The organism is Daejeonella sp., assembly GCF_046590655.1.
Classification (GTDB): domain Bacteria; phylum Bacteroidota; class Bacteroidia; order Sphingobacteriales; family Sphingobacteriaceae; genus Daejeonella.
In genome coordinates this window covers 1-51,849 of sequence record NZ_JBKJUM010000091.1, presented here as the reverse complement: position 1 = coordinate 51,849, position 51,849 = coordinate 1, and the positions used below count along the sequence as shown (strand labels likewise).

Genomic DNA, 51,849 nt, shown 5'->3' with positions numbered 1-51,849 from the left:
GGGGAAGAGCTTACGTGTATTTTTATCGTGATGATTAAATTGTTCCTTATGGCGGCCTGATCTTTAATTAGTTAGTACGACCATACTTGACAAATAATTACAATTTAATTCAATTATTAGAATTTATAATCCATACGGCCGATAAAACCGTATGTATAGTGTACATTTAACATTCCATCCAAATTGTTTGCTCAGGTAAAGAATTTTGGAAATTCCCATAGACCATTAGCTCATCATAAACTTAGGTGATCACTGCTCTGTGCTTAAATTAATTTTATGATAGTCATTTTTCTTTTTTTTATAGCTCACTGGTTTTTATCCCTATTTTTTCAAACCTTTTTTCAACACAGATATGCATCGCACAGGATGTTTACCATGACTAAAACATGGGAACGGATATTCTATATTTTAGCTTATATCTGTGAAGGAGCATCATTCCTAAACCCGAGAGCTTATGCGATGATGCATAGGGAACATCATGCTTACAGTGATACTGAGAAAGATCCCCATTCTCCTCATTTTTTCACAGATGTATTCCAGATGATGAAAGCTACGATTATCACATTCAGAGATCATTTGAAGCGCAGCAAAAATGTTGAAGATCGCTTTGAAGGTTATTATCCTGAATGGCCTATAATCGACAGAATAGGTTCCTCTATTGCTTCGAGGCTTATGTTTGGTGCTTTGTATACATGGTTTTATATTGAATTTGTACCTGCAGGTTCTGAATGGCTGTATCTGCTTTTACCCGTTCATTACATGATGGGCCCTTTACATGGCGCTATCGTTAACTGGTGCGGTCATAAATACGGCTACTCTAATTTCGATAACAACGACAAATCAAAAAATACCACACCCTTTGATTTCCTGATGCTCGGTGAGCTTTTTCAGAATAATCATCACCGCTATCCTAATAGCGCCAATTTTGGTAACAAATGGTTTGAAATTGACCCCGTTTATCCGGTTATGAAACTGATGCATATGTTGAAAATCATTAAGCTGCGGAAATCTTATTGACGGGAATCAAGAGTGCCTTTTTACCGCAGACTACCGTTTTGCTAATTATTCAACCCAGCCAGACTATCATCAAGAATCTTGATTTTGGATAAAGCGTCGTCTTTCTTGCGCCTCTCATTCTCTACTACGGTAGCATTGGCATTCTGAACAAAACGCTCGTTAGATAATTTTGCTTCAACAGATTTTAGAAAACCTTTTAGGTAATCGAGTTCTTTTTCAAGTCGTTCTTTTTCCGCGTCAAGGTCTAAACTGTCAGCCAGAGGTACGAAAAACTCATCCGTACCTGCAATGAAGGATGCAGCACCAGAAACCTTTTCATCAACCATCCCTAAATCGCCGATATTTCCAAGCTTCGAGATAATATTCAGATAGTTCTTGTATTCTATCGTCGAATTAGCTTTGATAGCTAAAGTCAGCGATTCTTTAGGTGATATTTGCTTTATATTCCTGATGTTCCTGATCTCAGAAACCGCCTGTTTGATAATTTGGACATCTTGTAAAAGTCCGGAATTTACCATACCAGCTACTGGATATGGTGCAACTATACAACATTCACGCTCTGCCCGCACACCGAAAAGTTCGTCATGCCAAAGCTCTTCTGTTAAAAAAGGCATGAATGGATGAAGAAGCTTAAGAATTCTTTCGAAATATTGGATTGTTATCTGATAGGTTTCTGAATCGATTGGCTGCTGATAAGCAGGTTTGATCATTTCCAGGTACCATGCACAGAAGTCGTCCCAAACCAGTTTGTAAATCCCCATCAGAGATTCCGAGAGCCTGTACTGTTTGTAGTTGTCCTCAATTTCCGTCAGGGCCTGATTAAATGAAGATTCAAACCAGGCGATCGCCTGTTGGTTTGTATTTGGAAGCTTATCATCCACCTCAAAACCTTTTACAAGGCGGAAAGCATTCCATATTTTATTGGCAAAGTTCCGGCCTTGTTCGCAATATGCTTCGTCGAACATCAAATCATTTCCAGCAGGAGAACATAAAAGCATTCCTACTCGCACACCATCCGCTCCATATTTTTCGATGAGATCAATTGGATCCGGAGAATTGCCAAGCGACTTAGACATCTTTCTGCCCTGCTTATCTCTCACAATCCCTGTAAGGTACACGTTTTTGAAGGGTGCCGCACCGCGAAATTCATGTCCTGCCATAATCATTCTGGCTACCCAGAAAAAAAGAATTTCAGGAGCCGTTACCAGGTCGTTGGTAGGATAATAATACTTGATGTCTGCGTTCTCCGGGTCTTTAAATCCATCAAAAACCGATATGGGCCATAGCCATGACGAAAACCAGGTATCCATTACATCGTCATCCTGGCGCAGGCTGCCTTTAGGAGATCCGGGAAACTGAAGAGCGAATTCCGCTTCAGCGTCACTTTCTGATTTCGCTACAACCCACTCCCCTTTTTCATTATACCAGGCTGGAATGCGTTGCCCCCACCAAAGCTGTCGGCTAATACACCAATCCTTTACATTCTCCATCCAGTGACGGTAAGTATTATTGAACTTCTCGGGAATAAGTTTAATCTCGCCATTCAAAACGTAGTCGAGTGCCGGGCCTGACATTTCCGACATCTTACAAAACCACTGCAGCGACAATTTAGGCTCAATAGCAGAATCAGTACGTTCAGAGAATCCAACTTGTGATTTATAATCTTCCACTTTTTCCAGACAACCCTGCTCTTCAAGCATCAGGACTATTTTTTTTCTGGCGGCAAAACGGTCCTCCCCAACAAGAATTACCGCGTTTTCGTTGAGAGATCCATCATCATTTAAAATATCTATTACAGGAAGATTATGCTTTACTCCAAGCTCATAATCGTTGAGATCGTGGGCCGGTGTAACCTTTAAGCAACCTGTACCAAACTCCATATCAACATACTCGTCTTCAATTACAGGAATTTCCCTCCCAATCAAAGGGATAATGACCTTTTTTCCTTTGAGGTGGGTATACCTGCTATCATTAGGATTAATACATATCGCCGAATCAGCCATGATAGTCTCCGGTCGTGTGGTAGCGATTACAATGTGGTCGGAAGTCGGAGGTGGAAGGTCGGAAGTCGGAGGTCGGAGGTCTGATACTTGATACTTAATATAATAAAGTTTCTGGTTTACTTCTTTGCGGATAACTTCTTCATCTGAAACTGCGGTCTTCCCTTTTGGATCCCAATTCACCATACGGATCCCGCGGTATATCCAGCCTTTCCTGTACAAATGGATAAAAGTGTCGATAACTGCTTCTGACAGGTCTTCTTCCATTGTGAACCTGGTGCGATCCCAATCACATGATGCCCCGAGCTTCTCAAGCTGTTTAAGGATAATACCGCCATATTTATCCTTCCATTCATAGGCATGGGACATAAATTCTTCACGGCTTACATCTTTCTTATCAATTCCTTTTTCTGTCAGCATGGCAACCACTTTGGCTTCTGTGGCAATTGAAGCATGATCGGTACCGGGAACCCAACAAGCATTTTTACCCTGCATGCGTGCTCTTCTGATAAGCACATCCTGAATAGTGTTATTGAGCATATGTCCCATGTGTAAAACTCCGGTAACATTTGGAGGGGGTATTACTATGGTATATGGTTCACGATCATCAGGCACAGATCGAAAAAATTTCATATCGAGCCAAAATCTATACCACTTGTCTTCTGTTTCTTTTGGGTTATACGTTTTTGGAAGGCTCATTCTGAGTAATGCAATTAGTGTGCAAGTTTACTCAATTAAGCTTTCATTCCCGAATAGATTTGAGCGAAATGTAAAGCAAAACAAGCTAAAAGAGCATTAACGGGAGATAACTTTATAAAAATTTTATGGACTCCATACAATAAAATCAGCAATCGATAGTTTAATATATCACTAACCAAACAGTGATTGAATCCATCTTATTTAAGCGTGATCTTAAAATTATGTACTGATGAAATTTAGCCCAAATTTCAAGCTGACCACATTTCTACTGGATTATTTACGATTAGGCCGGATACTTTACTGGTTTAATAAATAAATCCGGGCTTCTTTTTTCCATCTCCGGCATAATACTGTTAATTTAACGGTCTGAATTTCAATTAACCAACCAATTATATTATGAATAATAATTTTTTAAAAGTAGTGCTGTTTGGGGCAGCCAGCGTTTTTGCATTTACCGCCAGTGCGCAGCATGATTCTCCCGCAAAAAAGAAAGTTAACTTCATTGATAAATCCAACATGGACCTCACTGTCAAACCCGGTGAGGACTTTTATACCTACGCAAGTGGAGCCTGGATCAAAAATAACCCGGTGCCATTAAAAGAAACCCGTTGGGGAAGTTTTAACCAGCTTCGCGATTTTAACATAAATGCTGTAAAAAACATTTTAGCTGAATCTGCCAATAGTAAAGCTCCTGCCGGCTCCATCGAAAAGCGTGTTGGAGATTTTTACACAGCTGGAATGGACAGCATTACTATTGAATCGCTTGGCTATACTCCAATTAAAGCTGACCTTCAAAAAATTGCAGATTTAACGGATATAAATGGGCTTGTAAAACATGCCGCGGAAATGAGAACTTATGGAGTCGGTTCACCCTTCTTCAACTTTTTTATCGGCCAGGATCGGAAATATGTTAAAAACATTGTGCCGCAGCTGAGTCAAGGCGGGACTACACTTCCCGATAGAGACTACTACCTGAAAAACGATGCACGCAGCACACAGATTCAGCAAGCTTACAAAAAATACATCGCTACGTTGTTTAGCCTAACGGGAACTCCCGAAGATGAAGCTAAAAAAAATGCTGAAACAGTTTTCAATTTTGAAAAGAAACTCGCAGAGGCACAAATGAGCAGAGTTGAAATGCGTGATCCTTATAAAACATACAATAAATTTTCAGTTGCAGACTTTGCTAAAACTACATCTAACTTAAACTGGCAAAATCTTTTGCCGCTGATGAAAGTTTCAGGTCAGGATACTTTACTGGTAGGATCACCAAAATTCTTTACCGAACTAAATTCGGCAATTGGCAGTACTTCTGTAAATGACCTAAAAACCTATTTACAATGGAACCTGCTCAAGGGCTCAGCACCTATGCTAAGTTCTGAATTTGTGAACGCAAACTTTGCTTTCACTCAAGTAATCAGCGGCCAAAAAGTTCAGACCCCGCGCTGGCAAAGAATGTCATCCCTAACTGATGGAACTGTAGGTGAACTTTTGGGACAATTGTATGTAGACAAACATTTCAAACCTGAAGCAAAAGCCAGAATGCAAGTGCTAGTAAGTAACCTTGTCAAAGCTTATGAAATAAGAATCAGGAATCTGGACTGGATGAGTGATATCACGAAACAAAAAGCCCTGGATAAACTTCATGCTTTTACACCTAAAATTGCTTATCCAGATAAATGGAAGACATACGAAGGCTTAGATATAGATCGCAAGTCATTCATCGGCAACCTTAGAAGTGCCAGTACCTGGGCATACCAGGATATGGTAAATCAGTTAGGCAAGCCTGTAGATAAAACCAGATGGGGAATGACCACGCCTACCGTTAATGCATACTACAATCCGGTAAATAACGAAATAGTTTTCCCTGCAGGGATACTTCAATTTCCTTTCTTTGATCCCGATGCAGATGATGCGGTCAATTATGGCGGAATTGGCGCGGTTATCGGACATGAAATCTCCCATGGATTCGATGATTCAGGCAGCCAGTACGACAAAGACGGCACATTGCGCAATTGGTGGACGGAAGAAGACTTGTCCCGATTCAAAGCGAAATCCAAAGCGCTGCAGGAGCAATATGACGCATATACTGTTCTCGATACAATACATGTGAACGGAAAGCTCACTTTGGGTGAAAACATTGGTGATCTTGGCGGATTAAATGCTGCCTATGAAGCTTTCAAAATGACAAAGCAAGGTAAGAGTGGTGAGAAGATAGATGGATTTACTCCGGATCAGCGCTTCTTTTTATCCTGGGCACAGGTTTGGAAAGGTAATATCCTGAATGAAAGCGCGGCGCAGTTGATCGTTACCGACACCCATTCGCCTGGTCCTTACCGTACCATTGGAGCACCGGTTAATATGGACGCCTGGTATAAAGCGTTTGATGTAAAGCAAGGAGACAAATTATACAAAAAGCCAGAAGACCGCATCCGCATCTGGTAATTTTCGCAATATTCTGTAAAAGCCCTACGTTTGTGTAATTTCAAGTGCAGGGCTTTTTCATGATATCTACAATGAACATTGTTGACATAATTCTCATCATCGTAATCGGCCTTTCCGCATATAGTGGATGGAAAAAAGGCTTTATCGAATCTGCATTTGAATTGACAATCTGGCTCGGAAGTTTTCTTCTGGCATTTTTAATGTCAGCATTAATACTTCGGCTTTTTCTATTATTTGACATAAGCGGTATCTGGGTAAGGCCAATCTTTTTCATTGTCCTGCTTATATTTTTCAGTCAGGGTATTTCGAAATTAGGGGACCGTTTAACGAAAAATACGTCAGATGAGGTTCATTTTCACTGGGCTAATAAATTTGCTGGTCTGATCCCCGGGTTTTTTTCAGGAATTGTTTACGCAACGCTAATCTCCTTTTTCGCATTATCATATCCTTTAGGTAACCTATCGCAAAGAACAAAAGACAGCAATTTTGCCACTCGTCTAAACCAGAAAACCAGGTGGCCTGGTAAACTCTTATCTGAAATGGCTGCTGATATTGGGTCCGGTTCGCCGAATAATTTCACCGTACACACTAAAGGAAGTGAAGTTGTGTCCCTACCGTTCAGGACCAAAAATCCCAGGCCCAGGCCCGATCTCGAGATCAGAATGCTGGATCTGATTAACAATGAACGCAAAAAAGCGGGCCTGAATTTAATAGCCTTTGACTCGAAACTCGCACAAGTAGCCGTAAAGCATTCTTTAGATATGCTTCAAAGAGGCTACTTCTCCCATTATACTCCAGAAGGAAAAAGTCCTTACGATAGGATGAGGAAAGAAAGAGTGAGATTTAGAGTTGCAGGTGAAAACCTTGCCCTGGCCCAGACTCTTCAGTCGGCTCATGAGGGTTTAATGGAATCTCCCATTCATAAAGCCAACATTTTGCATAATTCATTTAAGCGTGTGGGGATAGGTATTCTGGATGCCGGAGCAAATGGAATTATGATCACGCAAAATTTCAGAAACTAAAAACACAATATTTGACGTTGATTAGTAAATTCATTACCACAGAAACATATTTTTAATTTTACATATGATATCACTAATTCAAATATGCGGAGGATGAGATACGTATTCTTAATTTCAATTGTTTTCTTTGCAATTGAAATTAAGGCTCAAACGATGGATTCTGAATTCAAACTTCTGCTAGATAGTATCTATGATCGTAATATCCCCCAGGTGTCGGTTGAAGAGTTCATCCAGCTGAATAAAAATGATTTATTTGTTCTTGATATTCGGGAAGAGGAAGAGTATGTAGTCAGCCACCTTAAAAATGCACGTCATGCAGGGTATTTTTGGTTCGATATGCGAAAAGTATATGACATACCCGAAAAGGCCCAAGTCGTTTTATATTGTTCTATTGGCATCCGCAGCGAAAAGATTGCTCAAAAATTGATTACTGCTGGTTATAAAAATGTTTATATCCTTTATGGTGGAATATTTGAATGGGTTAATTCCGGGCAGCCAGTCTACAAATCGAACGGAGTTCAAACTTCAGAAATCCATACCTATACAAAAAAATGGGCAAGGTGGGTTGAAAAAGGAACCCGGGTGAATTAATCCATATTGTATAAATCACTTTATGTACCCGCTTTTAAGCTTTGCAGTTACTTCAGATGGCTCGAAAACACTCTTTAATTCGGAGGTAGGCGAGCATTACCACTCGCGTCATGGCGCGGTGCAGGAAAGCAAACATGTATTTCTTGAATCAGGACTTAAATATTTCCTGCCAGAAGAGCCGGAAAAAGTGTCTATCCTGGAACTCGGATTTGGTACCGGATTGAATTTTCTGTTATCTGCGGAATATTGCAATTCAGTTAAAGTCGAATTGGAATATACTGGTATTGAGGCATATCCTTTAAATTCTGACCTGATATACAAAACCGACTACAATCACTATGTTTCACCTGAAGTCTGGAATGCCTTTACTCTGAATTATCAGCGGGCCTTAAAAGAGGAAATTAATCTTGGCTCTTTTTGTAAATTAGAGATCGCCTGTACTAAACTATTAGAATTCCAGACGACCAAACTTTATGATGTTTTATATTTCGATGCCTTCGCAGCAATCCACCAACCTGAAATGTGGAACGAGGAAGCATTAACTCATACAAGCACATTCCTGAGACCCGGCGGTGTTTTCGTCACCTACGCAATTACGGGTAATCTAAAAAGGACTATGAAAGGGCTAGGATTTACAATTGAGAAAGTTCCGGGTGCTCCGGGAAAGCGTGAAATGCTGAGAGCGGTTAAATTATAGACGGCTTTACCCTGTTAAAAACAAAATCTTATTTTTGAGTCCAAATTACTAAGATGCCCGCAAATATTATCCCTTCCCCAGGCACTAATCCGGCCGAATCTTTTGAGCGCTTGTTAACCATTATGAACACTTTGCGTGATCAATGTCCCTGGGATAAAAAACAAACGATGGAAACGCTTAGACACCTAACCATCGAAGAAACCTACGAATTGTCTGATTCCATACTTGACGGAGATATGGATGAGATAAAAAAGGAATTGGGCGATCTCATGCTCCACCTGGTATTTTACACGCGCATAGCTTCTGAAACTAATCACTTCAATATGGTTGATGTTTTAAATGGAATCTGTGATAAACTAATCCATCGTCATCCTCATATTTATAGTAATGTAATAGTAGAAGATGAAAATGATGTGAAACGGAATTGGGAGCAACTAAAGCTTAAAGAAGGAAACAAATCAGTGTTGGGTGGTGTGCCAATCTCCCTGCCAGCGCTTGTAAAAGCATCCAGGATTCAGGAAAAAGCCCGGGGTGTTGGGTTTGACTGGGATAATAAGGAACAGGTTTGGGAAAAAGTTGAAGAAGAACTACAGGAATTCAAGGCAGAATTTAACACATTCGAAAATATACCGGTTGACAAGGAAAAAGCAGAAGCTGAATTTGGTGATCTCCTGTTTTCACTTATAAATTATGCGCGCTTTATCGACATTAACCCGGAAGATGCTCTGGAGAAAACCAATAAGAAATTTATAAAACGCTTCCAATATCTGGAGGATAAATCTAAGGATTTAGGAAAAAGCTTAAAAGATATGACTCTGGCCGAAATGGATATTTTCTGGAACGAAGCCAAAAAGATATAAGGTTCAAGGAATAATCTTAGCTGTCTGGTTTCGTTTCCAGTTTGTCCGGTTAAAATTGAATCTCAATAAAACATCTTTTTATGCTTTTCATTGAATGTTTTTTGCGGATTTTTTAAAGCAATCCGCTCCCTATAAAAATTCAGACAGGCTTGACCCCGAAGGTGGTCACCTGTTTATAGAAGAATTCTTTCTAGCCATCATCTGTTTGCGCTTTTCACGACCCCGAATACCACAGAGGTTTCTATTTAAAGCTAATCGCTTTTAATGGCGATATCCTGGTAACGAGTAATGAGGGGATCAGTAAAACGATAATGCTGATGAATAAAGTGCCAGCGTTTAAAAGTATTACATCCTGAAGTTCAAGTTGTACTGGCACAAAACTGATATAATAGGACGCCTGATCAAGTTCAAAAAAATGAGTCTCAGACTGAAAATAACTAAGTCCAGCACCCATTAAATTGCCCAATAATAAGCCAAAAGCGATAAGGTAGGCGGCGTTATAAAGAAAGATCTTCCGTACCTCCCAATTAGTGCTACCCAGAGCTTTCAATATGCCGATCATATTAGTGCGTTCCAAAATCATAATTAATAAGGCAGAAATCATGTTTATGACCGCTACTGCCATCATCAATATCAGAATCACCTGGGTATTTACATCCAGCAGTGAAAGCCATTCGAAGATTGTTGGGTAATATTCTTTAACAGAATAAGATCGCAATTCAATATCAATATTATCATAAATTGAATTTGCCGTTTCATCAAGGTCATTAAAGTTTTTCACTCTGAGTTCGTAACCCCCGACTTGTGAATCATTCCATTTATTCAGGCTACGAATCAGACCAATATCTCCTATAACAAATGTCTTATCAACCTCCTCTACTCCCAGACTATATATTCCAGAAATTACAAACTTCCTCTTGCGAAGCGAATTTTCTATAAAATACATGAGAAATTCATCGCCAACTTTCAGGTTCAGGCGGTCGGCTGTATATTTTGAGATCAGGATTTGGCTTCTTGATTTCACGCTGTCGGAAAAGTCGATTACCTTTCCATCTATGAGCGTTTTTTTAAAATAATCCCAATTGTAATCGCGATCAACGCCTTTTAATACAACGCCCTCAATTTCATCATTCGTGTTAATAATTCCCGGCTTCGTGGCGAAGGGCTGGGCATGATCAATGTTGGGGAGCGAAAGAAGCTTCTTGAGCTTGTCCTTTGTGAAAACAAAAGGTGAGTTTTCGTAAGAGCTGTTCAAATCCAATTTGGATATTTGGATGTCTCCCGAGAATCCTCTGACCTTTTCGCGGATCTCAGATTTAAATCCCTTCACAATAGCTACCGAAAGAATCATTACTGCCAGTCCAAGCATTATTCCAAGAATTGCAATGCGCACAATTAGCTTTGAAAAAGTGCGTTTGGAATTAAATGTGATTCGCTTTGCAATAAACAGGGGAAGATTCAAGAGAGAATGGTTTAAGATGCAATTCCAAAGATGCGTATTTAGGGACATACGACAAATTCCAGGGATAAATTGTTTTTTAGCTCTAATTTAGCGGGAACCGGCTGAAAGCTGAAATCAGGATGTCGGAGCATGTCGTCTAATTACTACCTACTAAATACTAACTACTAACTACTAAATGAACATCATCTTCATGGGCACGCCCGATTTTGCTGTAGCATCCTTAAAAGCCCTGTTAAATAATGGGTGTAATATAGTGGGGGTTGTTACTGCCCCTGACAAGCCGGCCGGCAGAGGACAGAAGATTAACGAATCAGCCGTAAAAAAATATGCAGTTGAACGCGGATTAAGAGTCCTTCAACCTACCAAACTTAAGGATGAAGCGTTTCTCCATGAACTTCGTTCGTTGAATGCCGATCTACAAATAATCGTTGCATTCAGAATGCTGCCCAAGCTAGTTTGGAATATGCCTGAGAAGGGAACGATTAATTTGCATGCCTCACTCCTTCCTCAATATCGTGGTGCTGCTCCTATTAACTGGGCGATAATTAACGGAGAGAAAGAAAGTGGTGTGAGTACCTTTTTCTTAAAGCAGGAAATTGATACCGGCGACCTGCTTTTTTCAGAGCGCGTGGGAATCGATCAAAATGATACAGCCGGCGATCTTCATGATAAGCTTATGGAAATGGGTGCTAAGCTTCTTCTAAGGACAGTCAAGGCGATTGCAACAGGGAAATATACTGAAAAACCGCAGGTTGCCGAAGATGGTCTGAAAACCGCACCTAAGATTTTCAAAGAGGATTGCCTCATAAACTGGGACCAGCCGGTAGAAAAGGTATTTAATTTTGTTCGGGGCCTAAGTCCTTACCCCACATCTTATACTCATCTGAACGAGAAGATAATGAAAATTTTTAGTGCAGAAATGGAGAAGACTTCAACTACATTGGAGCCTGGGGCTTTTGTAACCGACAACAAAACATATTTAAAATTCGCTTGTACTGATGGATTTATATCCGTTATGGAGATACAACTCGAAGGCAAAAAGAGAATGAAAGTTGACGAATTTCTTCGGGGAGTTAAATTGTAATTAGTAATCAGTTGTCGCTGGTCAGTGATCAGCATGCCTGAAGATAATCAGTGTATTGATACCCGCGCACCATTCCTGTTTACTATTTGCTATCTTTTCAAGATTTGCTATTCCCCCTACAGGAGGTTTAGTTTTTCGTTCAAAAACCTGGAAACTTCATTAAAATATCTCTTATTATTATATCCCATAACCCACTGAATCCCACGGGCAGCGTTGGTAAGAAATACCTCATCTGCCGCATTCAGTATATCAGGGCTTATTTGGGCTTCTACCAGTTCAATGCTGTTTTCTTTGGCCAGTTTTATTATTACCTGTCGCATTACGCCTGCAATACAACCCTCACTGAGAGCTGGTGTGTAAAGTTTTTTGTCGTAAACGACGAAGACGTTACAACTCATTGATTCACAGAGAAAGCCATTGTTATTTAAAACCATGACCTCATCCAGTAAATTTTGATTCTTAAAAATGCCCGCCAGAACGTAAATCAATGAGTTACATGTCTTTAAGTTAGAAAGAATATTTACGGGCTTTGTTATTTCATCGTATACATCAATGATTAGACCCTTTTCATTCAGTTTGTATGTGCTATCAGTTAACTTCGATGCTTCGAGCACATAAGCCATATGATTGGCAGAGGGGTTGTAAAAGCCTTCCCCATTACGAAATGCAGTAAGTCTAACCCTGGCGTCCAGACCGGTCTTGTTTCTCCGGACAAGCTCATCAACCTTTTCACCGATGAACCAGGTATCGACATGTGACCAGGAATCCATTTTTAATAACCTGAGTCCTTTCCTTATACGTTCACTATGGAGTTCTGCAAACATTAATTTACCATTCAGCAACCTCATTGATTCGAAAAGGCCATCGCCGTATTTAAATCCACGATTTGCAACTGTCAGTAATTGTTGTTCAGATGGAACAATTTCACCATTGAAATTAATAAACTGTTTAGTCATGAATTATTCTTTAATATAATTTCGCCACTTTTCCAGAACGGAACTGAAGTCATTTGGAAGAGGAATTTCGAAATGAATGAACTTCCGCGTTGATGGATGAATAAATCCAAGAGACTTGGCGTGCAGTGCTTGTCTGGGCATTAACTCAAAACAATTTTCTACAAACTGCCGATATTTATTAAATATTGTCCCCTTAATAATCCGGTCGCCCCCGTAGGTGCCGTCATTAAACAAAGGATGTCCAATATGTTTCATGTGGGCCCTGATTTGATGAGTACGGCCCGTTTCAAGCTGACATTCAATCAAAGTGACATAATTAAAGCGTTCTATCACCTTATAATGAGTTACTGACCACTTCCCCTGGGTTTCATCATTATACACCGCCATAATCTTCCGATCTTTCATACTCCTGCCAATATATCCTTTTACCGTGCCTTCGTCTAACATATCGCCCCAGACCAATGCAAGGTATTTCCGGGTGATCGAATGATCAAAAAATTGCTTAGCCAGAAAGGTTATAGCCCATTCGTTTTTACTGACAAGCAATAGCCCTGAAGTATCTTTATCGATGCGATGTACCAGACCTGGCCTCCCTTCATTTCCTGGCAATTGCGGAAGTTGCCTGACGTGATGTACAAGCGCGTTTACCAGAGTCCCGGTATAATTATTGAAACCTGGATGGACAACCATGCCCGGTGCTTTATTGACGAGGATCACATCATCATCTTCATAAATAATATCAATTGGTATATCTTCCGGATAAACTTCTGTATCCCTTGGAGGATGGGGTAATACCAGGGATATCACATCCAATGGCTTAACTTTATAGCTCGCTTTTACAACTTTTTCATTAACTAAAACATTCCCCGCATCAATAGCATTCTGAATGCGGTTGCGTGAAGTATTTTCTGTGCGGATGATAAGAAATTTATCTAATCGTAAAAGCGACTGCCCTTTGTCCACCACAATCCGCAAATGCTCGAAAAGATCCTGCTCATCTAATTCCTGGACGTCATTTTCCTCAGTCATCCCGCAAAATTAATTCTTTAAGATGAAGAAACGTGTATAAACAAATGCCATAATTTGTCGGTCAGATTTTTCTGATTGAAAAATTTCAGACCATTTAAACTTAAATTAAGTAACTTTATTGGTATAAAGTTAACGGTGAATTAAAATTGTGTTCCAATGAAAAGAATCTTTAATATCAGAATAGCTTTTGCCTTATTAATCACTTTTGGTGCTTCCGGGGCATTGGCGCAAAGCGATGTTTCAAACTTGATTAAATCAAGCCCAGCCGATGCTGCGAAACTTGCACAAGCATATTTAAAACCACTTTTCAAGGGACTTGGAACTGGTCTAAATACTGGCTGGAACAATACCGCACATTCGAAGAACCTGCTCCGTTTTGATCTCCGGTTTGGATTGACCGGTGCAATCGTGCCTCAAAGCGACGAATCATTTAACGTTACCAATATTGGTTTATCTAACAATATCCGTCCGACAAATGCAGGCCGGGTTATTACCCCATCTTTTGCCGGCAATAACAATCCCGGTGTTGAAATGGGAGTATACGATTCTTCTAATAGATTACTTGAACGATTTAATATGCCTGAAGGAACTGGAATCGGTATGATCCCTGCGCCGCAATTACAAGGCAGTATCGGTTTACCAAGGGGACTTGAGTTTACTTTGAGAGCGATGCCCAAAGTAAATCTGGGCGATAATGTCGGTGCGATAGGCATGTTTGGAGGGGGATTAAAGGTGGAGGTCCTGCCATTGATTTCAGGAATTATTGATAAAGTGACACCGATTGATATAGCTGTAGCATTAGGATACACCCAATTCAATTTTAGTGTGCCTTTGGATGTTCCTGCTCCGTCGGGATCAAGCGGTCCATCAGCAGATTTTTCAAACCAACGGATTGAAGCACAATTTTCAGGTATTAATACAGAGCTTATTGTTTCGAAAAGAATACTAGTGTTTACGCCTTTTATAAGTTTAGGTTATAATACCTCCAAAACTGATGCAGGTTTAAAAGGGAATTATCCGATTGTTACAGGAGCCGATGTTCTTTTAAGACCTACATACACCGTCTTTACAGATCCGGTAAGTATAAAACAAACTGATATCAATGGCTTCCGGACGAATATTGGCTTTCAACTCAACCTTGCTTTTTTTAGGATATATGGGTCGTACAGTATGGCTGAATACAATGCCTTCAACGGAGGAATAGGATTTGGGCTTGGTAAATGAGCGAATCACCTCTTGATGGACTTACAATTACATAGTCCCATAGAACAGATATTTGATCCCCTTTTTACCGAAAAAAAAGTAGAAATATTTGTTAAGCGGGATGATATGATCCATCCGTTTATTTCCGGAAATAAGTGGAGAAAACTTAAGTATATCCTTTCAAACGCAGAAAGTCTCAACAAAAAGCACCTGATTACATTTGGTGGAGCTTTTTCAAATCATCTTCTTGCAACTGCTTGCGCTGCAGCCAGGTTCGGCTTTAAAAGTACGGGCTTCGTTCGGGGTGAGAAAGTTCAAAATGACATCCTTATGCTTTGTCAGCTCTTCGGGATGAAACTTTTATTCACCGACCGACTGTCATACCGGGAAAAACACTCATTATATACTGCGCACTTTCAAGACGATACCGATGCAATCTTTATTGACGAAGGCGGAGCAGGCGAACTCGGTGTAATGGGTTGTGCCGAATTGGTTCATGAACTTCCAGAAAATTATGATCATATATTTTGCGCGGCGGGAACGGGGACCACAGCTGCAGGAATAATCAGGAGTATTGACGGCCAGACAGTAACATCACATGTTCACATAATACCTGTATTAAAAGGGGGCAGTTTTATTGGAACAGAAATAAAAAAATACACTAATAATAAATTTATACTGCACCCCGGGTATCATTGTGGAGGATACGCCAAAACCACTCCAGAACTCCTCACATTCATTCAAAACTTTTGTAAATTAACTGGAATTCTTATAGAACCTGTGTACACCGGGAAAATGTTTTTTGCATTATACGATCTGATTCAAAAAGACCAATTTTTGGCGGGCAGCAAAATCCTGGCCATACACACGGGAGGGCTCCTGGGCATTCTGGGTATGTCATCAAAATTCAATCTAAATTCCTGATTTTAGGCAGAAAATGCCCTAAGAGTTAAATCATGCAACGATCATAATTTTTCCAGCCTGCCAGACGTTTGTTTAAAAAATAGGTTTAAACTGTTTAAACCTATTTAATAGAAAAAACGCATCTGAAACATCCAAATTTGCTGATTTGTGCCGTTTATTTTATTTTTGAGTTTAAATAAATCGTGATGTATAAATTATCAGTATCTCCAGAACAGGTTAATGAAACGCTCCGGAAACATATTCTGGCAGACGGATTTGACCTCACCTTTGATATGGAAAAAAGTAACGGGGTTTATATTCATGATTCCAAACACGACCGTACCTTACTTGACTTTTTTACATGTTTCGCATCGGTGCCACTGGGTTACAATCATCCGAAAATGGTGAATGACGAGGAGTTTAAAAAGAACCTCATGCTGGCGGCGATGACTAATCCATCAAACTCAGACATTTATACTACCCAATACGCCCAGTTCGTGGACACCTTCTCAAGAGTTGGAATACCAGACTACCTGCCGCACGCATTTTTTATTGCCGGGGGTTCATTGGCGATTGAGAATGGATTGAAGGCTGCTATGGACTGGAAAGTTCAAAAGAATTTTCAGAAAGGTTACACCCGAGAAAAAGGCTTCCAGGTTATCCACTTTGAGAAGGCCTTTCACGGACGTTCCGGCTACACCCTGAGTCTAACCAACACAGCACCTGATAAGACAAAATGGTTCGCCAAATTTGACTGGCCACGGATAAGCACACCTGCAATAAAATTTCCCTTTACAGAAGAAGGATATAAAGATCTTAAAAAAAGGGAAGCCTTGTCCATAGCACAAATTAATCAGGCTTTTGTTGACAACAAAGACGATATATGCGCAATAATTATAGAACCTATTCAGTCGGAAGGCGGCGATAACCACTTCAGACAGGAATTCCTTGAACAATTAAGAGAAATATGTGACGAAAATGAATGTTTCTTAATTTATGATGAGGTACAAACCGGAGTTGGGCTCACCGGAAAATTCTGGGCGCATGAGCACTTTGGTGAAAAAGCTCGCCCTGATGTACTTGCTTTTGGCAAAAAGATGCAGGTATGCGGCATACTTGCAGGAAAGAAAGTAGATGAAATCGAAACCAACGTTTTCAATGTCCCTTCAAGGATAAATTCGACATGGGGCGGTAACCTTGTAGATATGGTAAGATCGACCCGTATTCTTGAAATTATCGAAGAAGATAATCTCATTAACAATGCCGCCATTACAGGTAGCTACCTTCAGAACGCTCTGCACAAAGTTGCTGAAAACTACGAGGTCGTAACTAATGTCCGTGGTCTTGGCTTAATGACTGCCTTTGATTTCCCAACCAAAAGTATGCGCGACAAGTTTATTTCAAATGCAATGGCCGAAAATGTCATGTTCCTTGGCTGCGGAGATAGAACGATCCGTTTCAGGCCAGCACTGATAATGAATGAAGAGCATATTGATAAAGGATTGGAAGTGTTGAAGAAAGTAATCGCTCAGTAGTTATTCTTACTGATTACCTGTTAATCTACCTCAACTCAAACAGATCATCCACACCCAGTAGCTTTCTGCTGGTGAATCCTTCTGCGTGAACTGCACCGATCGATTTGCCGAATTCACGTGAACGTGCCTCGATAGCTTTTAGAAAATCAGGTGAGGAGATATAAGTATGTTGCTCGTCGTCGTCTGGATTAGTGAATTGTGTTTTAAAAGCATGAATACATTCCAGCTTCCTTTCCCAAAAGTCTGTTATATCGACTAGAATATCAGGATTTATATACCTGTCTTGAATATATTGTAAGAGCAAAGCTGGACGAAAAGCAACCTGTTCGACTCCACCATAAACTGTTTTTACTTTAGCAAGGCCCGAAAGAAATAACGCATCATACACCAGATCAGCCCCTCTTCCATGATCAGGATGCCGGTCGTATAATGCATTACATAAAACGATCTGAGGCGTATACTTTCGGATCATTTCTATAATCCTGAGCTGATGCTCTTCATCATTCCTGAAGAAGCCATCTCGCATTCCAAGATTTTCGCGAGCATGCAGTCCTAATATTTTTGTAGAAATTGCAGTTTCCAGGTCACGTGTTTCGGCAGTACCCCTGGTTCCAAGTTCGCCACGGGTTAAATCAATAATACCGACTTTCCTGCCGGCAGCGATATGTTTCATTATCGTACCGGAACAGCCTAATTCAGCATCATCTGGGTGCACTGCAAATACGAGGATATCTAACTTCATAACAGCTTATTCTTCAATAATTTAATGACTTGCTTTTTAATACGTCCAGAATTTGGTTTAGTAAATGGATAGAAAAAATCTACCACCTCCCCTTCGCGATTAATGAGATATTTATGAAAATTCCACCTTGGAGCTGCCCCAACTCGTCCATTCTCCTTCTTATTCGCTAAAAATTTATAAAGGGGGTGGGCATATTGACCTCTAACCCTGATTTTCTGAAAAACATCGAAATGAGTATCGTAGTTTATTTCGCAGAAAGAAATGATTGATTCACCTTCCAGAGGTTCTTGCCCGCCGAAATCATTAGATGGAAAAGCCAGGATATTAAAAGTATCGCTGCTAAATTCATTTCTTAAGTCTTCCAGATCTTTTAATTGAGGTGTGAAACCGCATTCAGAGGCAATATTCACAATAAGAAGCACTTTATCCTTGTAGTCGATTAGTTTCCGCTCCTCTCCATTCATGCAGGAGACGGTAAACTGGTAAATAGACTTATCTGTCATAGATTATACATGTAATAACCCGAAGACTGTATTATAGCTTCGATATCACGGTCCTCCTGCGGATCGTATTCATTTTTTAGGTTATTACCAAAGATACGCGCAACAGACTGATAAAAGAAGGCTGTAAATCCGCCCTTCATTTCTTTTAGGAGATCGTAACTGCTGTTGCCAGTTTCGCGGTCAATTAATTTTATTAAGATACCTCCCTGCGTTATAGTCAAATTTTTAATTTCACGATTAAACATTGCCTTAATTTCCCCTTCAAAAGCCTTTACTAAAATCCTCTGATCCCTTTTGTTTTTTGCTTTGGCAAGGTCGGTTTGCAGAATCTGGTATCGCTGACGTGCAAACATCGCATACGGCATAACCTTAAGTACGTTATATCTCAACCTATTAAATTTCGCCTTTTCGAGAGGTGATTTAAAAATTCGGGTGTCTATAATAATAACTTCAGGAAGTCCTATCCATGGAATAAGCTCGTCATTGACGTTGGTGACTGCAACGCGTATTGTATCTCTAATACCTTTTATGGTGGGGTCGTTCTTATACTGGGCAAATGCCATTTTTGACATCGAAACCACACAAAGAATTACCAATAGCTTAAAAAATTTCATAAATTTATACGTTGCAATTTACAGCTAATATTTTATATAAATTAATACTGTATACCTACTTAAAGTAACCCATTAAGTATGCTAAACGTTTTAATTTCGTTAGCTATTGCATTAAGATGATGAATCCGACATGATTAAAATAAACATTAAACACACGGAGGAATGTTTATTTTAATCATCAAAGGTTCCATCCGGCAAAAAAAACAATAAATAAACGGATGAAACCATCGTGATTGGCCAAAACCCGCAGGGGGATCACTATCAAATCACGATAGCCCTGCCTGCCGGCAGGCGGGTTCATCGCCGCTAAAAAGCGATAAACAAACAGATGAAAGAACTTGTGATAGATCTGGAAGCGGAGAAGAAGGAAATTCTCAAAAGGTACCGTGCATTACTCCGGGCATGTAAATCAACCATGCAAAAAGGTGATAAGCGTATGATTCGCCTTGCCTTTAATATGGCTTTGGAAAGTCACCAGGACATGCGTCGTAAATCAGGTGAACCTTATATCTACCACCCTATTGCTGTTGCTCAAATAGCCGCCGAAGAAATCGGACTAGGTACGACGTCTATTGTTTGTGCGCTCCTGCATGATGTAGTCGAAGACACCGATATTACTCTGGAGGATATCGAACGTGAGTTCGGGAAAAAAGTAGCAAAAATCATTGACGGCCTGACTAAAATTTCAGGCGTATTTGACTATAACAGCTCTTTGCAAGCAGAGAATTTCAGAAAAATGCTCCTAACTCTGGCTGATGATGTTCGTGTGATCCTTATAAAACTCGCTGACAGACTGCATAATATGCGTACGATGGATTTTATGCCTCGTGATAAGCAGCTGAAAATATCGTCAGAAACAGTGTATTTATATGCACCGCTGGCTCACAGGCTGGGACTTTATACATTAAAGTCAGAACTTGAAGACCTTTCCATGAAATTTATGGAACCGGTAACTTATAAATTTATAGCCCAGCAACTGAATGAAAAAAGGGCTGAGCGTGAGAATTTCGTTCGTGATTTTATATCTCCGATCAGTGAAATATTAAATGAGCAGGACCTTGAGGCTGATGTGTATGGCCGGCCAAAATCGATTCACTCGATTTGGAGCAAGATGCGGAAGAAAAATATTCCTTTTGACGAAGTTTATGATCTGTTTGCAATTCGTATCATTCTAAACAGCAAACCCGAAAACGAAAAATCAGATTGTTGGAAAGCATATTCTATCGTAACAGATCTTTACCACCCCAATCCTGACCGTTTACGCGACTGGATTTCATCGCCCCGGGCAAACGGGTACGAGTCACTTCACACTACTGTTATGGGGCCCAGAGGCCAATGGGTAGAAGTGCAGATCCGAACTACAAGGATGAATGAAATCGCTGAGAAAGGTTTCGCAGCACATTGGAAATATAAAGAACCCTCAGCAGACAGTGGCACCGACAGCGGCCTTGACCAGTGGATTCACAAGGTGAGGGAAATGCTTAACAATCCCGAATCTAATGCATTGGATTTCCTGGATGATTTCAAGATGAATTTGTTTTCGGACGAGATTTTCATTTTTACACCAAAAGGGGCGTTGATACAGTTACCAGTTAATGCTACAGCACTTGACTTCGCATTTGAAATTCACACCGACATCGGCGCCAGCTGTATCGGCGCTAAAGTAAATTATAAGCTAGTTCCTTTATCTTATAAATTACAGAACGGTGATCAGGTAGAAGTAATAACGTCCAGCAAGCAATCGCCAAAAGAAGACTGGCTAAGTTTCGTAGTTACTGCTAAAGCGAAATCAAAAATTAAATCTTCCCTTAAAGAAGAAAAGCGTAAGATAGCTGAGCAAGGGAAGGAAATTCTTGAGCGGAAACTTAAATCGCTGAAAATCACCTATAAAACTGATAATCTCTACAAATTAACTTATTATTTCAAGCTACCTTCCACGCTTGATCTTTTTTTCAATGTAGCTAAGGGATTGATTGATCTCAAACAACTCAAAGAATTCGTTGCATCAGAAAAAGTTATCGAGAATAAACCTGAGCGCCCTGAAAATCTCACACCTGAACAGTTCACTAAGAGAACGAAATCTGATAACGATACTTTGCTGATTGGAGAAGACTTGCAGAAAATTGATTATAAACTTTCTACTTGCTGCAATCCGATTCCGGGAGATGATGTATTTGGTTTCGTAACTGTTGGTGACGGAATTAAAATTCATCGTACAAACTGCCCGAATGCAACGAAATTAATGTCGAATTATGGTTACCGCATTGTCAAAGCAAGGTGGAACTCCCAAAAAGAACTGGCATTTTTAACCGGTCTTCGAATTATCGGGATTGATGATGTTGGATTGATAAACAATATAACAACAGTCATCTCCGGAGATTTCAAGGTAAATATGCGCTCCATTACGGTAGACACAAACGAAGGTATGTTCGATGGATCAATTATGGTTTACGTGAACAATACTGCGCATCTCGACAACATGATCGCTAAACTCAAAATGGTGCCTGGCGTAACTTCGGTTATACGCTTTGATTCCCAACCACAGGATCTTGTCAAAGCTTCCTGAATTAAATGAGAATAATCTTAATATTTTGGATAAATTTGGAGGTCATTTAACCGCACTATGCCCGGACGAGATACTATTGCGCTGGTAATAAAAATTTTTGAAGCCTATCTTGAAAATAAGAGCCTGAGGAAAACCCCCGAACGCTATGCAATTCTTGAGGAAATATATTCGCGAAGTGACCATTTCGATGTGGAATCGCTGTATATCCATATGAAAAACAAGAAATACCGGGTAAGCCGGGCGACTGTTTATAACACCCTTGAGCTTCTGGTCTCCTGTGATCTTGTAACAAAACATCAGTTTGGCAAGAACATGGCTCAGTTTGAAAAATCATATGGGTATAAACAGCATGATCATATAATTTGTATTGATTGCGGAAAAGTGGTTGAGTTTTGTGACCCTCGGATCCAACAAATTCAAAGCATGATGGGTGATCTCCTCAAGTTCGAAATTAAGCACCATTCGTTAAACTTATATGGTAATTGCGGACGTCTCAAAGAAGGTAGCTGCGAATCATATGCAAATAAAAACTAATCTTCTTACCATACTACCTTAATTTATATAATGACAATTGATGTATTGCTAGGCCTCCAATGGGGCGACGAAGGAAAAGGAAAGATTGTGGACGTCCTGTGTCCTCAATATGATTTAATTGCCCGTTTTCAGGGTGGCCCCAATGCAGGCCATACTCTGGAATTCGACAACCAGAAATATGTATTGAACACTATTCCTTCAGGAATATTTAACAATAATGTCATGAACCTTATTGGAAATGGTGTTGTTATCGATCCGATCATTCTAAAAAGGGAACTCGATAACTTAAAGAAAAATGGCTTTGACCCGGTAGCTCGGAAAAAACTAGTGCTCGCAAGGAAAGCTCACTTGATCTTACCTACCCATCAATTGCTTGATGCTGCTTCTGAAACCAAAATGGGGGCGGATAAAATTGGCTCGACTCTTAAGGGTATCGGACCAACTTATATGGATAAAACAGGACGAAACGGGCTTCGGGTTGGAGATACCATGCTTGCTGATTTCCGTGAACGTTATAACAAACTAGTTAATAAACACCTTTCAATCCTATCTCATTACGGAGAAATTCCTGACTTTTCGGAAAAAGAGACAGCTTTCTTCGAAGCTGTAGAATTATTGAAGACCATACCTCAGGTAGATAGCGAACATTTCGTAAACCAGTATCTTAAGGAGGGTAAAAAAGTTCTCGCCGAGGGTGCTCAAGGAACAATGCTTGATATTGATTTCGGCTCATACCCTTTTGTAACCTCTTCAAACACAACTTCTGCCGGAGCTTGTACAGGCCTGGGGGTTGCGCCAAAGAGTATTGGAAACGTAATAGGTATTTTTAAAGCATATTGTACCCGTGTGGGCAGCGGTCCTTTCCCAACCGAACTTGAAAACGAAACTGGAGAAGAACTTAGACGGATTGGCCATGAATTCGGTGCCACAACAGGGCGTCCCCGTCGTTGCGGATGGATTGACATTCCTGCTCTTAAGTATGCTATTATGCTAAACGGCGTTACAGAACTTGTTATGACCAAAGCAGATGTCTTAAGTGGCTTCGATACAATATATGCATGTACTAGTTATAAGTACAATGGCGAGACCATCGATTATATGCCATATGATATTCATGCCATAAAGCCAGAACCGGTATTAGAAGCTATTCCGGGATGGAAAGAGGATCTTACAGGAATTAGGGAAATCCATGAAATTCCTGCGAAACTTTGTGCATATATTTCATACTTGGAGAAACATCTTGAAGTTCCGGTAAAATACCTCTCTGTAGGGCCAGACCGCGTGCAGACTCTTATTTTGAGTTAGTTTCACGAAGAGATAAAATTATACTTTATATAGTGCCTGTACCTCAAGTTTTTATCACTTCTGATCTGGATACTTTTAAAGTAAAAGCACTTCTTTGGGCAAACACTTTTAAAGATGTTTGTTATTTTGATTCTAACCATCACGACGATCCTTATTCCGTTTTTGATATTTTCATAGCCGCTGGAGCAAGCGAAAAATTAACTCTCGCGGCAGGAAACGCGTTCAAACAACTGGAAGATTTTCTAAAAGATCATACAGGCTATATCCCGGGATACTTATCGTATGACTTAAAAAATGAGCTTGAGAGTTTAGAATCGAATAATCCAGACAAACTGAACTTCCCCGACCTCTATTTTTTCATACCCGAGAACACGATACTTATCAAAGGGGATGAAGTGCAGATCCATGGTACTAATCCAGAAGGAACCTGGGAAATTATTAGTAATTACATGATACCAATTCCAACTGTTAGTCGCCCCGTTAATATAAGTTCCCGCTTCACCAGAACTGAATACGAGCAAACAGTTACTGAAATAAAGGGACACATCCAGCGGGGAGATATCTATGAGATAAATTTTTGTCAGGAGTTTTATTCTGACGATGCAGAGATTGATCCCCTCAACACGTTTTTAAGGCTGAATAAAATCTCTCCTACCCCGTTTTCGAGCTATCTGAAGCTCGACCAGCATTATATTATTTCTGCAACTCCGGAGCGATTCTTAAGCCGAAAAGGACAAAAGCTGATTTCGCAACCTATCAAAGGCACTTCAGCACGCAATTCCGATGTACAGAAAGATGAGGAGCAGAAAAAGAACTTACAAGCCGACGAAAAAGAATTAGCAGAAAATGTAATGATAGTGGATCTGGTAAGAAATGATCTTACTAAAAGCGCGAAGCCGGGGACCGTTAAGGTCGAGGAGCTGTTTGGTCTATATAGTTTCAAGCAAGTCCATCAGCTGATCTCGACTGTTGTTTGCGAAAGAAAGGAAGGACTGTCTAATACCCAGATCATCGCAAATACCTTCCCTATGGGTTCTATGACAGGCGCTCCTAAAATAAGCGCTATGATATTAGCCGAACATTATGAAAGAAGTAAAAGAGGAGTCTATTCGGGAGCTGTAGGATACTTCGGACCAAACGGGGATTTTGATTTCAATGTAATAATCAGAACTCTGCTTTATAATAATGAAAATAAATATTTATCCTTCCATACCGGAGGAGCAATAACTTTCGACTCTGACCCCGCACTTGAATATGATGAATCCTTACTGAAGGCAGAAGCAATAATAGAAGTTTTAAGAGAATAAAAAAACCCGGTCGGGCCGGGTTTCTTTATTGCTAGTTTGCTGTGGTTCGTCCACCTTTGTAAAACTGCCTTGCTTCAGGAAGTAATGCTTGTATGGCTTCTATTCTGCTTGCATCGCTCGGGTGGGAGCTTAAGAATTCCGGTGGTGCTCCACCACCTTGTTTTGCGGCTGCCATGCGTTGCCAGAAAGAAATAGCGCTATCAGGATTGTACCCAGCCATGGCCATGAAAATAAGGCCTAATCTATCTGCTTCACTTTCCTGATTCCGCGAATATTTAAGCATCGCCAGCTGACCTCCCAAACCGTAAAGTTGTCCGATAACCTGTTGGGTACCCTGAGATCTTCCGCCTACTGCTGCTCCTACCAATGCACCTCCGCCCTGTGCGAGAGTCATCTGAGAATAACGTTCTGCGGCATGCTGAGCAATTGCGTGGGCAATTTCATGACCCATGACTGTTGCAAGTCCTGCGTCGTTTTGTGTAACTGGCAATATACCTGAATAGACGGCCACCTTACCACCGGGCATACACCAGGCGTTAATATCTTTACTGTCTACTAAAGTGAACTGATAATTGTAATTATATTTATCACCGTAACCATTCGCCTGCATATAACGATTGATTGCTCCAGCAAGTTTATTGCCAACAGTTTTCACGCGCTGCGCGTTCGCTCCAGAAGAGATTACTCTTGTAGAGCGATCAGAAAGGAATTGCTGGTAAGCTTCTGAAGCTTGCTGTTGAAGGGTTTCATCATTCACAAGACTGAGCTGGCTTCTGCCAGTTAGCGGAACTTGTGAACAGGACAGTAGCACAGTGCTTATGGCTACTGCGCCGAGTAATTTTAATCTTTTCATAATTCTGTTTTATTAAGTTGGATAATTCTATTTCTTTTTAAACAGATTTACTTTAGATTCTTTACCCTTCAAAAGACGCTCAATATTTTTTTGATGTGTTACAAGGATTAGTACGCAAATACTCATACCATATAGCACTACCGAACGTATTGGTGACTGGAAAATAAATATTACACTTAACGGAAAACTGAATCCGGCAAGGATGGAACTTAGTGATACATATTTAGTTACCAACAATACAACAACAAAGGTAAGAACGCAAAGCATCGCTGCTTCCGATTGTACTGCTAATATCATTCCAAATAATGTTGCGATACCCTTGCCTCCCCGAAATCCGGCGAAGACCGGAAATAAATGTCCCATGACCGCAGTAATACCGAGGGCCAGTTGATAGTTTACAAACTGCACAGAATTTTGTGGCCCGGTAACAGACAATCCGATGAGATAGGCGAGGTTCGTAGCAGTGTAACCCTTGAGAATGTCGAGAAGCATTACTGCCAGGCCTGCTTTCTTACCTAATACGCGGAACGTATTTGTTGCTCCGGCATTCCCGCTTCCATATTCCCGCACATCTATACCGTAGAATGCCTGACCTATCCAAACTGCTGTCGGTATTGATCCAAACAAATACGCTAACAATAATGCGGAGACCGAGTATATTGATATCATTCAGGTACAATAATACTAATTCGTTAAGGTGTATCAGTTAAGAAAATTTTATTTAGTTGGTCTGAATAGCCTTTAAACTCATATCTAGGCTTTTAACAGAATGGGTTAGCGCTCCCATTGATACAAAATCAACCCCGCATCGGGCGTATTCAAGAACATTATCCAATGTTATTCCCCCAGACGCTTCTGTAATAAATCTCCCTTTGATTAATGCAACCGCTTCTTCCAATTTTTCAAATGTAAAATTATCCAATAATATTCTGTCCACACCGCCGCTGTTAATAGCCTGAATTAATTCGCTCAGATTTCGCACCTCTATTTCTATCGGAATATCAAGATTTTTCTTTTTCAGATAAGATTTTGCAGCTTCGATAGCTTTTGCAATACCTCCTGCATAGTCAACATGGTTGTCCTTGATTAGTACCATATCATACAAGCCAAACCTATGATTTACTCCCCCTCCTATTTTCACGGCTAGTTTTTCGAGATAGCGAAGTCCCGGTGTTGTCTTACGGGTATCCAACACTTTCGTTCCCGTGCCTTCCAGCAACTTTACTACTTTATTTGTTGTGGTCGCAATACCGCTCATTCGCTGCATTATATTTAGGACCAGGCGCTCAGCAAGTAAAATGGAGTGCACACTCCCATTTACGTGAAATGCTACGTCGCCATGTTGTACAACCTGGCCGTCCTCCATGAATATTTCCATTGTTAAGGCAGGGTCTACAATCAAGAAGATTTCCCGGGCAATTGAAACACCGGCTAAAATGCCAGTATCTTTAATAAGTAATTTTGCCCGCCCTTTATAACCCGGGGGAATAGTACAATTCGAAGTATGGTCTCCGTCGCCCAGGTCTTCATTAAGGGCTTGGCGGATAAATGTATGCAGCGCTACAATATTCTTATCCATTTAAATTGCTTGAATTCAAAAATAGAAATACTTATTAGAATTGCTGCAGTCTGTCGTGTTCTATTCTAATTTGTTTGATCAGAAATGCCTCATCATTACCGCTGAGTGAAATGGAAACCCGGAATTTGTCTTTGGAAGTTGACACAAGAAAAACTGCGAGCTTATAACTGGGGTTTGAACTTAAACGGTGGATGATCTTTAATGAAACAGGCTTATTTTTCGAGAAAAAATCCCTCATGATGAGTTCCGCTTGTGCTTTCGAATAGAGATTTTCCTCTGAAAGAATGTCTAACTCTAAAGTCGACGAAAACAGAGAGGCAATCTTTGGAGCATCCGCAGTATTAAAATATTTTGCCAATAGATCAATGACGTCAACCTGTTGCGCACTTGCCGGCGAAATAGCAAATAAAAGGGGAAGAAAAATATGTAGAAGTCTTGTCCTCATGATCTTTCGTAGTTGATACTAAAATTATGCCATAACGGAAATAATATGCAATATTTTGAAGTGCAGATGTATATTTGCATGTGGAAAATAAAAAAACAATACTCCTGATTTTGGACGGCTGGGGTTTAGGAAAGCACGATAAGTCTGATGCAGTATCTGCTGCGAAAACACCATTTTATGATCATTTAATAAATTCATATCCCAATTCGAAGCTGGAAGCATCCGGCGAAGCGGTTGGTTTACCCGCCGGTCAGATGGGTAATTCTGAAGTTGGGCACATGAACCTTGGAGCCGGCCGTGTAGTGTACCAGGACCTGGGCCGAATTAATAAAGCAGTGCATGAGAATGAGTTGGTAAATCACCCGGTCTTAAAATCGGCGTTTGATTATGCACGGGATTCCAGCAAAAATTTACACTTCATCGGTCTCCTTTCTGATGGAGGTGTTCACTCCCATATCAATCATCTCAAAGGTTTGTGCGATGCGGCAAAGCAAAATAATATAAAGAATATATTTGTGCATCCATTTATGGATGGCCGCGATACTGATCCAAATTCAGGTCTTCCGTTTATCCTGGAACTTGAAAATCATCTTCAAAAATCAGGTGGTGTTATCGCATCAGCAATCGGGAGATACTATGCAATGGACAGAGATAATCGCTGGGAAAGAGTGAAGCTCGCATTTGACCTGCTTGTCCATGGAGTAGGAAATTTAACCCAGGACATTTCAGAAAGCATACAACGCTCATACGACCAAGGTATCACCGATGAGTTTATTGAACCGATAGTTAAAATTGACAATGACGGGCTGCCAGTGGGTAAGATAGAGCCGGGAGATGTAGTAATTTGCTTCAATTTCCGTACCGACAGAGGACGGGAAATAACTACTGCGCTAACCCAAAAGGCCTTTCCGGAATACAATATGGAACCCTTACCTCTCTATTATGTTACAATGACAAGCTACGATGATACTTTCAGCAACGTAAAAGTTGTTTTCACAAAGGACGATCTGAAGAACACCCTTGGAGAAGTGCTTGAATTCAATTCAAAGACTCAGGTGAGGATTGCAGAGACCGAGAAGTATCCTCATGTCACCTTCTTTTTCTCTGGCGGAAGAGAAACTGTTTTCAATGGCGAAAAACGAATTTTGATACAGTCTCCGAAGGTAGCAACATATGATCTTATGCCCGAAATGAGCGCCAGGGAGGTGGGGTCAGCCATATGCCAGGAGATCGAGACGAACGCCCCCGATTTCGTTTGTCTTAACTTTGCAAATCCTGACATGGTTGGACATACCGGTATATTTAGTGCGGTGACAAAGGCTATTGAAACAGTGGATCAATGTCTTAAATCTGTAGTTGAATGTGGAATTGCAAACGGTTATTCTTTCATCATCCTGGCTGATCATGGTAATGCTGATTTTATGATTAATGAGGATGGATCCCCAAACACAGCCCATACTACTAATCTGGTTCCTTGTATCCTGATTGACACGGATTTCCACCATATTGCAGATGGGAAACTTGGTGATATTGCCCCCAGCATTCTAACATTAATGAATGTACCGATACCGGAAATTATGTCTGGTCAGATTCTAGTTTCTTAATGGTTTTCAAAAAGCTGGCCGTCGCTTTTCTGATACTCGCATCCTGCGGAGGCGCAGAGCAAGTGCGTAAAAGGAGATTTCTGGACATAAAAGGGTACGTCAGCCAGGAGGTCAAACGTCTTGAAAAACAAAAGGCTACTATTGACAAAACCGTGAGTAAAAATGGCGTGCCTGAAAGCCGGAAAAACCTTTCTCCTGACTGGAATATCGAGCTAGCCCTTTTTTCCGAATCAGATATCAATAAACCCGCCTGGATTGATAGCTACAGCGTAAATTTTGATGGCAGTAACGTATCTTATAATGCGCTGGACAATAAACTACGAACCCGCTCAATAGTCATCAAGAAAAATAAATCTGGCAAATTAACTGAACTTATGGTTGTAAACCGAACCAGCAATTACCTTTATAGTTCATCAGAAGAGTTACTATATATCCCCGATTCAATTTACCGGATTATAAAAAAGCAGGATGTGATTCTTCTGGGGAAAAATAATTACAAAATCTTCGGCGTTTTTTAAATATAATCCAATAATAGGATTTCCCAGGCGTTATAATGCCATTCACGAATATGCACTTCACTTTTATTATTTCTCTATTGGCGATTTTGTCATATATAGCTCCGAAGTTCCATCCGGGGAACTCTGAACAATTAAATAAATTTCAAAAGGAGTTGCTATCAAAAATAAATAATGTTCGTAAATCTGGATGCAGATGTGGCAGAACCTATATGCCCCCTGTTGAACCGCTGAATTGGAATGGCAATCTTGAACGATCTGCTTCTGCTCATGCCCAGGATATGTTCAGACGTCGATATTTTGCACATACAAGTTTGTCGGGCAAAACCATAAAAAATAGACTCGAGGATGCCGGTTATACCCTTACACGAATGCGAACATATGCTTTCGGTGAAAATATTGCCGTTGGCCAGAGATCTATTGATGAGGTTCTGAAAAGTTGGCTAAACAGTGAAGGGCATTGCAAAAATATAATGAGCAAAACCTTCAGAGAAGTTGGCGTTGCAGAAATTAATCGATATTGGGTCCAGGATTTTGGAATGAGAGTAGCGAGGGATTGATCGGAGGTCTGAAGTCAGAGGTCTGAGCTAGCGTACCTTATCTGACTTCAGACCTCAGACCTCCGACCTCAGACCTCCGACCTCAGATCCCTGGGCCTGATAAAAATGTAAAATATAGCTAGAGTCAATAAACCGACTGAAAAAAAGAAAATAGAATACGGTCTAAGAGTGTCGTCAAAAAAGAATTCGCCGATCATCCAAACAGAGTTTGCCAAAATCCAGGAACAAACTGCCAGATTGTGATAAAGTTCAGAAGGCACGGATTTCAATCTATAGGTAAGGTAAAAGGCCAGTAAGACTGTAGGAACAACCATGACCATACCAAGCGTTTTCAAATCCAAAACCCAGAAGGTATCTTTCAGAAGCCAGCAGGTAATATGAAGGTTTTCGAATTTGCGTACCGATTTTAACAAATGCTTTATATAGCGTAGAATTTTATTAAATCAAGGCTCCTAATAAAAATTGGCCTCTATATAGTGTATCCTAAATTATTAATTTAAATTCTTCATATAGGCTATGGCATCCGCCAATTGATTTGTAATATCCTTACGACCGGGTGTCAAACTCAGAACCTTTTCAAAGTCGTTAATACATGCTTTGAACGCATTTACAGCTCTCGTCTTGTCGTAAAAATTTGGAATTTTCTGGCCTTTCAAAACACCATAATCACGGTAAGCAACAGCCCTGTTCTGATATAATTTAACGTCATCCGGACTAAGATCTATTGCCTTACTAAAATCCCTTATCGACAAAAGAAGCAACTTTTCACGATCTGGGTTAGATAAACCCTTGGTGTCAGTTGCCATGATATTACGGGCCTTTCCACGATAGTAATAGGCACTATTTTCTCCGGGTTTGAGCGAAACCACACGGTTGAACGTAGTGACTGCTTTGTTATAGTTACCTGCGTGGTAATACGAATAACCAAGCATGTATAAAGTATTAACATCATTCGTATCAACTGCGAGAGCCTTTTCAAGACTGGAAACTGCACCTTTAAAGTCACCGTTTATTAGTGCTCTCTCCCCCATCTTATAATTAGGGTTCTGAGCAAACACGGTACTAACAAATAAAACTAAAAATAATAGAAGTGTATACGATCTCATGTGGATTGCGGAAATTTATCTCGTTCAAATAACGGTGTGCAGGATGATTTATTTTTAAATGTACTACTTTTAGTAAATACAAGAAAAAAAAACGTTCTTATTGCGTCAGGGCGTTACAGTGCAGTTCAGAATTTTTGTCTGTATATTAATTTAAATCTGACTAAATTCATGCATCCGGTGAATTGGCACATCACTTGCACTTTTATCAATTCCAGCTTTTTTAACTGTGATCAGATAACTTTACTGTCATTATGACGTTTTCCAAATTATAGATGAGTAATTACGACAACTTTGATTTTAACCGAACATTACCTTTAATAAATGAAGATACAGAATTCTTTCCTTTAATGTCCCAGGAGGACGAGGAGGAAATGAATAATGAAGAAACACCGGACATATTGTCTATCCTGCCATTACGTAATACAGTTCTATTTCCCGGTGTTGTTATTCCCATCACTGTTGGAAGAGACAAATCAATAAAACTTATTAAAGATGCCTATAGAAGTGATCGGATCATTGGTGTAGTTTCACAACGGGACGTCGGGATAGAAGATCCTACTTTTGATCAGCTAAATGAGGTTGGTACCGTTGCTCTTATTATTAAGATGCTGCAAATGCCCGATGGTAACACCACAGTAATAATCCAGGGAAAACAGCGCTTTCGCTTAAACGAAGAGGTTCAAAGCGACCCTTACATAAAAGCTTCCATAAAAAAGTTTGAGGAGCTAAGGCCAAAGCCTGATAAAGAATTTAAAGCCTTGATGGCTTCTATCAAGGAAATGGCAATGCAGATCATACAGTTGTCGCCGAACATTCCAAGCGAGGCAGGCATTGCTATAAAAAACATTGAAAGCGCCTCATTCCTGATCAATTTTATATCATCGAACATGAATGCAGATGTTGCTGCAAAGCAGGAGATGCTCGAAGTGGCTAATCTAAGAGAAAGAGCAAAGATGGTTCTAGGGCATTTAACCGTAGAGCTGCAGATGCAGGAGTTAAAGAATCAGATTCAATCAAAAGTGAGGGTTGACCTGGACAAACAACAGCGCGACTATTTCCTAAATCAACAGTTGAAGACCATTCAGGAAGAACTAGGTGGAAATTCACCGGATCTTGAAGTTGAGAATCTAAAGGCCAGGGGAGCGAAAAAGAAATGGCCAAAGGAAACCGCCGGACATTTTGCCAAAGAAATAGAAAAGCTGGCGCGTATGAACCCTGCCGCCGCTGACTATTCTATACAAATAAATTACCTGGAGGTTCTCCTTGACCTTCCTTGGAATGAATTTACAAAGGATAATTTTGATCTCAAAAGAGCAGAAAAGGTCCTTGAAAAGGACCATTACGGACTTGAAAAAGTTAAACAACGTATTATAGAATACTTGGCAGTGCTTAAATTGAAGCACAATATGAAAGCCCCGATTTTATGTCTCGTAGGTCCTCCGGGAGTTGGGAAGACTTCGTTGGGTAAATCTATTGCAAAAGCCCTGGGAAGAAAATATGTTCGCATGGCTTTGGGCGGCATTCGTGATGAGGCCGAGATCAGGGGCCATCGAAAAACTTATATCGGCGCTATGCCCGGCCGAATTATTCAATCCATTAAAAAAGCTGGTACATCTAATCCTGTATTTGTTTTGGATGAGATTGATAAAGTTGGAAACGATTATCGCGGAGATCCATCTTCTGCCCTTCTTGAAGTTCTGGACCCTGAACAAAATAATGCTTTCTATGATCATTATGTTGAAGTGGATTATGATCTTTCCAATGTGATGTTTATTGCCACAGCAAATTCTTTGAGCAGTATTCAGCCTGCCTTGTTAGATAGGATGGAAATTATTGAGGTTAATGGCTATACTATTGAAGAGAAGATCGAGATTGCTAAACAGCATTTACTTCCTAAACAAAGGGAGCAGCACGGGCTAAAGCCTAACAACATCTCCCTCAAGTCACTGGTCATCGAAAAGGTTATCGAAGATTATACACGCGAATCAGGTGTGCGTGGATTGGAGAAAAAAGTGGGCTCATTGGTAAGGGGAATTGCCACTAAAATCGCAATGGAAGTTGAATATAGTCCTGCTATAACTAAAGCCGACGTCGAAAAAATTCTCGGGCCTCCTCTGTATGATAAAGACCTATACGAAAACAATAATGTTGCTGGCGTAGTTACAGGCCTCGCCTGGACACAAGTTGGAGGCGACATCCTATTTATTGAAGCGAGCATAAGCCCCGGTAAAGGAAAGCTGTCGCTGACGGGTAATCTAGGTGAAGTGATGAAGGAATCAGCAACGATTGCGATGGCTTACCTGCGAGCTCACGCTTCTAAATTTGGTATTGATCACCGTTTGTTTGATCAGTGGGATGTTCATGTTCACGTGCCTGCTGGTGCTACGCCAAAAGACGGTCCATCTGCTGGTATAACAATGTTAACAGCATTAACATCTGCATTTACCCAGCGGCGTGTAAAATCCCACCTTGCAATGACGGGCGAAATAACCCTGCGCGGAAAGGTTCTTCCAGTAGGAGGTATTAAAGAGAAAATCCTGGCAGCAAAACGGGCAAATATTAAAGATATCATCCTTTGTAAGTCAAATCAGAAAGATATACTTGAAATAAAAGAGGCATATATCAAAGATCTTAATTTTCATTACGTTTCGGAAATGAAAGAAGTAATTGAGCTTGCACTGATTAAAGATAAAGTCAAAGACGCAATCAATCTGACTTATAGGGAACCCGTCCTTCCCGTTTTGAACTAAGCTAAATTCGCATTCTTTTTTTAATCTTTATTTCTACCTTTCGTTGCATTTAAAAATTAAATCATGAAGAATACTTACCTATTGTTGATATTATTGGGCCTTGCCGCTGCTGCGCAATCTCAAGATAAAATTTACAAGAAAGGTGGAGAAATTATTGAAGCCAGAATAACAGAGGTCGGTACAGACGAAATAAAGTACAAAATTTTTAGTGATCAGTCCGGACCCATGTATTCACTTGATAAAGACAGAATTATTAAAGTTGTATACGAAAATGGAAGGGTGGAAACCTATCAGAGTAATCTTTGCGACTTTTGACCTTTTTTTTGCACGTTTAATGCGACTATCTAAATTTTTTCTGTTTTTACTAGTTCTAATACCTAATATAAGTCTTGCCCAACAGGCAGAGTTCAAAAATGAATTCGGATTCAGAACTGATAATGATGCATATCTGGCATATGGTCAGGATAGATATTATACAAATGGATTGTTCATCTATTACAGACGTGCGATTGATCAGAGCAAGCTGAACAAGAGGTTTAACAAGATAATCTGGGAAGCGGAAGCCGGACAAAGAATGTATAATCCACAATCAGGTAACATTTCTGATATTTCCTTTGTTGACCGGCCATTTGCGGCTTATCTGTACGCCGGAGGCGGCGTCAATCTACTTTTCAATTCTGAAAACTCCTTGAAAATTAGTCTACAGGCTGGAACTGTCGGCCCCGATGCAAAAGGTAAAGAAACCCAGGAGCTGCTGCACAGCATTGTGGGATTTTACGAAATTAAAGGCTGGGAATCGCAGGTAAACGATGAATTTGCAATCAATACTACCATTGCTTACAAAAACATTCTTTTCAGAAGCGCGTCGGATCGATTGGACGTGGGCCTCGATTTATATTTAAATTTAGGTAATACATATGCCGGCGCTGGCGCCGGGCTTATGTTCCGGACGGGCAATATTAATCCGCTCTTCAATTCTGCAATTACGGAAAGTAGAGTCTCAAATAATAGCAAGTCAAAAGACCTTATCGAGCGTGAGATTTTCTTTTATGCTAAGCCTTTATTACAATATATAGCATATGATGCCACTATTCAGGGAGGATTATTTCGAGATGACAAAGGCCCTGTGGTGTTTGATGCGAAGCCTTTAGTATTTAGTCAGCAAGCCGGTTTTATCTATGCTAAAAAGCGCTGGACGGCTGATTTCTCATTAATATTTAAATCCAGGGAAGTCAAAAGTTTGGCTAAACCTCACCAATATGGTTCGGCAGCCTTATATTATAGGTTTAACTAATTAAAATTATTCCCAATCCCTCCGCCTATTAATCTTTTTAAGTGCTGTTGCTTGTTTATGCTTTAACCGCTTTTCAATAACACTTTTACCCGGCTTAGTTGCGCTGCGTAATTTCGGCAAGTGGAGAGCGTTATTCAGTAGAATTACCAACTTTTCCAGCCCCCTCTCCTTATTTCTTAGTTGACTCCTTTCCTCTTCAGTTATTACCTGTAAAACACCATCAGAATTTATCCTATTTGAAAGCTTTCGGGTGATGATTTCTTTTTGCTCCTCAGTAAATAGAGCTGAAATTTTGATGTTTATGTTAAGTTCTACTTTACTAGAAACCTTGTTAACGTTCTGTCCTCCTTTTCCGCCGCTGCGCGATGTTTTAAATGTCACTTCCCTCAAGAGGGCTGCTTTAGAAAAAATCATTTTCAAAAGTAATATTTTGAAAGAGCAAAGAACAAAGAGCAAGGAATAAAGATGGATTTGGCTCTCAAGACACGGGTATTGATCATATTGAAGGGCCACTCATCCTGATTCACGATGAATTTCAAGTCCTTGTTCTTTGCTCTTTATTCCTTGCTCATCGTTCTTGTTCTCATTAAAAAATAATTAGCAACTCAAATCCAAATCAAAGTTTAAATTTGTACCCAATGCAAAAAAACATCGTTATTGCCATAGATGGCTACTCCTCGTGTGGAAAAAGTACTATTGCCAGGACACTGGCAAAAAAACTTCATTTTATATATATTGACAGCGGTGCAATGTACCGGGCAGTAACTTTATATTTTTTGAGAAAGGATATCGCTTTGGATGATCATGATGCAATTGTAAGCGCTCTCGCCGATATACATCTAAATTTTCATTCCAGAGATTATCAAAGTCATATTACACTTAACGATGAAGAGGTTTCAGAAGAAATCCGTCAGATGCCAGTCTCCCAGTTAGTAAGTGATGTAAGTGCAATCAGAGAAGTTCGGGTAGAAATGGTCAGGCAGCAACAACGAATGGGTAGGTCGAAAAATATAATTATGGATGGGCGGGACATAGGCACGGTGGTATTCCCTAATGCAGACCTTAAACTATTTATGACCGCTGATCCAAAAATTCGCGCTGAAAGACGTTTTAAGGAGCTTATGTTAAAGGGTGAGCAAGTGACGATGGAAGAAATTTTCGAAAATATTGCACATCGGGATTTTCTGGACACAACAAGGGAAGAAAGCCCTCTTGTTAGGGCAGACGATGCAATCATCCTTGATAACACAACTATCGATCAGGAACAGCAGCTAGCATTTGTACTGGGATACGTGACGCCTTTACTTCTTAAAGAGGCTAATTAATCCGTTTCCTCATCAATGTGATCTTTTCGCAGATCATCAAACGATTCATGCATTTGTTCGTCAGAAGGCTTTTCGTGGATCAGGAACTTATTATCCTTATCCTCGGCGGTATCGTTTTTCTTAATATTTACAAGCTTTTCTGCACTTTTACTTGATGATGCATCTTCAGTATCGGCGACATTTTTCAACCTATCATCCGGTTTATATTGCTCTTTGCTCATGCTTGATTTTTATTACAATATAACCAAGCTGATGGGTTAATGTTTGGATGCATTGTTAGAATGATCTTATACTCAATAAAATAAAGAGTGAAAATGTTTTTTAATAAAAATGAATTTTTCTACCTTTGCAGTCCGATTTGAATCGGAAAAAGGAGATAAATTAATTAATGGCCAAAAAACTAGAAGCCGAAAAGGAGCTATCAGCTAAACAAGCAGAACTTCAGGGCGAAGAAACCACTACGGTTAAAGAAAAAGAAACTATTGAATCAGAAGCTGATTCAGTATCGATCGAAGAGATTAAATCCAAAACAATGATCACCCCTACCGGCGATTTCGACTGGGATGCGGATGATAAAGGTTTTGGAAATTACAGCGCTGCAGACCGTGAAAAGTTTGAACAGATGTATGCAGGAACATTTAATTCGATCGAGAAAGGCGAGATCATCTCGGGCATTGTCGTATCGATTAACAACAAAGATGTGGTATTGAACATCGGATTTAAATCTGATGGACTTGTATCCTTATCTGAATTCCGTGACACACCGGACTTAAAGGTTGGTGATTCAGTTGACGTATTTGTAGAATCGCAGGAAGATGCTAATGGACAGTTAGTATTATCCCGCAAGCGTGCAAAAACACAACGTTCATGGGAAACTATCAATGAGGCACTAGATCAAGACAAAATCATCACTGGTTTTGTTAAGAGCCGTACAAAAGGTGGTCTTATTGTGGATATTATGGGTGTTGAAGCCTTCCTTCCAGGATCGCAGATTGACATCAAGCCTATCCGTGACTATGACATCTATGTAGGTAAAACAATGGAATTCAAGGTTGTTAAGATCAACCATGAGTTTAAAAACGTTGTCGTATCACACAAGGTGCTTATTGAGGACGATTTAGAAAATCAGAAAACCGAGATCGTTGCTAAGCTTGAAAAAGGACAGGTCCTTGAAGGTACTGTTAAAAACATCACTGATTTCGGTGTGTTTATAGACCTTGGCGGCGTAGACGGTTTATTACACATAACTGATATATCATGGGGCCGTATAGAGCATCCCCGTGAGATATTAAATCTTGATCAGAAGATCAATGTTGTTGTTCTTGATTTCGACGACGAGAAGAAACGTATCGCATTAGGATTAAAACAATTAACTCCACATCCTTGGGAAGCTTTAGATACCAAATTAGAAATAAGCTCTAAAGTAAAAGGAAGAATTGTTACTGTTGCAGATTATGGCGCATTCCTTGAGATTACTCCAGGAGTTGAAGGCTTGATACACGTATCAGAAATGTCATGGTCTCAAAATCTTCGTAATCCTCAGGAATTCCTGAAAGTTGGCGATGAGGTTGAAGCTCAGGTCTTGACACTTGATCGTACTGAGCGCAAAATGAGCTTAGGTATCAAACAACTTACTCCTGATCCATGGAAGAATATCGGCGAACGCTATCCTATCGGAAGCAAGCACAAAGCGATAGTTAAAAACATGACTAACTTCGGCGTGTTTGTTGAAATCGAAGAGGGAATTGATGGTTTAATCCATATTTCTGATCTTTCATGGTCGAAAAAAGTTAATCACCCGAACGAATTCACTAAAGCTGGTGAAGAATTAGACGTGGTTGTTTTAGAACTTGATGAAGCTAACCGTAAACTAAGCTTAGGTCACAAACAGCTTGAAGAAAATCCTTGGGAAACTTTCGAGACAGTATTTACTCTGGATTCAATCCACGAAGGAACTGTATTGAAAGTAACTGACAAAGGTGCTATCATCGCATTGCCGTACGGTGTTGAAGGATTCGCTCCGACAAAACACATGGTTAAAGAAGATGGTTCTTCAGTTAAAGCTGAGGAGACAGCTGATTTCAGAATAATTGAATTCAATAAAGATTCTAAACGTATTGTGGTTTCTCACGCCCGCATCTGGGAAGAGGCAAAAGCTGAAGAACGTAAAGAAGAGTTCAATGCTAAGAAGAAAGAAGCTAAAGCTACAACCAGCGCTGTTAAAAAAGTGAAGGAATCTGTTGAGAAATCAACCTTAGGCGATCTTGGTGTATTGGCACAGTTGAAAGAGAAGATGGAAGGTGCAGAAAGCAAAGCCAAAAAAGCAAAGAAAACTGAAGATGATGCTGTTGAAGCAGCAAAACCTGAAGCTTCTGAAAAAGCTGAAAAATCGGCAGAATAAATTTAGCTTTATACTATTATCAAGCCCTCCGCGAAACCGGGGGGCTTTTTGTTACCCATCAAACTACCATCTTATATTTTTATTCATATGCTTCTGAAAACTTACGCGGACTTTATTCGCAAGTTACAGGCAATATACCCTATCCCCTCCGTAGAACGTCCGAAGAAAGTCCGAACAATCGCCCAGAAGATAAACGCGTAGTCCCGTCCCCTATTACGTCTCGTTTCACTGCTTTGTCTGGAATAAAAGGCCCTTTACCATGACGAAACGCGCACATTTTTTTGGACTATTCTTCGGCCAATCGCAGGGTATTACTTGACCTTTCAATTTTATTTTTTGCCTTGTCCCTGTCAACTCCCAACTTTCAACTGTCAACTTATTTCCCTATTTTTGATCAAATTAAAGCATTGATGCAAAACCTAACCTTGCTTGACGGTCAGAAATTCCAGATCACCATTCAGCGCCTTTGCCATCAGTTAATAGAAAATCACGACCTTTTTACGAATTCAGTTATCATTGGCATACAACCGAGGGGCATTTTCCTTGCGAAAAGAATTATTGATGAGCTTGAAATAAAGCTGCCGAAGACTAAAATTAAAAACGGGAATCTTGATATTACCTTTTTCAGGGATGACTTTCGTCGTAAAGATGGCTTAGTTCCAAGTCCGACGGAGATCAACTTTTTTATTGAGGGCAAAAAGGTAATCCTTGTTGATGATGTGTTATGGACCGGAAGAACCATCCGTGCTGCTATGGATGCGCTGCAGGCCTTTGGCCGCCCCGCAAAAGTTGAACTACTAACGCTTGTAGACCGGCGATACTCCAGACAATTGCCTATAGAAGCTGATTATATAGGGATCAAAGTGGACACAATTGATTCCCAAAAGGTTGTAGTTAGCTGGAAGGAAACTGATCAGGAAGACAAGGTAATTTTACTTTCAGAAAAATAATGGCAGAAAAAAGTCAAACATTAAGCGCAAAACACCTACTTGGCATTAAGGATCTTACGACAAGGGATATTGAATTAATTTTTGAAACTGCTGATACTTTCAAAGACGTACTTAATCGACCTATAAAAAAGGTTCCTTCCTTGCGTGACGTTACTATTGCAAATATATTTTTTGAAAATTCGACCCGCACCCGCCTTTCTTTCGAACTCGCGCAAAAAAGGCTGTCGGCCGACACCGTTAACTTTGCTGCTTCATCTTCATCAGTAAGCAAGGGTGAGACCTTAATTGATACGGTAAATAACATACTTTCTATGAAAGTAGATATGGTTGTTATGAGACACCCTTACGCTGGCGCAGGCGTGTTTCTGAGCAAACATGTTAAAGCCCAAATTATAAACGCCGGCGATGGAGCTCACGAACACCCAACTCAGGCTTTGCTTGATGCATTTTCTATCCGGGAAAAATTGGGAGATCTGAGCGGAAAGAAAGTTGCCATCATCGGCGATGTACTTCATTCAAGAGTTGCCCTTTCTAATATCCTTTGCCTCAAAAAACTGGGAGCCGAGGTAATGGTATGCGGACCCAGTACCCTGATTCCCAAATTTATACAAACACTTGGCGTTAAAGTCGAGCACGATCTTATCAAAGCCTTAAACTGGTGTGATGTGGCCAATATGCTCCGAATTCAACTTGAAAGACAAGACATAAAATACTTTCCTTCTTTGAGGGAATATTCTATGATGTACGGCTTAAACAAGCAAATCCTAAATTCTCTAAATAAAGAAATAATTGTGATGCATCCTGGCCCTATTAATCGCGGTGTGGAGATAACAAGTGATGTAGCAGACAGCAAACAATCAATTATACTCGATCAGGTCGAGAATGGGGTGGCGATTCGCATGGCCGTTCTTTACCTTCTGGCTAGCCAGCGGAATTAAATCAATCGGGCAAAATACCATCATCAGATTATTCCCGTTTATCTGTTTTCAACAGTTGTTAATTACTAATGTGAATTGCCTAATTAGCATTAGCTTAATTTTGAAAATAACTATTTTGGTTACTTATGCTCAGAAAATATATATTTAAAGCACTCCTTCTCGTTTTTGCAAGTTCTCCCGTTCTGGCTCAAAATACTGCTTGGTTTGAATTGAACCAAACTTATAAAAGCGGTATTGAACTTTTAGAAAAAGGAAAGTATGCAGCGGCTGCTGGTCAGTTTAGCCAGATTGAACAATCTATGCCTAAAACCTCTGTTGCAGCTGAGGTAACTCCAGAAATCAGCCTCCTAAAGGAAAATGCCCAATACTATCTTGCCCTGTGCGCACTTGAGCTCGGAAATGATGATGCAGAAGGACAGTTTTTAAAGTTCATAGCTAAGCACCCGGTGAATAGCAAAACAAAACTTGCATTCTATCAGGTTGGTCGATCTTACTTCGCACAAAAAAATTATACTAAAGTTGTTGAGTGGCTTACTAAGCTCGATAGAAATAGTTTATCCGGCAAAGAATCTGCGGAATATAGATTTAAGCTTGCATACTCTTATTTTGAATTGAAAGATTATAAAACTGCCGGGGAGTTATTTGCCCAACTCAAAAATGAGGAAAACGTATACAATGATCAGTCTATCTATTATTACGCTTACATTAATTATTTGTCAAAAAACTACAGAGTCGCTCTCACAGAGTTTGAACGGTTAAAGGGTTCTAAAGCTTATGAAAACAGCTATCCTTATTATATTTCTGCCTTATATTTTCTTGACAAAAGATACGACGATGTGATTAGTTTTGCAGTTCCTATAATTAAGTCTACCAAGCAATTGTATGAAACTGAAATGTTCAGAATTATTGGAGCCTCCTACTTCGCAAAATCAGATTATGCTAACGCAGGTTTGTATTACCAGAGCTTCCAGCAGAAGGACCTTGGCAAAACTCAAAACAACCAGGATAACTATCAGATAGGGTATACGTGGTTTAAGCTGAAGAACTATAATAAGGCCATTACCGAACTGGAAAAACTTTCATCATCAGACGAGTATTTCCAAAACGGAATGACCGCCCTTGGTGAATCATTTCTTAAGACAAACAATAAACAGGGAGCCCGTAATGCTTTTTTCAAGGCATCAAAATTAACTCTTGACAAAGAATTGCAGGAAGAAGGATTATTCAACTATGCAAAATTATCTTACGAACTGGATTTTCATCAGGTTGCACTCGACGCGACACAGCAGTTTATTAATACTTATCCGCGGTCGGTGAAGCTTGATGCTGCTAAGACGCTCCTTGGTGAAATTTTGTTGTCAACTAGAAATTACAAGGATGCAATCGACATATTGGAATCCATCCCAAACAAAAACAGGGAAGCTAAAGCAGTTTATCAGAAAGTGACCTATTACCGTGGCCTGGAATTCTATAACGAACGCGCATTCCAAAATGCAATTTCAGTTTTCATGCGTTCAAATGACAATGTTGCTGATACCGACATTGAGTCCCTGTCAACATATTGGCTTGCAGAAGCAATGTATGAGGTTAGAAAATTTGGAGAATCAGTCGAAAACTTCGAGAAGTTCCTTGATCTCCCGGCTTCCCGAAAAACAGAAGTTTATAATTACGCTAATTATGCGCTTGGATATGCCGCATTTGAATATGAGAGTTACCGTAAAGCTGCCACTTATTTCGGACGTTTTCTACAGGGAAATGAGATAGACCGCAACACTATTAACGATGCAGTGCTACGGTTGGCAGACTCCTACTTTGTACTTAAGGACTATGGAAATGCGCTTGTTTATTACAACCGTATCATCTCGTCTAATGCCGCCAGCGAAGATTATGCTTTATTCCAAAGAGGAATGATCCAGGGTTTACAAGGACAAAACGATGAGAAGATTGCAACTCATAAATCATTACTTCAGCAATTTCCCAGGTCGAATTACGCTGACGATGCAGGTTTCGAAATCGCATATACCTATTTTATAAAGAATGATTTTGAAATCGCGAAAAATGATCTGAGCGTCCTTATCGCTAAATATCCCCGTAGCAGTTATGTGCCGAGAGCACTAATTACAATCGGCCTTGTTCAGTTAAACCAGGATCAGGATGAAGCTGCTATAGAGACATTTAAACGGGTAGTGAATGAGTACGCAACTACTGATGAGGCTAAATTAGCGCTCGAGTCAATTAAAAATATTTATCTCGAAAAATCCGATGCTGAAGGCTTCCTTAGCTACGCAAATACAACAAGTATTGGTAATTTGAGTACCTCTGAGCAAGATAATATCACATTCCAGGCTGCAAATAATCGATTTTTAAAAGCAGATTATCAGGGAACTTTTGAATCAGTAAATGCCTATTTTGATAAATTTCCGACCAAGCCAATTCATGATAAACATGCAAAATTTATCAGAGCCGAGAGTCTTGTAAGGCTGAAGCGCCCTGATGAGTCGATACCTGACTATGAGTACATATTAAACGACTGGACGAGCGATTATACTGAACGTGCTCTTATCAGCATCTCTAAAATCTACCTTTCTCAGAAGAAATATAATGAAGCTATCGTCCATTTGAAAAAGCTGGAATTAACTTCTGAGTACCGCGCCCATTATGGTTATGCAATCAACAATCTGATGGAAGCCTATGCGAATATCAATATGCCCGACGAAACATTGCAATACGCCCAATTCGTACGAGATTTTGAAAAATCCTCAACGGAAGAAAAATACAGGGCTGACCTTTATTCCGGCAAAGCAAATTTGATAATCGGCGATACAGCTGAAGCGCTAAAATTCTTTAACCTTGTGGCCGACAAAACTCAGACAGTAACCGGGGCAGAAGCAAAATACAATGTAGCAAACCTGCAATATAAGAAAGGCGACTTTAAAATATCACTTGAAACAGCTCTTGATCTAACTAACAAAATGTCTTCACACGATTATTGGATTGCTAAAACCTATATCCTCATAGCAGATAATTATATGGGTTTAAAGGATAATTTTCAGGCAAAAAGCACTCTGCAGAGCATTATAGATAATTACGAGAGTGATGATGATGATATTTTGAAGACGGCAAAAGAAAAACTGGCTGCAATTAAATAAATTATATTAAAATGAAAATTCCATTTGTAACATATATAATTCTATCCGCAGCTTTATGCTTAACGGGAACTTTATCAGCGCAAGAAAAACCACAGCCGACTCCACCAACAGGTACTCTTACCGAAGAAATAGAAGTGGTGAGACCTTACAAGCCGGTTCTTGCTGACGCCGTCAAAATTCGACGAAGTCCAGATCTTAAAAATGAGCGACCTTATAAACCTTCCCTAACCTATAACATCGTTGATAAAAAACTTGAACTAAATTCCAATATCAAAGAATTGGAAGCTCAGAAAATGGCAGATGAGCAAGAAGTTATACTTAGTAATAATTATGCCAAAGGTGCGGCAGGAAGTTCAGGAACCACTTTAGGAGAGGTATATTTTAATACTGGGCGGGACCAGGCATTACAAGCTGGAGCATTTTTTAAGCATCTTTCCCAACAGGGAGATCAGGAGCGGCAACAATTTTCTAACCAACAACTAGGGGTTTTTGGGAGAAGTATTTCGAAGGCATTCTCCTTGTCGGGCAAGTTAATGTACGACCGCAGGTCCACTTTTTTCTATGGATATAATCCTTTGTCATCTACTGTTGCTAACATGGATAAGCAACGATTCGGGACAATAATTGGTCATGCAGAGTTGATGAATAATTACACTGAAAATTCTCCTTTGGATTACCATTTAGATCTCAATGCCTACCAGTTTAGTAATATTAATGAAGGCCGGGAAAGTACAGTTATAATTAGAGGCTCTATCAATAAAATGATAAACATGCTCAACCTTGGGCTTAACGCTTCCGCTGATCTTACGGGGGTTAAAGACGCAGCCTATAAAATTGGGAACAACATCATGAGGGCAAACCCATATATTAAACTCCAGGGAAAAGGCTTTCAACTAAATATTGGAGCTAATATCGTGCAGGAGTTTGGAGATAGGAACAGAACAAATATATTTCCGGCAGTTTCCACCGAAATACCGATAGTGACGGACTATGCAATTCTTTTTGGTGGCGTAAATGGCGACGTGCTTAAAACCTCTTTAAGAGATCTGTCTTTGGAAAATTCTTACCTCAATAAAGACCTTTCAATAAATAACTCTATTGAAAAAATACAAATCTACGCAGGCATCAAAGGTAACGCCGGCACAGAATTCGGTTATAAGGTGCAGGGCTTTTACAAAATTGTTGATGCTCTTTTGCTATTCGTGAATAATCCTGCTGTTATCAATCGTTTCGATGCCATATACGATAATAGCAAGATCTTTGGATTAAATGGTCAATTCAACGTTAAAGCCTCTGAACTCCTTAGTCTTACCGGAAAGGCTGAAATCTACAATTATGAACTTGAAAATGAAAAACAGGCATGGTTCAAGCCAAATCTGCGTTTGTCAACAAACGCACGATTCGATCTGAACGAAAAAGTGATCATAGATGGCGAGCTTCTGTTCCAGGGTGAGACTTCTGCCAGAACACCCGGCACATTTTCAAATCCTGTAAATGTTGTAAAAATAAAAAGCTTTATGGACGTAAGTGCGGGTGCTGAGTATAGGATCAACAATAAGTTAGGAGTCTTTCTCCGAGCTAATAATTTATTAGGCCAATCCTATCAAAAATATCTTTACTATTCCCGACTGGGTTTAACTTTATTTGGGGGACTTAATTATTCATTCTGATGCTTTGTTTTTGCTGCTTGAGAATTAAAAATTAACTTTACCGCCGGATGGATATTGGGTTTTACATTGCAGATTTATTACAGAAACAGGATAAAGTAAGTGTTTCTGGTCTTGGGACATTTACCAGACATAAAGTGCCGGGATCCTACGACCATATTAACAATTTATTTCTCCCCCCTTCATATAAAATTTCGTTCAGTGATGAAATATTTGATTCTCAGTCTCTGTCAAAATATATAAGTGCTAAAAAGAATTTATCTCCCTCCTCAGCAGAGTATTTCATTAAAAAATTTACTTCAGGTTTTCTCGATATCTTGCAAAGTTCCGGCATCGCTAAGTTAAATCCGCTTGGAAACGTTCGAAAGAATAATGAGAATCTGACATTTGAGGCATCGCCTGATTTCGAGATTACCGGCCAATCCTATGGTATGAAACCGGTTTCTGATCTTAAATCCTATACTCATAAGGCAACTGATGAAATCGCCCCTGAAATTGTTTCGCCAGGCGGTTTTATCGAAGACTTTATTACCGGACAAGGATCAACTGATGAAATAGAAGAGGGAGAACTTTTTTTTGAAGAAAAAAGAGGCAATAGCACTGGAATGATAATTCTAGGTGCTTTTTTATTTGCTGTCGTTACGGCCGCCCTGTTTTATATCTTAAATCCTACAACTAGAAATCTGGTTGACCGGATGCTTCCGGGCTATCATACAGATACTCCGATATCTAATTCCGGAAACACGCTCCCCTCCTCTCCAATTGTAAAACCAGACTCACTCAGTATGGTTCCCCCAGCAGTCGTACAAGATAGTAGCATTGGAGATTCAGTTACCAGAGCGGAGCAAATAGACAAACAACCTGTGGCTGTTGCAGGCACCAACAAAATTGAGATCATTGGTGCGACGTTCGGCAAGCGCAGCGAGGCTGAAGCTTACGTTATAGTAATGAAGAAGAGAGGGATTCAGGCAAAAATTGCTGATGATATGCCGGGAAGACTTTTTAAAGTCTCTCTTGCATCATTCTCAGATGACCAAAGTGCACAAACGGAATTAAACAGGGTCGTCAAAGAAGTTGAAAAGACTGCCTGGATTGCAAAATACAAATCAAAGAAAACCCAATAACAGATGTTTTTACTTCAAATCGATACACTTTCCCCGATTACAGATACAGCTGCTGCTGCATCATCGGCCGTGCAAACCATGCAAACAGCTGAAGAACTGAGATTTATAGACCTGTTGTTTAAAGGAGGTTGGGTTATGATCCCCCTTGCAATACTTGCATTCATTGCATTGGTAATCTTTGTTGAACGATATCTGACTATCAGAAAGGCTTCAAAAGATGAAATGAACCTGATGATGCAGGTAAGACAAAATATCAAAGCAGCCCGCCTGGAGTCAGCACTAGCGCTTTGCCGAAATAGCAATACTCCTCTTGGTCGAATGTTGGAAAAGGGCCTGATCCGTATTGGCCGACCTATCAAAGACATTGAAGGAGCTATAGAAAATGTAGGCAAGCTTGAAGTGTCCAAACTTGAAAAGAACATTAGTATACTAGGCATCATCGCGGGTATTGCTCCGATGCTTGGTTTTGTGGGAACAATTATCGGAGTTATCACAATTTTTCATGAGGTATCTGTAAAAGGAATTATCGAAATCGGCACTATTTCAGGTGGTTTGTATACTAAAATGATAACTTCGGCTACTGGCCTCATCATCGGTATTATAGCATATGTGCTTTATCATATTCTTAATATTATGGTCGATAGGATAATTCTTAAAATGGAAACTGATGCTATCGAATTTATTGATTTGCTGGAGGAGCCAGGAAAATGAACATTAAAAAACGAAAACGCGGTGTAGTAGAAGTGCATACATCAGCATTGAACGATATCATGTTTTTCCTGATGTTGTTTTTCCTGTTGGCTTCAGCCGTCGCCAATCCAAACGTCGTAAAACTATTCTTGCCGCGGTCGAGTTCGGGTCAATCTATTCCCCAAAAAACTATCAATGTTTCAATTACGAAAGACCTCGAATATTTTGTCGAGAAGCAGCCTGTTGCCCTTGCAGACCTTTACAAGAGTATCGAAGTTTACCAGCGTTCGGCTCCAGAACTCACAATAATTTTATATGCTGATCGTACTATAGCTATTGAAAATGTCGTGGAACTTACAGATATCGCCAACAAATTGAGAGTAAAGCTTGTATTAGCTACCGAGACAAAAAAATAATGCAGTACCAAAGAGAGGAAGAGAATAACTACCCTATGGCCTTCGCAATTTCAACAGCGATTATGGGGATTTTGCTGGTTATTAGTTTCCTTATTATCGCAAGTAGAGTTGAGCCTGAAGAAATTGGCACCGGTGGAATAATTGTTAATTATGGTACCGCTGTAATAGGAATGGGCGATGACTACATGAGTATCGAAGAACCCTCTACCGCTCCGGATGCAAATAATACTCCTCCCGATAAAGTAATAACTGAAAATCAGGAAGTGTCTGACCCAGTTTCTGAAGTAACGGATAAATCTATAGTTACGCAAGACGCTGAAGATGCTCCGGAAATCGTAACTAAAGCAAAAACGCCGGAAAAGTCGCCTTCGGTTAGCTTGCCCGCAAAGGAAAATAAACCCACTGTTAACCAAAATGCCCTTTATAAAGGAAAGAAAAATGACGGGAAAGGTGCTGGTGACGGTACAGGGGATACTCCGGGGAACCAAGGTAGCAAAGACGGTGACCCACTATCTCCAGACTACGGTGAAGGCGGTTCCGGCTTTGGCGGAGTAGCATTGGATCTAAAAAGCAGAAGATTTACGAACCTTAATGTTCCAAAGGATGATGGTCAGAAGTACGGACGTGTCGCTGTAAGGATTTATGTGGATAAGAATGGAGTAGTTGTTAAAGCTACACCGGGCGTTAAAGGGACCACACTTTCCGATAAAGCCATTTGGGAAAAATGCAGGCTTGCTCTCATGGGTGCATCACTTAATAAACTCGAATCGGCACCAGAAACGCAAATCGGGGTGGTCATGTTCAACTTTAAGGTAAAATAGTCCTCGTCCTGTGGGGAAAATCATTATGGCAGCAAGCAAATCTAATTCTTCACAGCCAGTCATTGGCTTCCAAAACTACAAGGAAACCCTTGATTATCTGTATGAACGACTTCCTATGTTTACCAGGATTGGTCCCGCTGCGTTAAAACCCGATTTAACAAATACCATTGAGCTGTGCAGACGTCTGAATAACCCTCACCACAAGTTCAAAAGTATTCATATTGCAGGAACCAACGGAAAAGGATCAACCTCTCATATGCTTGCCGCGATATTGCAGACAGCAGGATATAAAACAGGATTATATACATCTCCGCACTTGAAAGATTTCAGAGAACGTGTGCGGCTAAACGGGGTAATGGTCCCGGAAGATTTTGTACTAAAATTTGTTAATAGTCAACGTAGCAACATTGAGGAAATCGACCCTTCGTTTTTTGAAGTTACCGTTGCACTAGCATTTGACTTTTTTGCTCAAAACGATGTTGATATTGCTGTAATTGAGGTTGGATTAGGCGGCAGGTTGGATTCTACGAATATCATATCCCCATTGGTTTCCATCATAACCAATATTGGATATGATCATATGAATCTACTGGGCAATACATTAGCTGAAATAGCCTCCGAAAAAGCGGGAATAATCAAACCTGGAATTCCGGTTGTTATTGGAGAACGGCATGTGGAAACTTCCCCGATCTTCCAGCAAAAAGCTGAGGAAACCCAGTCTGATTTGAGTTTTGCCTGCGATGAATGGGTAATAGCCAAATCTGACATTCAGGGTACTAATGAATATTTACGTGTCCATGTGAAAAACACTTCACTGAAATTTTCGGAAGAGAACACCCTTGTGCTGGATTTGGATCTCACAGGTTCATACCAATTAAAAAATTTGGTAACAGTACTTAATTCAGTAGCAGAATTACGAAAAGCAGGTTTTACCATCTCCGATGATCAAGTAAAAAAAGCCCTCAAACGGGTCAAAGAACTCACTGGACTGGCTGGGAGGTGGCAGATTATCAATCAGAGACCTTTGATCATTTGCGACACGGGGCACAATGAGGATGGCATCCGTGAAGTATTGAAGAATTTCGATAATTATCCCCATAATAAGCTTCACATGGTTATCGGAATGGTTAAAGACAAAGATATCAGCAAAATTCTTGCGCTGCTTCCCCAAAAAGCAAGCTACTACTTTTGCAGCCCCAACATTCCCAGGGCTAAATCTGCCGTGGAATTAAAAGAAGAAGCTTCTGTTTTCGGTTTAATTGGAAATAGTTTCGGAAGTGTGTTCTTAGCATTGGAAATGGCTAAAAAAAATGCTTCTAAAAATGATCTTATTTTTGTGGGGGGGAGCACCTTTGTAGTTGCGGAGGTTATCTGAAGTCAGAAGTCTGAGGTCTGAGGTCTGAAGTCTGAGGTCTGAGGTCTGAGCTGGTCGGATAAACTGTCGAATAGTTAAGAATGCGGATGTCGAATTCATCAGACCTCCTACCTCTGACCTCCGACCCCAGACCTCCGACATTAGTTTATGGAATATTTTAATTTTCATCATCAACTATATAATAAACCTTATAGCTGAACTGATGATGAAATTTACTGAAAATTTATACACGACCCAGTGGCTGGATCTTGTATTCCAAAATCGAAACAAATCTTATGGTGCTTATCAATTAAGGAAACACAACAACGAGACAACAACGAAGGCATTTGTTTATGCCTGCATTCTACTATCTTCAATGATCATCCTGCCTTGGGTTTATGGGCAGATGCGGCGAACTATGCCTGTAATCGAAATTCCCCAGCTTCCTGACCCGGTAGAAGTGAATTTGACCAGGATTGAGGAAAAAAGACCAGTAGCCCCACCACCTGTTCAGCCCCCGGCACCGCAAGTGCCTCTACAAAGTATACAATATACCAATATGGTAGTAGCCCCGGCTGACCAAACAACTATTGAGCCTCCAAATCAGACCCAAATTGCACAATCAGTGATCAGCACGGTAACTGCAGCAGGAGCGGATGCCACAGGTAGAAATCAGGTAGAAATTCCGGCTGGAGCGGCGGGAGGAAATGGCGTAACGGAAATTCCATCAGAAACTACCATATTTTCTATTGATGCAATTGAATCCTACCCGGAATTCCCTGGCGGTCAGGAAGCATTTATAAAATTTCTTCGCAGAAACTTAAAATACCCGGGAATGGCAGTCGAATCTGGCATCCAGGGAAAAGTGATTTTGAGTTTCGTTATTGAGCGAAATGGCGAATTGTCGCATATTAAGGTTATCCGGGGAATTGGAAGCGGGTGTGATGAAGAAGCAATCCGGGTTCTTACAAAATCTCCTCAGTGGAAACCCGGCATCCAGAATGATCAAAAAGTTAGAGTAGCTTATACCCTGCCCATCAACTTTTCGCTCTCTAACTAAACCATCAATAAAAAGGGCCTGAATTACTACATGTAATTCAGGCCTCCCATAATTCTCCTAACTTCGTAACTTGACAAGTTTCCTCAGACCTCAGACCTCAGACCTCAGACCTCAGACCTCAGACCTCAGACCTCAGACCTCAGACCTCAGACCTCAGACCTCAGACCTCAGACC

The 51,849-nt window shown here is 40.2% G+C and carries 46 protein-coding genes; 32 read left to right on the top strand and 14 right to left on the bottom strand.

From position 1 onward, the window contains the following. Positions 1-279: 279 nt before the first annotated feature. Positions 280-1,017 (top strand): acyl-CoA desaturase, encoded by a 738-nt coding sequence (locus tag ACLL8Z_RS08895; RefSeq protein ID WP_411274423.1) that lies wholly within the window; start codon positions 280-282, stop codon positions 1,015-1,017. A gap of 41 nt (positions 1,018-1,058) precedes the next feature. Here ACLL8Z_RS08895 and ACLL8Z_RS08890 read toward each other — a convergent pair whose 3' ends face one another. Continuing rightward, the gene (locus tag ACLL8Z_RS08890; RefSeq protein WP_411274420.1) at positions 1,059-3,716 is read right to left on the bottom strand and encodes a valine--tRNA ligase; all 2,658 of its coding nucleotides are present in this window, start codon (positions 3,714-3,716) and stop codon (positions 1,059-1,061) included. Positions 3,717-4,112: 396 nt separating this feature from the next. Between ACLL8Z_RS08890 and ACLL8Z_RS08885 the strand changes: the two genes are divergently transcribed. The 5 genes from ACLL8Z_RS08885 (at position 4,113) to mazG (ending at position 9,331) form a co-directional block, all read left to right on the top strand. Then, entirely contained in the window at positions 4,113-6,161 is a 2,049-nt protein-coding gene (locus tag ACLL8Z_RS08885; RefSeq protein ID WP_411274419.1) for a M13 family metallopeptidase, read from the top strand. Between the two features lie 71 nt (positions 6,162-6,232). After that, positions 6,233-7,183 (top strand): CvpA family protein, encoded by a 951-nt coding sequence (locus tag ACLL8Z_RS08880; RefSeq protein ID WP_411274418.1) that lies wholly within the window; start codon positions 6,233-6,235, stop codon positions 7,181-7,183. Positions 7,184-7,276: 93 nt separating this feature from the next. Beyond that, positions 7,277-7,774, top strand: a complete 498-nt coding sequence (locus ACLL8Z_RS08875; RefSeq protein WP_411274417.1) for a rhodanese-like domain-containing protein — start codon at positions 7,277-7,279, stop codon at positions 7,772-7,774. A gap of 22 nt (positions 7,775-7,796) precedes the next feature. Next, positions 7,797-8,471 carry a tRNA (5-methylaminomethyl-2-thiouridine)(34)-methyltransferase MnmD gene (mnmD, locus tag ACLL8Z_RS08870; RefSeq protein WP_411274416.1) on the top strand — a complete coding sequence of 225 codons (675 nt, stop codon included), beginning with the start codon at positions 7,797-7,799 and terminating at the stop codon, positions 8,469-8,471. 53 nt (positions 8,472-8,524) lie between these two features. Beyond that, positions 8,525-9,331 (top strand): nucleoside triphosphate pyrophosphohydrolase, encoded by an 807-nt coding sequence (gene mazG / locus ACLL8Z_RS08865; RefSeq protein ID WP_411274415.1) that lies wholly within the window; start codon positions 8,525-8,527, stop codon positions 9,329-9,331. Positions 9,332-9,572: 241 nt separating this feature from the next. On the opposite strand, the gene ACLL8Z_RS08860 is transcribed toward mazG, so the two are convergent. Next, entirely contained in the window at positions 9,573-10,793 is a 1,221-nt protein-coding gene (locus ACLL8Z_RS08860; protein WP_411274414.1) for an ABC transporter permease, read from the bottom strand. Between the two features lie 175 nt (positions 10,794-10,968). Here ACLL8Z_RS08860 and fmt point away from each other — a divergent pair, with 175 nt between their 5' ends. Beyond that, positions 10,969-11,877 (top strand): methionyl-tRNA formyltransferase, encoded by a 909-nt coding sequence (gene fmt, locus ACLL8Z_RS08855; RefSeq protein WP_411274413.1) that lies wholly within the window; start codon positions 10,969-10,971, stop codon positions 11,875-11,877. A gap of 116 nt (positions 11,878-11,993) precedes the next feature. Here fmt and ACLL8Z_RS08850 read toward each other — a convergent pair whose 3' ends face one another. Next, a complete protein-coding gene (locus tag ACLL8Z_RS08850; protein WP_411274412.1) occupies positions 11,994-12,833 on the bottom strand; it encodes an aminotransferase class IV in 840 nt (279 codons plus the stop codon). A gap of 3 nt (positions 12,834-12,836) precedes the next feature. Then, positions 12,837-13,862 carry an RluA family pseudouridine synthase gene (locus ACLL8Z_RS08845; protein ID WP_411274411.1) on the bottom strand — a complete coding sequence of 342 codons (1,026 nt, stop codon included), beginning with the start codon at positions 13,860-13,862 and terminating at the stop codon, positions 12,837-12,839. 156 nt (positions 13,863-14,018) lie between these two features. Between ACLL8Z_RS08845 and ACLL8Z_RS08840 the strand changes: the two genes are divergently transcribed. The 3 genes from ACLL8Z_RS08840 to lat all read left to right on the top strand — a co-directional run bounded on the left by ACLL8Z_RS08840 (position 14,019) and on the right by lat (position 17,503). Further along, entirely contained in the window at positions 14,019-15,086 is a 1,068-nt protein-coding gene (locus tag ACLL8Z_RS08840) for a DUF6588 family protein (RefSeq protein WP_411274410.1), read from the top strand. 15 nt (positions 15,087-15,101) lie between these two features. Then, positions 15,102-15,989 carry a 1-aminocyclopropane-1-carboxylate deaminase/D-cysteine desulfhydrase gene (locus tag ACLL8Z_RS08835; RefSeq protein WP_411274409.1) on the top strand — a complete coding sequence of 296 codons (888 nt, stop codon included), beginning with the start codon at positions 15,102-15,104 and terminating at the stop codon, positions 15,987-15,989. A 185-nt stretch (positions 15,990-16,174) separates the two neighbouring features. Further along, positions 16,175-17,503: an L-lysine 6-transaminase gene (gene lat, locus ACLL8Z_RS08830; protein ID WP_411274408.1), complete on the top strand. Its 1,329-nt coding sequence runs from the start codon at positions 16,175-16,177 to the stop codon at positions 17,501-17,503. A gap of 25 nt (positions 17,504-17,528) precedes the next feature. Here the strand turns inward: lat and bshB1 are convergent, their stop codons facing one another. The 3 genes from bshB1 to ACLL8Z_RS08815 are packed head-to-tail and all read right to left on the bottom strand — an operon-like array spanning position 17,529 to position 19,362. Next, on the bottom strand, positions 17,529-18,245 hold the full coding sequence (gene bshB1 / locus ACLL8Z_RS08825; protein ID WP_411274407.1) for a bacillithiol biosynthesis deacetylase BshB1: 717 nt from the start codon (positions 18,243-18,245) through the stop codon (positions 17,529-17,531). Next, positions 18,242-18,748, bottom strand: coding sequence for a glutathione peroxidase (locus ACLL8Z_RS08820; protein WP_411274406.1), 507 nt, complete (start codon positions 18,746-18,748; stop codon positions 18,242-18,244). The genes bshB1 and ACLL8Z_RS08820 overlap by 4 nt, the downstream gene beginning before the upstream one ends. Beyond that, positions 18,745-19,362, bottom strand: a complete 618-nt coding sequence (locus tag ACLL8Z_RS08815; protein ID WP_411274405.1) for a DUF4294 domain-containing protein — start codon at positions 19,360-19,362, stop codon at positions 18,745-18,747. The genes ACLL8Z_RS08820 and ACLL8Z_RS08815 overlap by 4 nt, the downstream gene beginning before the upstream one ends. Positions 19,363-19,690: 328 nt before the next feature. Between ACLL8Z_RS08815 and ACLL8Z_RS08810 the strand changes: the two genes are divergently transcribed. Genes ACLL8Z_RS08810 through ACLL8Z_RS08795 form a run of 4 tightly spaced genes read left to right on the top strand, consistent with a single transcriptional unit; the run spans position 19,691 to position 25,074 of the window. After that, entirely contained in the window at positions 19,691-21,928 is a 2,238-nt protein-coding gene (locus ACLL8Z_RS08810) for a RelA/SpoT family protein (RefSeq protein ID WP_411274404.1), read from the top strand. Positions 21,929-21,985: 57 nt separating this feature from the next. Beyond that, complete coding sequence (locus ACLL8Z_RS08805; protein WP_411274403.1) at positions 21,986-22,462, top strand: Fur family transcriptional regulator; 477 nt, start codon at positions 21,986-21,988, stop codon at positions 22,460-22,462. 30 nt (positions 22,463-22,492) lie between these two features. Further along, positions 22,493-23,767, top strand: a complete 1,275-nt coding sequence (locus tag ACLL8Z_RS08800) for an adenylosuccinate synthase (protein ID WP_411274402.1) — start codon at positions 22,493-22,495, stop codon at positions 23,765-23,767. A 32-nt stretch (positions 23,768-23,799) separates the two neighbouring features. After that, a complete protein-coding gene (locus ACLL8Z_RS08795) occupies positions 23,800-25,074 on the top strand; it encodes an anthranilate synthase component I family protein (protein WP_411274401.1) in 1,275 nt (424 codons plus the stop codon). Positions 25,075-25,105: 31 nt separating this feature from the next. Here ACLL8Z_RS08795 and ACLL8Z_RS08790 read toward each other — a convergent pair whose 3' ends face one another. The 4 genes from ACLL8Z_RS08790 to ACLL8Z_RS08775 are packed head-to-tail and all read right to left on the bottom strand — an operon-like array spanning position 25,106 to position 27,951. Then, positions 25,106-25,927 (bottom strand): M48 family metallopeptidase, encoded by an 822-nt coding sequence (locus tag ACLL8Z_RS08790; RefSeq protein WP_411274400.1) that lies wholly within the window; start codon positions 25,925-25,927, stop codon positions 25,106-25,108. Positions 25,928-25,954: 27 nt separating this feature from the next. Beyond that, complete coding sequence (plsY, locus tag ACLL8Z_RS08785; RefSeq protein ID WP_411274399.1) at positions 25,955-26,596, bottom strand: glycerol-3-phosphate 1-O-acyltransferase PlsY; 642 nt, start codon at positions 26,594-26,596, stop codon at positions 25,955-25,957. A gap of 52 nt (positions 26,597-26,648) precedes the next feature. Further along, entirely contained in the window at positions 26,649-27,506 is an 858-nt protein-coding gene (nadC, locus tag ACLL8Z_RS08780; protein ID WP_411274398.1) for a carboxylating nicotinate-nucleotide diphosphorylase, read from the bottom strand. A 34-nt stretch (positions 27,507-27,540) separates the two neighbouring features. Next, complete coding sequence (locus ACLL8Z_RS08775) at positions 27,541-27,951, bottom strand: DUF4783 domain-containing protein (protein WP_411274397.1); 411 nt, start codon at positions 27,949-27,951, stop codon at positions 27,541-27,543. 80 nt (positions 27,952-28,031) lie between these two features. Between ACLL8Z_RS08775 and gpmI the strand changes: the two genes are divergently transcribed. From gpmI to ACLL8Z_RS08760, 3 genes are read left to right on the top strand one after another with little or no spacing between them, the layout of a single operon-like run. Then, complete coding sequence (gene gpmI / locus ACLL8Z_RS08770) at positions 28,032-29,555, top strand: 2,3-bisphosphoglycerate-independent phosphoglycerate mutase (RefSeq protein WP_411274396.1); 1,524 nt, start codon at positions 28,032-28,034, stop codon at positions 29,553-29,555. Next, a complete protein-coding gene (locus ACLL8Z_RS08765; protein WP_411274395.1) occupies positions 29,555-30,073 on the top strand; it encodes a hypothetical protein in 519 nt (172 codons plus the stop codon). Before gpmI ends, ACLL8Z_RS08765 begins: the two co-directional genes overlap by 1 nt. 35 nt (positions 30,074-30,108) lie before the next feature. After that, positions 30,109-30,630 carry a CAP domain-containing protein gene (locus ACLL8Z_RS08760; protein WP_411274394.1) on the top strand — a complete coding sequence of 174 codons (522 nt, stop codon included), beginning with the start codon at positions 30,109-30,111 and terminating at the stop codon, positions 30,628-30,630. A 491-nt stretch (positions 30,631-31,121) separates the two neighbouring features. On the opposite strand, the gene ACLL8Z_RS08755 is transcribed toward ACLL8Z_RS08760, so the two are convergent. Next, the gene (locus ACLL8Z_RS08755; protein WP_411274393.1) at positions 31,122-31,736 is read right to left on the bottom strand and encodes a tetratricopeptide repeat protein; all 615 of its coding nucleotides are present in this window, start codon (positions 31,734-31,736) and stop codon (positions 31,122-31,124) included. Positions 31,737-32,008: 272 nt separating this feature from the next. Between ACLL8Z_RS08755 and lon the strand changes: the two genes are divergently transcribed. The 3 genes from lon to ACLL8Z_RS08740 all read left to right on the top strand — a co-directional run bounded on the left by lon (position 32,009) and on the right by ACLL8Z_RS08740 (position 35,780). After that, on the top strand, positions 32,009-34,486 hold the full coding sequence (gene lon, locus ACLL8Z_RS08750; RefSeq protein ID WP_411274392.1) for an endopeptidase La: 2,478 nt from the start codon (positions 32,009-32,011) through the stop codon (positions 34,484-34,486). 63 nt (positions 34,487-34,549) lie between these two features. Further along, positions 34,550-34,801 carry a hypothetical protein gene (locus tag ACLL8Z_RS08745; RefSeq protein WP_411274391.1) on the top strand — a complete coding sequence of 84 codons (252 nt, stop codon included), beginning with the start codon at positions 34,550-34,552 and terminating at the stop codon, positions 34,799-34,801. A gap of 19 nt (positions 34,802-34,820) precedes the next feature. Then, a complete protein-coding gene (locus ACLL8Z_RS08740) occupies positions 34,821-35,780 on the top strand; it encodes a lipid A deacylase LpxR family protein (RefSeq protein WP_411274390.1) in 960 nt (319 codons plus the stop codon). 6 nt (positions 35,781-35,786) lie between these two features. Here the strand turns inward: ACLL8Z_RS08740 and arfB are convergent, their stop codons facing one another. After that, complete coding sequence (arfB, locus tag ACLL8Z_RS08735; protein WP_411274422.1) at positions 35,787-36,194, bottom strand: alternative ribosome rescue aminoacyl-tRNA hydrolase ArfB; 408 nt, start codon at positions 36,192-36,194, stop codon at positions 35,787-35,789. Positions 36,195-36,418: 224 nt separating this feature from the next. Between arfB and cmk the strand changes: the two genes are divergently transcribed. Then, the gene (gene cmk / locus ACLL8Z_RS08730) at positions 36,419-37,105 is read left to right on the top strand and encodes a (d)CMP kinase (protein WP_411274389.1); all 687 of its coding nucleotides are present in this window, start codon (positions 36,419-36,421) and stop codon (positions 37,103-37,105) included. Here the strand turns inward: cmk and ACLL8Z_RS08725 are convergent. Continuing rightward, complete coding sequence (locus tag ACLL8Z_RS08725) at positions 37,102-37,326, bottom strand: hypothetical protein (protein WP_411274388.1); 225 nt, start codon at positions 37,324-37,326, stop codon at positions 37,102-37,104. The two genes, cmk and ACLL8Z_RS08725, sit on opposite strands and share 4 nt — an antisense overlap. Positions 37,327-37,493: 167 nt before the next feature. On the opposite strand from ACLL8Z_RS08725, the gene rpsA reads away from it, so the two are divergent. The 11 genes from rpsA to ACLL8Z_RS08670 all read left to right on the top strand — a co-directional run bounded on the left by rpsA (position 37,494) and on the right by ACLL8Z_RS08670 (position 51,675). Beyond that, positions 37,494-39,506 (top strand): 30S ribosomal protein S1, encoded by a 2,013-nt coding sequence (gene rpsA, locus ACLL8Z_RS08720; protein ID WP_411274387.1) that lies wholly within the window; start codon positions 37,494-37,496, stop codon positions 39,504-39,506. 410 nt (positions 39,507-39,916) lie between these two features. Further along, positions 39,917-40,456, top strand: coding sequence for a bifunctional pyr operon transcriptional regulator/uracil phosphoribosyltransferase PyrR (gene pyrR, locus ACLL8Z_RS08715; protein WP_411274386.1), 540 nt, complete (start codon positions 39,917-39,919; stop codon positions 40,454-40,456). After that, positions 40,456-41,394: an aspartate carbamoyltransferase catalytic subunit gene (locus ACLL8Z_RS08710; RefSeq protein ID WP_411274385.1), complete on the top strand. Its 939-nt coding sequence runs from the start codon at positions 40,456-40,458 to the stop codon at positions 41,392-41,394. Before pyrR ends, ACLL8Z_RS08710 begins: the two co-directional genes overlap by 1 nt. A gap of 125 nt (positions 41,395-41,519) precedes the next feature. After that, positions 41,520-44,543: a tetratricopeptide repeat protein gene (locus tag ACLL8Z_RS08705; RefSeq protein WP_411274384.1), complete on the top strand. Its 3,024-nt coding sequence runs from the start codon at positions 41,520-41,522 to the stop codon at positions 44,541-44,543. 11 nt (positions 44,544-44,554) lie between these two features. Beyond that, positions 44,555-46,213 (top strand): TonB-dependent receptor, encoded by a 1,659-nt coding sequence (locus ACLL8Z_RS08700; RefSeq protein ID WP_411274383.1) that lies wholly within the window; start codon positions 44,555-44,557, stop codon positions 46,211-46,213. Positions 46,214-46,260: 47 nt separating this feature from the next. Next, positions 46,261-47,334, top strand: coding sequence for a hypothetical protein (locus ACLL8Z_RS08695; protein WP_411274382.1), 1,074 nt, complete (start codon positions 46,261-46,263; stop codon positions 47,332-47,334). A 3-nt stretch (positions 47,335-47,337) separates the two neighbouring features. Then, on the top strand, positions 47,338-48,045 hold the full coding sequence (locus ACLL8Z_RS08690) for a MotA/TolQ/ExbB proton channel family protein (protein ID WP_411274381.1): 708 nt from the start codon (positions 47,338-47,340) through the stop codon (positions 48,043-48,045). Next, complete coding sequence (locus tag ACLL8Z_RS08685) at positions 48,042-48,440, top strand: ExbD/TolR family protein (RefSeq protein WP_411274380.1); 399 nt, start codon at positions 48,042-48,044, stop codon at positions 48,438-48,440. The genes ACLL8Z_RS08690 and ACLL8Z_RS08685 overlap by 4 nt, the downstream gene beginning before the upstream one ends. After that, positions 48,440-49,261 (top strand): energy transducer TonB, encoded by an 822-nt coding sequence (locus ACLL8Z_RS08680; protein WP_411274379.1) that lies wholly within the window; start codon positions 48,440-48,442, stop codon positions 49,259-49,261. Before ACLL8Z_RS08685 ends, ACLL8Z_RS08680 begins: the two co-directional genes overlap by 1 nt. A gap of 115 nt (positions 49,262-49,376) precedes the next feature. Next, positions 49,377-50,636 carry a bifunctional folylpolyglutamate synthase/dihydrofolate synthase gene (locus ACLL8Z_RS08675; protein ID WP_411274421.1) on the top strand — a complete coding sequence of 420 codons (1,260 nt, stop codon included), beginning with the start codon at positions 49,377-49,379 and terminating at the stop codon, positions 50,634-50,636. A 202-nt stretch (positions 50,637-50,838) separates the two neighbouring features. Beyond that, the gene (locus tag ACLL8Z_RS08670) at positions 50,839-51,675 is read left to right on the top strand and encodes an energy transducer TonB (protein WP_411274378.1); all 837 of its coding nucleotides are present in this window, start codon (positions 50,839-50,841) and stop codon (positions 51,673-51,675) included. The last annotated feature ends 174 nt before the right edge of the window (positions 51,676-51,849 follow it).

What these genes read in the sequence shown, in the direction of transcription:
- ACLL8Z_RS08890 (WP_411274420.1), bottom strand. Translation starts at nt 3,716, where the DNA reads ATGAGCCTTCCAAAAACGTATAACCCAAAAGAAACAGAAGACAAGTGG.
- ACLL8Z_RS08885 (WP_411274419.1), top strand. Translation starts at nt 4,113, where the DNA reads ATGAATAATAATTTTTTAAAAGTAGTGCTGTTTGGGGCAGCCAGCGTT.
- ACLL8Z_RS08880 (WP_411274418.1), top strand. Translation starts at nt 6,233, where the DNA reads ATGAACATTGTTGACATAATTCTCATCATCGTAATCGGCCTTTCCGCA.
- ACLL8Z_RS08875 (WP_411274417.1), top strand. Translation starts at nt 7,277, where the DNA reads ATGAGATACGTATTCTTAATTTCAATTGTTTTCTTTGCAATTGAAATT.
- mnmD (WP_411274416.1), top strand. Translation starts at nt 7,797, where the DNA reads ATGTACCCGCTTTTAAGCTTTGCAGTTACTTCAGATGGCTCGAAAACA.
- mazG (WP_411274415.1), top strand. Translation starts at nt 8,525, where the DNA reads ATGCCCGCAAATATTATCCCTTCCCCAGGCACTAATCCGGCCGAATCT.
- fmt (WP_411274413.1), top strand. Translation starts at nt 10,969, where the DNA reads ATGAACATCATCTTCATGGGCACGCCCGATTTTGCTGTAGCATCCTTA.
- ACLL8Z_RS08850 (WP_411274412.1), bottom strand. Translation starts at nt 12,833, where the DNA reads ATGACTAAACAGTTTATTAATTTCAATGGTGAAATTGTTCCATCTGAA.
- ACLL8Z_RS08845 (WP_411274411.1), bottom strand. Translation starts at nt 13,862, where the DNA reads ATGACTGAGGAAAATGACGTCCAGGAATTAGATGAGCAGGATCTTTTC.
- ACLL8Z_RS08840 (WP_411274410.1), top strand. Translation starts at nt 14,019, where the DNA reads ATGAAAAGAATCTTTAATATCAGAATAGCTTTTGCCTTATTAATCACT.
- ACLL8Z_RS08835 (WP_411274409.1), top strand. Translation starts at nt 15,102, where the DNA reads ATGGACTTACAATTACATAGTCCCATAGAACAGATATTTGATCCCCTT.
- lat (WP_411274408.1), top strand. Translation starts at nt 16,175, where the DNA reads ATGTATAAATTATCAGTATCTCCAGAACAGGTTAATGAAACGCTCCGG.
- bshB1 (WP_411274407.1), bottom strand. Translation starts at nt 18,245, where the DNA reads ATGAAGTTAGATATCCTCGTATTTGCAGTGCACCCAGATGATGCTGAA.
- ACLL8Z_RS08820 (WP_411274406.1), bottom strand. Translation starts at nt 18,748, where the DNA reads ATGACAGATAAGTCTATTTACCAGTTTACCGTCTCCTGCATGAATGGA.
- ACLL8Z_RS08815 (WP_411274405.1), bottom strand. Translation starts at nt 19,362, where the DNA reads ATGAAATTTTTTAAGCTATTGGTAATTCTTTGTGTGGTTTCGATGTCA.
- ACLL8Z_RS08810 (WP_411274404.1), top strand. Translation starts at nt 19,691, where the DNA reads ATGAAAGAACTTGTGATAGATCTGGAAGCGGAGAAGAAGGAAATTCTC.
- ACLL8Z_RS08805 (WP_411274403.1), top strand. Translation starts at nt 21,986, where the DNA reads ATGCCCGGACGAGATACTATTGCGCTGGTAATAAAAATTTTTGAAGCC.
- ACLL8Z_RS08800 (WP_411274402.1), top strand. Translation starts at nt 22,493, where the DNA reads ATGACAATTGATGTATTGCTAGGCCTCCAATGGGGCGACGAAGGAAAA.
- ACLL8Z_RS08790 (WP_411274400.1), bottom strand. Translation starts at nt 25,927, where the DNA reads ATGAAAAGATTAAAATTACTCGGCGCAGTAGCCATAAGCACTGTGCTA.
- plsY (WP_411274399.1), bottom strand. Translation starts at nt 26,596, where the DNA reads ATGATATCAATATACTCGGTCTCCGCATTATTGTTAGCGTATTTGTTT.
- nadC (WP_411274398.1), bottom strand. Translation starts at nt 27,506, where the DNA reads ATGGATAAGAATATTGTAGCGCTGCATACATTTATCCGCCAAGCCCTT.
- ACLL8Z_RS08775 (WP_411274397.1), bottom strand. Translation starts at nt 27,951, where the DNA reads ATGAGGACAAGACTTCTACATATTTTTCTTCCCCTTTTATTTGCTATT.
- ACLL8Z_RS08765 (WP_411274395.1), top strand. Translation starts at nt 29,555, where the DNA reads ATGGTTTTCAAAAAGCTGGCCGTCGCTTTTCTGATACTCGCATCCTGC.
- ACLL8Z_RS08760 (WP_411274394.1), top strand. Translation starts at nt 30,109, where the DNA reads ATGCCATTCACGAATATGCACTTCACTTTTATTATTTCTCTATTGGCG.
- ACLL8Z_RS08755 (WP_411274393.1), bottom strand. Translation starts at nt 31,736, where the DNA reads ATGAGATCGTATACACTTCTATTATTTTTAGTTTTATTTGTTAGTACC.
- lon (WP_411274392.1), top strand. Translation starts at nt 32,009, where the DNA reads ATGAGTAATTACGACAACTTTGATTTTAACCGAACATTACCTTTAATA.
- ACLL8Z_RS08745 (WP_411274391.1), top strand. Translation starts at nt 34,550, where the DNA reads ATGAAGAATACTTACCTATTGTTGATATTATTGGGCCTTGCCGCTGCT.
- ACLL8Z_RS08740 (WP_411274390.1), top strand. Translation starts at nt 34,821, where the DNA reads ATGCGACTATCTAAATTTTTTCTGTTTTTACTAGTTCTAATACCTAAT.
- arfB (WP_411274422.1), bottom strand. Translation starts at nt 36,194, where the DNA reads ATGATTTTTTCTAAAGCAGCCCTCTTGAGGGAAGTGACATTTAAAACA.
- cmk (WP_411274389.1), top strand. Translation starts at nt 36,419, where the DNA reads ATGCAAAAAAACATCGTTATTGCCATAGATGGCTACTCCTCGTGTGGA.
- ACLL8Z_RS08725 (WP_411274388.1), bottom strand. Translation starts at nt 37,326, where the DNA reads ATGAGCAAAGAGCAATATAAACCGGATGATAGGTTGAAAAATGTCGCC.
- rpsA (WP_411274387.1), top strand. Translation starts at nt 37,494, where the DNA reads ATGGCCAAAAAACTAGAAGCCGAAAAGGAGCTATCAGCTAAACAAGCA.
- pyrR (WP_411274386.1), top strand. Translation starts at nt 39,917, where the DNA reads ATGCAAAACCTAACCTTGCTTGACGGTCAGAAATTCCAGATCACCATT.
- ACLL8Z_RS08710 (WP_411274385.1), top strand. Translation starts at nt 40,456, where the DNA reads ATGGCAGAAAAAAGTCAAACATTAAGCGCAAAACACCTACTTGGCATT.
- ACLL8Z_RS08705 (WP_411274384.1), top strand. Translation starts at nt 41,520, where the DNA reads ATGCTCAGAAAATATATATTTAAAGCACTCCTTCTCGTTTTTGCAAGT.
- ACLL8Z_RS08700 (WP_411274383.1), top strand. Translation starts at nt 44,555, where the DNA reads ATGAAAATTCCATTTGTAACATATATAATTCTATCCGCAGCTTTATGC.
- ACLL8Z_RS08695 (WP_411274382.1), top strand. Translation starts at nt 46,261, where the DNA reads ATGGATATTGGGTTTTACATTGCAGATTTATTACAGAAACAGGATAAA.
- ACLL8Z_RS08690 (WP_411274381.1), top strand. Translation starts at nt 47,338, where the DNA reads ATGTTTTTACTTCAAATCGATACACTTTCCCCGATTACAGATACAGCT.
- ACLL8Z_RS08685 (WP_411274380.1), top strand. Translation starts at nt 48,042, where the DNA reads ATGAACATTAAAAAACGAAAACGCGGTGTAGTAGAAGTGCATACATCA.
- ACLL8Z_RS08680 (WP_411274379.1), top strand. Translation starts at nt 48,440, where the DNA reads ATGCAGTACCAAAGAGAGGAAGAGAATAACTACCCTATGGCCTTCGCA.
- ACLL8Z_RS08675 (WP_411274421.1), top strand. Translation starts at nt 49,377, where the DNA reads ATGTTTACCAGGATTGGTCCCGCTGCGTTAAAACCCGATTTAACAAAT.
- ACLL8Z_RS08670 (WP_411274378.1), top strand. Translation starts at nt 50,839, where the DNA reads ATGATGAAATTTACTGAAAATTTATACACGACCCAGTGGCTGGATCTT.